The sequence below is a fragment of the Cysteiniphilum sp. JM-1 genome (assembly GCF_008711525.1).
Classification (GTDB): domain Bacteria; phylum Pseudomonadota; class Gammaproteobacteria; order Francisellales; family Francisellaceae; genus Caedibacter.
Genome location: NZ_VXKS01000023.1, coordinates 1 through 42,314, shown reverse-complemented (window position 1 = coordinate 42,314; position 42,314 = coordinate 1). Strand labels below are relative to the sequence as shown.

Genomic DNA, 42,314 nt, shown 5'->3' with positions numbered 1-42,314 from the left:
CACTAAAGCCTGATTTAGCAGCGCAGCCAATCTGGGTGAGTTTATCTTCTTGTCTGAGTTTCATGTATAGCTTTACCTGTTCTGTTGTGACTCGTTTTCTTGCCATACCTTAATCTTAATTATCTGCAGCTTTATTGATTAAGGAATAGCCTACATGATTCAACCGGCAATTCTAGTTGTCGTGATCGGTAAAGCTAATTGTCACCTAATACTCTATATCGTCGGTCTATTTACCGGTATCACCGCGCTAATCGGGCTAATCATGGCGTATGTCAAAAGAAATGAACATGATGTATCACCCGCTCTTAAAACTCATTTTGATTTTCAGATTAAAACCTTCTGGTATGGTCTGATTTATCTGATCTTATCGATTGTTTTAGCTTTTATTATCGTTGGCTATCTTCTGTATATCTGGTGGGTAATTTGGCTTGTCGTGCGCACCATTAAAGGCTTTATGGCATTAGATAGTGACAAAGCAGTCACTGGCAAAGATGGATTTTGGGGATTAGGCGAGTTTAACCTTAGCATCTCAAAATAAGTTAGGGCGTAACCATTTCTCAGCTTCTGATATACTCATACCTTTGCGCTTAGCGTAATCTTGGAGTTGGTCTTCAGCAATTTTACCCACACCAAAATATTTACTCTCAGGATGGGCAAAATAAAGCCCACTAACGCTTGCCGCAGGTGTTACTGCCATCGACTCAGTCAAATGCATCCCCATTTCAGGCGCGTTTAATAACTTAAACAGCGTTTCTTTTTCAGTGTGATCTGGACAAGCAGGATAGCCAAATGCTGGACGAATGCCACGATATTTACCTTTGATTAATGCCTCATTATCAAAAGACTCATCTGTAGCATACCCCCAAAACTCTTTGCGAATGCGCTCATGTAAATGCTCAGCAAAGCTCTCAGCCAAGCGATCTGCTAATACTTTAAACATAATCGCATTATACTGATCATGATTTTTCTCAAATGCTTTAAGTTGATCAGATGTTTCAATCCCTGTGGTGACAGCAAACGCACCAATATAGTCATCGATATTAAGGTCTTTTGGCGCGATATAATCGCTTAGTGCAACAAACGCCTTATTCGGATTACCCGTTTGCTGCCGCAATGTCTGAAATTTTGCTAAGGTTGAACCGTTTATATCATACACTTCAATATCATTACTAACACTATTGGCATGATACAAGCCATAGACTGCATTAGCTTTAAGCCACTTCTCATTAATAATCTGCTTTAACATCTCTTTAGCATCACTAAAAAGCTTCTGCGCTTCTTGCCCTTTGTGCGGATCATGTAAAATTTTAGGATAACTGCCTTTTAGCTCCCACGCATGAAAAAATGGACTCCAGTCAATCCGCTCAACAAGCTTTTGCAATGGATAATCCGTTAATACAAATCGCCCTAACTGCTTAGGCTTTTGGATCGTCTGTTGATCAAACACCAATTTCAAGTTTTGATTATTGCATTTTTCATAGGCATAAATCTCACGCGCTTGTTTGCTCTTTTGGTAATGCGCAACCAGATGCTCATATTCAGTCTTGATCTTCTGATAGTAACTCTCTTTATTATCGCCTAAAAGATTTGCCATCGTTGACACTGCGCGCGATGCATCCAATACATGCACCGTTGGCAAGTCATGTTTTGGTAATATCTTCATCGCAGTATGAATCTTTGACGTGGTCGCACCACCAATCAAAAGGGGCAAATGAACATTTTGTGCTTTCATCTCACTGGCAACCGTAATCATCTCATCAAGCGATGGTGTAATAAGCCCGCTTAACCCAATCATATCGGCATTTTCTTTTTTTGCAGTTTCAATGATTTTCTGATAGGGCGTCATTACACCTAAATCAATCACTTCATAGTTATTACACTGAAGCACCACTCCCACAATATTCTTACCGATATCATGCACATCGCCTTTGACTGTCGCTAGCACAATTTTGCCTTTAGCTTTTTGTGCTTGGGATTTCTCCTCTTGCAAAAATGGCTCAAGATAAGCAACTGCCTGCTTCATGACACGTGCTGATTTGACCACTTGTGGCAGAAACATCTTACCCGAGCCAAACAAATCACCAACAGTATCCATCCCCTGCATCAAAGGACCTTCAATCACACTTAGGGGATTACCAAGCTCGACTCTTGCCGCTTCAGTATCTTCGATAATATATTGATTAATACCCTTCACTAAGGCATAGCTTAAACGCTCAGTCATCGGCTGCTTGCGCCAAGAAAGATCTTCTTTTTTATCCGTTTTTGTGCCCGATAAGGTTTGCGCATATTCAACAAGCTCATCAGCCGCTGCTTTACGTGTGTTTAAAATCACCTCTTCAATGAGCTGTTTAAGTTTGGGATCAATATCTTCATAAATCGTAATTTGTCCAGCGTTGACAATTCCCATATCCATGCCTGCTTTAATCGCGTGATATAAAAAGATCGAGTGAATAGCCTCACGCACCAGATTATTGCCACGAAAAGAAAACGAGACATTACTAACCCCTCCTGAAATGCGCGCATGAGGGCAGAGCTTTTTAATCTCTCTTGTTGCTTCAATAAAATCAATACCATAACTGTGATGCGCCTCAATACCTGTGGCAACAGCAAAGATATTCGGATCAAAAATAATATCCTCGGTCGGAAATCCAATCTTCTCAACCAAAAGATCATATGCTCGTTGACAAATATCAACCCGCTTCTGTAAAGTATCCGCTTGCCCTTGTTCATCAAACGCCATCACAACAATCGCGGCACCATAACGAAGCGCAAGCTTAGCATGCTTGATAAATTCGTCTTCTCCTTCTTTAAGGCTAATGGAGTTAATGACACCCTTGCCTTGAATTTGTTGCAAACCCGTTTCAATCACCTCCCATTTTGAGGAGTCAATCATCATCGGTACTTTGGAAATATCAGGTTCAGTGGCAATAAGCTTTAAAAAACGCTCCATACAAGCTCGTGCATCTAGCATGCCATCATCCATATTGACATCAACGATTTGCGCGCCATTTTCAACTTGCTCTTGTGCGACATGAAGGGCTGCTTCAAAGTCTTGATCACGAATGAGTTTGGCAAACTTTAATGAGCCTGAGACATTGGTGCGCTCACCGATATTGATAAAGTTACTCTCTGGTGTCACCACTAAGCTTTCTAAACCTGATAAACAGAGTGTTTTGGCTTTTGGTTTAATCGCTCTTGGCGCCACATTTTCAATAAGCTTTGCCATCGCCTCAATATGCTCAGGTGTCGTGCCACAGCACCCACCTAGAATATTAACCAGATGGTGCTCAACAAATGGTTTAAGTTTATCTGCCATAATTTCAGGGGTTTCATCATAACCACCAAAAGCATTAGGCAATCCTGCATTTGGATGCATGCTAACAAATCCCTCGGCAGTCTTTGCCAGAGCCTCAATATGCGGATATAAATCATCAGCACCCAAAGCACAATTAAGCCCAATCGATAAGGCTTTAGCATGTTTTAAACTATAGTAGAAAGCATCAACCGTTTGCCCTGATAAGGTGCGCCCACTTTGATCGGTAATCGTTCCTGACAACATCACAGGCATCGATATATTATGCTTTTCAAAATAATCTTCAATCGCATAAATCGCCGCTTTAGCATTTAGGGTATCAAAGATCGTCTCAACCAAGATAATATCAGCACCCCCATCGATTACGCCACGCAAGTTCTCTTGATAAGCGCTCACCAATTGCATAAAAGTAATGTTTCTAAATCCGGGATCACTGACATCTGGTGAGATGGATAAGGTACGATTTGTGGGACCTAACACGCCAGCAACAAAGCGCGGCTTATCTGTTGTCGTGTATTTTTGTGTCGCCCTTTTAGCGATTTCGGCACCGGCTTTGGCAATCGCATAGACATGACCTTCAAGCGCGTAATCCGCCATAGAAATAGATGTACTATTAAAGGTATTGGTTTCGATAATATCAGCACCAGCTGCCAAGTACTTTTCATGAATCGCTTGAATAATTTCAGGTTGCGTTAAGTTCAATAAGTCATTATTGCCCTTTTGCTCTGATACCACTTCCTTAAACATTCGCCCTCTATAGTCCATTTCAGTTAAATCATAGGCTTGAATCATCGTGCCCATCGCACCATCAAGAAGTAAAATACGCGTTTTCAATAACGATTGTAACTGCTCGTAAGTAGACATAAATAAAGGTTCTTTGCTTAAGTAATAGGTAATCAATAAAAGTAACACGATTGTTTAGGGATGAGTAGGCTATTTTGCCCAGATTTTTTATAAATCATTTCCTGATTACCCACTCCAGGCATGGCAGCTAACTTTTATCTAGACACTTATAAATAAGCTCTGAGAATTCAGGACAACGCAGATAGCCATAAGACTTATGCGGATTATGATGGTATTTACCAAGCTTTTTATTAAAAATCCCATAATCACTAAACACTAGTTGATCAACTACTTGCACACCTTGATGGTTAGGACCATAAAGTGGTCCCAATTTCAGCCGATAACATGCCACATCACGTGGATCAGAGAAATTATACCAAGACTGCACAGCACTTGGCGTGCGTGGCTTATTCCTAAAATGACCATCTGTAAGTTCTAAAAAAGGATGTTTATAGGTAATCGCATAAGTTAAGGGCGACCCCATAGTGATAAAGCATTTAATGTTAATATCAGGCAAGAATGAACGGATATTACGTAACACATCATAGCAAATAATTGATCCCATCGAATGCCCGATAACAATAATTTCTTTACTCTCTTTAGCATGAACGCTTAACGCATCAATCAATTCACGCATCAAAATTTTGCGCAATGGTCTTTTTTGCCCTTTGCGATCATAAATCTCAACCTCGTCATTATAGTAATACGCCATATCGCGAAAGAGTTTATTGGCTGCCCAAAAAGATACTGGGTCATACTGCTGAATTAGGTTAACGCATTTGCGTACTGCATTTTGCCCAAGCAAACCCATTCTTTTGATTAATGAGTCCGCATAACGTGGGAAATTTTCTTTTTCCAAATAATAGTAAGGCTCATCATCGTATAACTCATCAAAATAATACGCCTCATCATTATGCAGTGGATATTTATGCAAAAGATCCGCCCAATAGACCATTTGAAAATTTATACCTTCATCATAACCACAGGTTTTTTCAAGTCCTTCTTCAATAGCCGACTTCCACCATGTTTGGATGACTTCTTTGGCATTTTTATTTAACAGCCCATGCACACCTAATATAATTTTATCCATAATTTATGATGACTACCTGTTTATTGTTCTTATGCTAACGGATATCTATACCGCCGATAAACCACATGATCAAAGTCTAATATACGTAAATAAAAACACAAATAAAACAGGCAAATGAGAAGGCATTATCTATGGATATATAATATCAGTAAGTAAACTATGCCAACGAGTCTGACTTCAACCACGCATTTAGGCGCTCGTAAATTGATTCCGCAGAGATTGCCACCTCGCATGGCGCGAAAACATCTTTGGTAATCGGACAAACTTTCTTTAAACACGGTGAACAAGTTAACTTCGATGATACATGGGTTACTTGTTTACCAATAGCACCTGTTAGCTTGGCAGATGTCGAGCCATACATGCCAATTACAGGCGCATTACAAGCTGCTGCCAAATGCGATAATCCGGTGTCAACAGACACAACGGCGTCACTTTGACTAAAAAGCTCCGCTAATTGCGTTAAGCTCATTTTATCAAGAACCACTGCATTTTGATGATTCTGTGCGATCTCATGCGCTTGACGCTTTTCATCATCATTGCCCCATGGTAAGAGCACTTTAATACCGTCATCGACTAATAACCTCGTTAGTTGCTGCCAATGCGCGAGCGACCAGTGTTTACTCGACCACGTTGTGGCATGTAAAAAAATCACTTGCTTATATGCGTTTTGTTTATGCCATTGATAAGAAATACCATAGTCAATTTCATCTGAAGCCGTATAGTTAAATACTTTGGCAAACAGTTCTTTAACTCGCAAAATCGCGTGGCTCCCTTTGGCTACAGCAATTTTATGCTGATAAAAAAAGCTTGCGGCAGGTTCTCGTGCTGAGAGTTTATCTAAGCCATATTTGACACCTTTAGCACCCTTGGTAATCCAAGCACTTTTCAACAGTCCTTGCGCATCGATAATATAATCATAACGCTTTGATTTTAATTTCTTTTTAAACGCACGAATTTCAGCAAAGTATTTAAATATATTCTTACGCCATTTACGCACTTCTACTTCAAGCACTTCATTAACCGCTTGATGCCACTTAGGGATCTCGGCAAAAGCCTTTTCAACCACCCAGTCAAACTCAATCTCAGGCATTTGCTTTTTAGCTTCTGTTAACGCTGGTAGCGTATGCAGCACATCACCTAGAGATGATGTTTTCACAATTAAACATCTTTTCATTAACTTTTATAAATCATCATCTGTTTTATTATTGACGCCAACATTCTAATGATTTTTAAACGACAATGCTATGGGCACAAGTTAAAACGTTTTGTTAAAATAGCCATTAAAAGTCGTCACTCTATCATGTACAATACTCAGCATTGATATTTTTAGATAACTACGCCATGTCGACTGAAAGCACGCACACACCAATGATGCAGCAATATTTAACGATTAAATCTCAATACCCTGAGACGCTTTTATTTTATCGCATGGGTGATTTTTATGAGTTATTTTATGACGATGCGCACAAAGCCGCTAAACTTCTGGATATCAGCCTTACAACACGCGGCAAGTCCAATGGTGAGCCCATTGCTATGGCAGGTGTACCTTATCACGCTGCTGAGAATTATCTATCACGCTTGGTCAAACAAGGCTTAAGTGTAGCTATTTGTGAGCAAGTGGGTGATGTTAATAACAAAGGTCCTGTCGCACGTGAAGTTGTGCGTGTTATTACTCCAGCAACTGTCGCTGAAGAAAGCTTTACCGATAGTCACGATAGCAATATTCTAATGGCAGTTTTTGAGAGTAAAACACGTATAGGCATTGCCTATTTGGAGTTTACTCAAGGTGAGCTTAAAGTACTTGAAATCAAACGTGAGGATAATACACTTCACGATCAGGCGCATCGCTTAAGAGCCAAAGAGTTACTGACTTGTGAATCAAGTTCCGATGAAATTCAACCTAATCTGAGAAATGAACAAATCTCTATCCAAAAGCGTCCCGAGTGGGAATTTCAATTAATGGGTGCTAAAAAATTAATTCAACAGTATTTTGGTCAAAATGCCTTAACTGATGAGCTCAATAAAAAACCTTTAGCAATATCAGCCGCTGGCGCTTTACTTAATTATCTGGAGAATACGCAAAAAGCAGCACCGAAACATCTACATAGCATCGCCATCGAATCTGATGAGAGTTTATTAAATATTGATGCCTCAAGTCGACGTAACCTTGAGCTTGAAACAAGCCTCTCAGGCAAAGGCAATCACACACTTTTTGCAATTATCAATAAGTGTCAAACAGCGCTTGGTAATCGCCTATTAAAGCAATGGTTTAAATCGCCAACAAAAGATCATCATATTTTGAATAGCCGCCAAGATGCAATACAAGATTTAATCAATCAAGCTGCAATTGATGATATTCAACATTTGCTTAAGCAAACGCAAGATATCGAGCGCATTGCCTCACGTATTGCTTTAAATAGTGCCAAGCCAAAAGACTTAATTGCCCTCAGACACACTCTAAGTATTTTACCTGATCTCAAAGCAACAATTGAAAACAATCAGCATGATCCATTGCTTATCACACATGCCAAGCATTTAACACTATTACCGCAAATTCTGATACTTTTAAATGCATCTTTAGTTGATGAACCACCGATCACCATTCGCGATGGCGGTGTAATAAAGGAAGGTTTTGATGCACATCTTGATGAATTGCGAAACATAAGTCAGCATGCAGGTGATTATTTAATTCAACTGGAACAACAAGAGCGTGAACGCACGGGAATAAACACGTTAAAGGTTAGCTTTAATAAAGTGCATGGTTACTATATTGAAATATCCAAGGCGCATAAAGTAGAGCTGCCAGTTGATTACACGCGCCGACAAACACTCAAAAATGCTGAGCGTTACATCACACCTGAACTTAAATCCTTTGAAGATAAGATTCTAAGCAGTGCGGAAAAAGCACTCGCCTATGAGAAAAGTCTATATCAGGATATTTTGGAGCAGATTCTTGTGGTGTACCAAGATCTGCAACAAACGGCAAAAGCAATTGCTGAGATTGACGCTTTAACGAATTTAGCAGAGCGTGCGATCACCTTAAAATTAAATCGCCCCCAATTATTAAGAGATAAGATGTTGGACATCCAAGATGGACGACATCTAGTCATTGAAGCTTTATCTAAATCGCCCTTTATTGCCAATAGTAATCGCTTGGATCAGAAAAAGCACTTACAAATTATTACAGGTCCTAACATGGGCGGGAAATCAACCTATATGCGTCAGATTGCACATATTGTATTTCTTGCACATTTAGGGTCTTTCGTTCCCGCGCAAAGTGCATTAATTGGTGATATTGATGCGATTTATACACGTATTGGTGCATCTGATGATATCAGCTCTGGGCGCTCAACTTTTATGGTGGAGATGACAGAATGCGCGCATATTTTGCGTCATGCAACGGATAAGAGTCTTGTGCTAATGGATGAGATTGGACGTGGCACCAGTACGTTTGATGGCTTAGCACTGGCAATGGCATGCGCTGAAAAGCTGTTAAAAATCGAAGCTTATACACTTTTTGCCACACATTATTTTGAACTGACTCACTTAGCTGCACAATACCCTACTTTAGAGAATATCCACTTTGAGGCAACAGAATATAAAGATACGATTATTTTCCTACATCAAGCCAAACCAGGTGCTGCGCTTAAAAGCTACGGCATTCAAGTGGCAAAATTAGCAGGCGTGCCCCATGATGTATTAAAGAATGCCAAAAAGATTCTATCGCGACTGGAGATGCGTGATAGCGATCCTTACGCACCTATTCAGCAGAGTTTGGATTTCAGTTTCACAGCTCACCATGACCATAATGACAAACATGATAATGACATGGCACATGATTATGAATTGGTGATTGAAAAACTTAAAGCACTCGATCCTAATAAACTCACTCCAATTGAAGCAATGACCACACTATTTGATCTTAAATCAGCGCTTGAAACTGCAGAGAAACAACTGGTTTAAATTCGTTATATTTTATCGGCTAAGACTATATATTCAGCGATAAGTGCTAACCCGTACTCTGAGCATTAGTCAAAGCCATATGTCCTCTCTCTCCCTTCGACTTTACAATCATACTTTGCTAAACTTTAAAATAATTTAAAAGTGATTAGCGCTAAAACCATGAATGAAGCACAAAAAAATCTCCCCATCGGTGATTCTACTCTTACTCAAATTAGAGCAAGAAATGCCATCTATGTTGATAAAACTCGACATTTATTACAGATGATTAACTCAGGGCGGTACTTCTTTTTATCACGTCCTAGACGCTTTGGCAAAAGCTTAACCCTTGATACGTTAAAACAGCTTTTTCTAGGTAATAGAGCGCTATTTAAAGACACCTTTGCAGAGACTAATTGGGATTGGGATACCACTTACCCTGTTATTCATCTAAGCTTTGGAGGCTCGAGTGCTTACAATAGCGAAAGAGCGACATTAGATATTATTGAACTCACCTTAGAAGAGCATGCAAAGGCACATGATCTCTCACTTCCCAAACGAGATTATGGTGCTCAACTGCATTATCTCATTAGAGCATTACATGAAAAATACAATCAACCTGTTGTCTTACTTGTCGATGAATACGACAAACCAATTTTAGATGTCATCACCGATGAGCACGCAGCAATACGTAATCGTGAAATATTAAAGGGGCTTTATAGTGTTATTAAGGATAATGATGTGCACTTAAAGTTTGTTTTGCTCACAGGAGTAACCCGATTCTCTAAAGTCAGTTTATTCTCAGGTCTTAATAATCTTGAAGATATTAGTTTAATGCAACCTTATGCAGATATCTGTGGTTATACACAAAGTGAGCTTGAATCTGCATTTCAAGACTATTTAATCGATGTTGACAAAGACAAGCTTAAAAAATGGTATAACGGCTATAACTTTGGCGGTCATGCGCAGCAAAAGGTTTATAATCCTTATGACATCTTACTCTTTATCCGTAATCAATATGAGTACCGCGATTATTGGTTTCAAACGGGGACTCCCTCATTTTTAATCCAACTGCTGCAAAAGCATCGCTATCGCGTCCCTGACTTTGAAAACTATCAAGTACAAGCGCGCTTTATTGACAGCATTGATGTAAAAAATATCCCACTTGAAGCATTGCTATTTCAAGCAGGATACTTGACCATCAAAGAAAAAATAAACATTGGCATGCAAATCGGTTATCGCCTGAAGTACCCTAATCTCGAGGTCAAAGCCGCTTTCAATAATTGTGTCTCGCTCATTGGCACAAACTCGCACGCCAATGCGGTTAACACTAGCCGCCTAAGTGACAGTTTACTGTCTGATGATTGGCAAATGTTTTATGATTGTGTGGTCGCCCTGTACGCCTCTATCCCTAATGAATGGTATCGCAATAACCCCATTCAAGATTATGAAGGTTTTTATTGCACAGTGATCTATAGTTATCTAACCGCACTTGGTTATGATGTGGTAGCTGAAGACTCCACCGCAATTGGGCGCATTGATATATCGATTGTGATCCCTGATTACAAGGTCATTATTCTTGAGCTTAAAGTCGCTAATGATAAAGATCTCTCTAAAGACGCATTACAACAAATTATTGACAAAAACTACGCCCATAAATTTTTGCATTTAGGTTTTCCGATTTATCAAGTCGGGATTTCCTTTGATCAGAATACTCGCGCAGTCAATGGTTTTGTGGTTGAACCGTTTTTAAATAATGAGAATTAGTTCTGTGCAGAGATGCTGTAAATTGCTTTGTGATGGCTATATACCAAGGCGAATCGCACTACACTATTTGATCTTAAATCAGCACTTGAAACCGCAGAAAAACAACCAGTTTAAATTCATTACATTTTGTGCAAAATTATTTAGCATTTGCGCATTGCAATCGCTTTAACTCAAAGTCATAATGCTTTTTCGTTTATTAAAAACCCTGATGAACTTTGAAAGCGACAATAACAACCAATAAAGTACATTTAAGTTTATTCATCTGGTTTTTGGGTGCATTTTTTTTCTTTTGCGAGTATTTCTTGCGCGTCTCCCCTAGTGTCATGCTGCCTGAGCTTTCCGACAAGTTCTCAGTAACTGCCGCGGGGCTTGGTGCTTTATCTGCCTTTTTCTATTATCCATACATTCTCATGCAAATCCCTGTTGGTATGATTACCGATAAATTCGGTCCTAAAAAAGTGATGATGCTAGCTGCTTTTATCACTGGTATTGCTTGTATTATTTTTGCTCTAGCCAATAGCTTAACACTTGCCATTGTTGCACGTATGCTCATGGGTTTTTGTGGTGCATTTGCGTTTGTCGGCACACTGCGTTTAGCGATTAACCTCTTCACACCGAGCATCTTTGCCATGCTCACTGGCATCACTCAAGCCATGGGCATGCTTGGCGCTGCCGTTGGTGAAGCGCCAATGAGTATTTATGTGCATCATGTTGGTGTTGAGGTCGCGATGCTTAGTTTTGCGATATTATTTTTCATCATCGGTTTTCTTATGCTTTGGATGAGCAAACACAGTGTAACGAACCAACCGTTTGCAGCGATTAACAATAGCAGCAAAATATCCCAAGGCATTAAAGAAGTGATAAAGAATAAAGCACTATGGCTAAACTGCCTGTTTATTGGTTGCCTATATGGACCAACAACCGTTTTTGCCGAGATGTGGGGCGCGTCATTTACTGCGAGTTTCAGAGGGTTGCCGCACACAGATGCCGCCTTTACCACCAGTCTTATTTTTATTGGCATGGTGTTTGGTTGCCCTTTGTTTGGTTTTTTAAATAGTATTTGCAACGCACTGCAATTGATGCGTTTATCCGCTTTGCTTTGTCTTATCTTAATGATTGTGATTATTTATATTCCTGGATTATCGCTACTTGAATTACAGATAATTTATTTTTGTTATGGGATTTGTAATGCTGGAATCATTCCTTCTTATAACCGTTCAGCCCTTTTGGTACCACGCCAATACTCAGGCATAGCACTTGGTATTACTAATATGTTCTCAGTGTTATTAGGCGCAATATGCATTCAACTTGTCGGCATTTTGATTCATCTAGTCAGTAGCAATCAAATGCAAAGCACACATATCTATCCAGCTGAAATCTATCAACGCATATTTATACTGATTATCGTCTTGTTCTGTATTTGTTTGGCACTCTCTTTCAAAATGAAACCCATCTCAAAATCAACATTACTTGCACACGTTTCGTAACATTAACGTAATTCGATATAAAAAAGCACAAGACCTGTTGGATTTACTGCAAACTCTCGTTAAAATGAACACCTGTTCTAATTTTGGGTTTTACAAGACAGTATAACGATTAATGATCAACAAAATTTGCCATGTGCCAACGATACAACAAGATACTGATTACATAAATACTTTGTCAAAATCGTGTAATTTTAGTATTTTTACGACTATTCATCACTACTTTCAGCTAGCATCTACTATGCTAAATAATGACTTCAATGCTTTTTGCTCTATAATGGTTAAACGCATAAAGCAATTTGAGATTAAAGGAAATCAATATGCACGGATTTAAAAGCCCGCAAATCTATTTAAAAACATTTATCATTGGTCTTTTGGTGATTGCTGGCATTATCTATTTTGAGCTAACGGGTTTAAAACCTTGTCCGATGTGTTTACTACAACAATTTGCTATTTTATTGATTAGTATCCTCTCTCTTGTAGCCCTTATCCATAAACCTAAAATAAAAGGGGTGCGTATTTATAGTTTTATCCTTGGCATCATCGCACTACTTGGTGCATTGGTTGCCTTGAAACAAGTTTGGATGCAGATAAATCCAAGCGAATATATCGGTAGCTGTGAGGCGGGTGTCGATAGTTTATTTCAAAATCTACCTTTTTTGGACTTCTTAAAGTCACTTTTCACAAGTGGACCTGATTGCTCACAAGTTGACTGGCAACTGTTTGGCTTAAGCATGGCAAGTTATAGTTTTATTATCTTTATCGTACTTAGTACGCTACATTTTTGGCAGTTTCTATTTTATAACCATCGCAATTTAATAAATAAAACAACAAATATGAAAACAGAAGGATAAATCATGGCTGAACTCTCCCTAAAAGCACCTAAGAAAAAGCTTATTAAAGCTTTTATCATCGTCATTGCCATTCTTGTCGTTATTTTTGGCGGCATCTTTGGCTTTGCCAGTTTTGTCAACGGTAAAAAGGCTTCAGCCATGGCAACTTGGAAAATGCAAGCACCTGAAGTCACTGCTACTGATGCTAAATCTGAAACGTGGTACCCAAGTGTTAAAACCATTGGTGAAGCTGTCGCCATCCAAAATGTCAATGTTACCGCTCAAGCTTCAGGCTTGGTATCAACCATCTCGTTTGAATCCGGACAAATGGTTAAAAAAGGTGATGTGTTATTCACACTTGATACGCAACAGTTACAAGCACAACTAAAGCAAGCTCAAGCTGATTTGGAACTTGCTAGAATCACCTACCAACGTGATGCTGATCTTTTAAAACAGCAAGCCGTCTCACAACAAACGGCAGATCAATCAAAGGCACAATATGATGCCAATCTTGCCAATGTTGAATCGATTCAAGCTGATATCAACTATCGCACGGTAAAAGCACCGTTTGATGGTAAGATTGGCTTGCGTCAAATTAGCCTAGGTCAATACTTCAGTGCTGGCAACAGTGCAGCAACGCTAACTGAAATATCACCGATTTACATAGATTTTAGTATTCCACAAAATAACTTTAGCAATGTTAAAGTTGGCGGTGACATTGAGTTTACTTCTGACTCCTATCCAGGTGTTACTTTCAAGGCAAAAATCACTGCTATTAACTCACAAATCACCAGTGATAACAGAGCACTTAATATTCAAGCAACCTTTGATAACAAGGATCAACAACATTTGATCTACCCTGGTATGTTCCTTGATGTCAGTTTAATTTTGCCACCAATTCCAAACACCATCATTATCCCGCGCAATGCCGTAAGCTATACCCTATATGGTGAAACAGTTTATGTACTTGAACCTGATTCAAAAGATGGTCAACCTGTGATGTCTGAATACAGCGCTATGAAAGATGGTCAAGTCCAGTTAGTATCAACAGGTAAACAGCAATACATAGCCAAGCAGGTTCCAGTGAAAACCACTATGACTAATGACAATAAAGTCATCGTTGAAGGCATTAAAGCTGGTGACATGGTGGCGACCTCTGGTCAAAACAAACTGCAAAACGGTGTTAGTGTTGTTATCAATAATGACGTTGACTTCAAAAACAACCCATAGGAAAACGGCATATGCATTTTATTGATATCTTTATAAAACGGCCTGTGCTATCAACGGTGATCAGCTTACTGATACTCGTTGCTGGGATAGGGACCGCATTCACCTTGCAGGTACGCCAGTACCCATATATGAACAATGCGACAATTATTGTAACAACCGCTTATCCTGGCGCTAATCCTGAGATTATTCAAGGGTTTATCACAACACCACTGGAGCAATCCGTTGGTGCAGCTGACGGTATTGATTACATGACATCGCAAAGCGTATTGGGTTTAAGTACACTAACGATTAACGTAAAATTAGGTGCTGATCCTAATAATGTACTTAGCCAAGTGGTACAAAAAGTCAATGCCGTACAAAACGTCATGCCAAGTGGAGCGCAATCACCCGCAATTGACATGCAATCAGGTAACTCATTTCCATCACTCATTTTAGGCTTTACCAGTGATGCCTTAAATGAACAAGAAATTACAGCTTATATCAAAAACCAGCTAACCCCTAAGCTACAATCTTTAGGCGGCATTTCCAATGTGATCATTTGGGGGCAAAAAGATTATGCTATGCGTGTTTGGTTAAACTATGACAAAATGGCACGTTTTAATGTCACCCCTGATGATATCGCCAATGCATTACAAGCCAATAGTTTGATTGCTGCTGGCGGACAAATCAAAGGTCCTTATTTTAATGTCACCTTAAACCCAACCACCAACCTTGATAATGCACAAACGTATAAACAATTGGTAGTTAAAAATGAAAATGGCAATCTCGTTCGATTAGGTGATGTTGCGACGGTTGAATTAGGTGCTCAAACCTATAGTGCCAATGTAAGCTTCAATGGTAAATATGGCGTTTTTGCAGGTGTCGTCGCCGCCTCTGATGCTAACGTCCTCACTGTCGTTGATAATATCATGAAGGACTTGCCAAGTATCAAATCCAGTCTACCCACTGGTTTGAACATGAATATTGTCTACAACAACACCACTTACATTAAAGCATCTATTGAGGACGTAGTAAAAACACTGATTGAAGCGGTGATTATTGTAACCGTTGTTTTATTCTTATTTATTGGTTCTTTTCGATCCGTTATTATCCCAGTGGTTGCTATTCCATTATCGATGATTGGTTCATTCTTATTAATGTTTCTTATGGGCTTCTCAATCAACTTATTAACCCTGTTATCGATGGTACTTGCTATTGGGCTCGTGGTCGATGATGCGATTGTTGTGCTTGAGAACATTTACCGACACATCGAAGAAGGAGCAACCCCTTTTGAAGCAGCTATTCAAGGTGCCAGAGAAATTGCCAACCCTGTGATCTTAATGACATTAACCCTTGTTGCCGTTTACTTACCGATTGGGATGATGGGTGGCTTAACAGGGATATTATTTACTGAATTCGCCTACTCATTGGCAGGAGCAGTGGTTATCTCTGGGATTGTTGCCTATACATTCTCACCAATGCTCTGTTCAAAAGTCCTTTCTAAATCAATTACTGAGGCAAAAACAGTTAAGTTTATTGATAAGCTATTTGAAAAACTTAAAAATGCTTATGAGCGTGCCCTACGTCTTGTGATGAGCGTGCGCATCGTCGTGATTTTATTTGGTGCAGTCGTCTTAATCAGCTGTTATTCATTATTTATGGGCACGAAATCAGAGCTTGCACCAACAGAAGATCAGGCCTTTATTGGTATCCAAGGAACTGCCCCTTCTCCTGCTAACATTCACTATTTAAATACTTTTGCACCAGCGCTTTATAAAGACATGCAAAGCTTACCAGGTGTTGAATCAACATTCGTTGTCAACGGCTATCCGCAAAGTAATAACAGCTTTGGCGGCGTGGTATTAAAACCATGGAGTGAGCGCAAAGAAACACAAATGGCAATCAAACCGGTACTGCAAAACCTTGTCAATAACGTCGCAGGTTCTCAGATTTATACCTTTGAAATGCCGTCGTTACCAGGTATTTCATTTGGTCCACCGATGCAGTTTGTCATCCAATCCGTTAATAGCTATCCTGGAATTTACGCCATTGCTAATGATGTCATCAACAAAATGATGTCAAGCGGGTTGTTTGTCTTTGCTCAAAGTGATCTACAATTTGATAATCCTCAAATGATTGTACAAATTGATCGTGAAAAAGCAGCTTCCTTGGGTATTAGCATGCAGCAAATTGCTCAAGCACTTGGTTATGCTTACTCAGGAGGTTACGTTAACTACTTTAGTATGCTTGGTTACAGCTATCAGGTTATTCCTGAGCTTGCGGATGATTTGAAGTTGACCAAAGAACAGCTTGGACAAATCCGCATTACCACAGCCAGTGGTAAGCTCGTGCCACTTTCAGCTATTGTGACATTTAAAACGCAAAGTGTACCACTGAGTTTAAACCGTTTCCAACAGCTAAACTCAGCGACCATTAACGCGGTAACCACACCAGGCATTAGTCAAGGTCAAGCGATTGAATATATGCAAAATCTTGCTAAAACAGAACTGCCACAAGGTTATACGCATGACTACGCAGGTTCTGCACGTCAGTTCTTAGAAAATAGCAGCCAAATGGCAGTTGCTTTCTTATTCGCCCTGATTGTGATCTTCTTGATGCTTGCAGCTCAGTTTGAAAGCTTCAGAGACCCATTGATTATCTTAATCAGTGTACCGATGTCAATTTGTGGCGCGTTAATTCCGCTGTATCTAGGGCAACTATTTAACTTAGGTTATGCCTCAATCAACATCTACACGCAAGTTGGTTTGATTACCTTGATTGGTCTGATTAGTAAGCATGGTATTTTGTTGGTGGAGTTTGCCAATAAACTGCAAGAAGAAGGCTATGATAAAGTTGAGGCGATTTTAAAATCAGCTGCCCTTCGCCTGCGCCCCATTCTTATGACAACGGCTGCAATGGTTGTTGGTGTTATACCATTGGTGCTCGCTACAGGAGCTGGAGCTGTTAGTCGCCAATCTATCGGTATTGTTATTGCATCTGGTATGACAATTGGTACGCTTTTCACCCTTTTTGTTGTACCTGTTGTTTACACGTATCTTGCCAAAGATCGTCGTGCACTCATTGAGCGCTGGAAAGAAGAAGATAAGATCATCGCACAAATTAATAAAAATCATCATTTAGAATAATTTCTCATTAGGCGTATTCAATACGCCCCTACTATATATTTTTGCTTTCCATTTTATAAAAACCCCTTTATCCTATAGCCTGATTTTTTAACGCGACTAACAGATGGGGGATTTATGCCCAATGGAGAGAACAACTAATAATAAGAAACCACTCATTAGCATTCGTAATTTAGTCAAACGCTTTGATGATGGTCATACTGCCGTTGATGGCATTTCTTTAGATATTTATCCAAAAGAGTTTTTCGCCCTGCTTGGTAGCTCAGGCAGTGGTAAGAGTACTTTGCTTAGACTTTTGGCGGGGTTTGAACAGCCAACTGATGGAAAAATACTCATTGATGGCGTGGATATGACCAATATCCCACCGTATAATCGCCCGATTAATATGATGTTTCAATCTTATGCACTTTTCCCACATATGACGATTGAGCAAAATATCATGTTTGGTCTCAAACAAGATAAGCTACCCAAAGATGAAATCATCAAACGTACTGCATCTGCACTTAAGATTATTAAGATGGAGCATTTAGCCAAACGTAAACCACATCAATTATCTGGCGGTCAACGTCAACGCGCCGCATTAGCACGTTGCTTGGCAAAGCGTCCTAAGCTTATTTTGCTCGATGAGCCATTATCAGCCCTTGATAAGAACTTACGTGATCAAATGAAGTTTGAACTAGTAGACATCCAAGAGCAGACCGGTAGTACCTTTATCATGGTCACGCATGATCAAGAAGAAGCAATGACGATGGCGTCACGTATTGGCATTATGTCCGAAGGTTGGCTTGAGCAAGTAAGTCCTCCACAAGAGGTTTATGAGTTCCCTAAAACGCGCTTTGTTGCTAATTTTATTGGTAAAAGTGCGATTTTTGAGGGTGCCATTAGTGAGATCAATGATGACTCAAGTGTCATTGATTCCGATGAAACCAAGTGCTCGTTTAAACTTGATCGCCGCATTGATGGTGTTGAAGCTCAACAAATCTGGGTTGGACTCCGACCTGAGAAAATATCTATCTCGAAAACGCCACCTGAAGATTACAACCCAAGTCACCCAGTCAACACGATCGTTGGTAAAGTTAAAGATATCGCCTATATGGGCGGTTTATCAACTTATCACGTTGAAAGTGCAAGCGGCAAACGTATCACAGCAACAGATTTCAACGTTGAGCGTAATGCCGATCATCCAACTTGGGAAGATACAGTTTACCTGACATGGGAACCTGAAAACATTATGGTGTTGTACTCATGAAATGGCTTCATAACTTTGATCCTCATTTTGTGCATAAGTGGCAAAATCGCTTTGTTATTTTGGTTCCAATGTTATGGTTTATGGTATTTTTGCTCATACCTTTTTTGTTTGTTTTAACAATAAGCTTCACGCTACCTGACAATGGCACACCACCTTTCACTGCCATTTTGCAATACACTGACCATACCTTACATATTATTTTACATCTAAGTAACTATATGCAAACGCTAAGCTCTAATTTGGTGTTTATTGCCCTGTTTGACTCAGTTAGTGTCGCTTTTTTTACGACGATTCTTTGTATTCTCATCGGTTATCCAATGGCGTTAGCACTATCGCGCATCAAACGCAAAAATGTTCAGCTGATTTTTCTGATCATGATTATTATCCCTTACTGGACATCATTTTTATTGCGAACTTACGCATGGGTGACACTTCTTGGCAATCATCAACTCAATGTCTTTTTGATGAAATTAGGCTTACCAAGCATGGCATTGCTATACAATAACTTCTCAATGTATTTAGGGATGGTTTATTGCTATCTGCCCTTTCTGGTATTACCCCTGTATGCCACATTGATCAAATTGGATCCTATTTTAAATGATGCTGCAGCTGATTTAGGCGCTACACCAGTCAAGACATTTTTTAAAGTGACTTTGCCACTGTCAATGCCTGGGCTTATCGCTGGAAGTCTACTGGTATTTATCCCTGCGGTTGGCGAGGTGGTAGTGCCGCAAATCATGGGTGGATTAAATAGTGTTATGATCGGTAGTGTTATCTGGGAGCAATTCTTTACTGCCAATAACTGGGGAATGTCAGCAGCGATGTCTGTTATCTTATTGATTATTTTGGTGATCCCTGTGATTTGGATGCAAAAAATCCAACAACGTCAGGCAAAAGCTTCTGGGAGTCTATAATGCGTATTTCCTCTTTTTTTTCATACAGTAAAGTAATGCTCATTCTAGGCTTGATATTTCTATACATCCCTTTAGTGATTCTTATCCTTTTTTCATTTAGTAATTCACAAATCATTAACTTATGGGGTGGGTTTACCTTAGATTGGTATAAAGAACTCTTTCAAGATGGGGATATTATTAGTGCTGCTTTAATCAGCTTACAAGTTGCCCTTATTGCCTCATTGTGTGCGACAGTACTTGGCACCATGGTGGCCTATATCATGACGCGCTTTAACTACTTTAGAAGTAAAAACTTCCTTTATGGCATGGTCATCACACCTCTGGTGCTTCCAGACATTGTCCTTGGGGTCTCACTGTTGTTGATGTTTACCTCTTTACAGAATCTCATCGGTTGGCCACATGGGCGCGGTATGATGACAATTATCATCGCACACATTACCTTTTGTACTGCCTATGTGACGATTGTCATGCAAGCGCGTATTGCCAGTGCTGATCGCTCTATTGAGGAAGCAGCAATGGACTTAGGTGCCAAGCCTGCTAAAATTTTCTTTCAGATTACCCTGCCACAGATCATTCCCTCATTGATTGCCTCATTTTTATTAGCATTTACGTTATCGATTGATGATTTGGTTATTACTGAATTTGTCGCCGGCAGCAGCGACCCTACCTTGCCAATGTATATTTACTCAACCGTTAAAAATGGACCTACACCTGAAATTAACGCATTAGCCACATTGATGATTGCCATCATTTCAACCTGCGTTGTTGTGGGTGCATACATTGCCTTTAAGATGGAAAGTAAGCGTAAAAAACAAAAGCAAAAATAAATCAACGTGATCATAAAAAATACACTTGACATCTGGCATCAGATCGCGACAATGGCAACATCTTAAAATATAAATACTAAATTTAAATAATTTCTATGCAGAAAAAATACTTGCTTTGCTTAAGCACATTGACCTCATTATTGCCTTTGTGTTTATCGGCAAATACAAGTATTAGCTTTGAACCAGTTGCTTATCAAGCCTTACCCGACTGGGATTGTGGCGATCAAATGCAAGCCTATCAAGCACTACAGATTTCGTGCAAAGCCATTGTCAAAAATAATAATTACAATAAAGCATGGCAAAGTAGCTGCCAAAATATATTAGCCGTATCAGCGCATACCGATCGCCGTGCACGTGAGATGATTGAGCAAAACTTCTTGCCATTTCAGGTACGTTATAATGATGAATCACAAGGTCTTTTTACGGGTTACTACGCACCAGCTATCGCAGGCAGTTTATATCGTAGCGCTGAATTTCCTGTTCCTATTTATAAAACCCCTGCTGATTTAATCCAGAAAAAAACAGCTTCAGGCACACAATACGGACGCATGGTTAATGGGAAATTCACACCTTATTACACGCGTGAAGAAATTGCCAAAAATAACTTTTTCACGCGCAAAGACGTGATTGCGTGGGTGAGCTCTCGCGTTGAGCGCACCTTTTTGCAGATTCAGGGTTCTGGTCGCATTGAACTGACTAATGGTGATAGCATTCTTGTTGGTTATGATAGCCAAAATGGTCAACCTTACCGCCCAATTGGTCGCTATTTACTTGAAAACAAGCTTATGCCTCGTGAGGATATTACAATGCAATCGATCAAGAAGTGGTTATATGATCACCCCAAAGATGCTGATAAAGTATTAAATTATGACCCTTCGTTTGTTTTCTTCCGCGTGCTTAGTCATGGGAACCCCATTGGAGCCCAAGGTGTACCATTAACGCCAGGGTATTCCATTGCTGTTGATAGTAAGTTCTACCAATACGGCACACCTGTTTGGCTAAGCACAACCTATCAGGGTAATCACAATAAAACGCATAAACTCGATCGTCTAATGATTGCCCAAGATACCGGAGGAGCCATTCGTGGGGCAATTCGTGGTGATGTATTTTGGGGCAATGGCAGCGAGGCTGAGTATTACGCAGGACACATGAAGAATTTGGGCAAAATGTTTGTGCTTCTGCCAAGAGCAGACGCCCTTCACCTCGCCAAAAAATAACTTCTTTTTAAAGTAGCAAAAAACGCCAATCAAGATTTGCCTTATCTTAAGCAATTGCCGATAATGTAGCACATTACACTTTAAAGATTTCAATATTACTAAACATGTCTATTCTCGATAAAAAGCGCTATTTACAAGATGTTCTTCAATTTGCAAGTCGCGTGCTGCATAAGAAAAATATCGATGCTTTTGAAATCAATTGCAGCTATGACCAAGGACATGTTATTGCCGTTCGCGATCAACAGACCGAAACCTTAGAGTATAATGTTACTCAGCAGTTGAGTGTTACCATTTATCATCAAGGCAAAACTGGCTACGCTGAAACCTCTGATCTCAGTGAAAAAAGCATTCTATCGATTATCGATAATGCCAAAACCATCGCCAACTTTACTGAGAAAGACCCTTTTGCCGGAGTCATTGATAAGCGCTTCCTATGCACACCATCTGAAATGCCTGAGCTTTATCAGCCTATTGCAAACTTTAGTATAGATAAACTCATTGATCATGCCAAGCATTGCGAGGCAATAGCATTGGAGAGCAATGACATTGATCATTCTGAAGGCGTTGACATTGATAGTTTTGAGATCTTGCATGGCTTTGCTAATAGTCATGGTTTTTTGCATGTGTATCCTGAGACACGTCACAGCATCGGGATGGGGCTTATTACCAAAGATAATCATGGCATGCAACGTGATAATGCTTACTATAGCGCGCATGATTTTACCACACTGCCAAGTATTGATCATATTGCTAAGCTTGCGCTTAAGCGTACGCTAGATCGCAGAAACCCACGACGCATGCAAAGTCAACAATTGCCAATTCTACTGTCGCCAGCTATTGCCCGCTCATTTTGGAGTGCCTTATTGTCCGCCATCAAAGGACAACGCCAATACCATAAGGATACTTTCCTTTTGGATAAAATTGATCAATCAGTCATTGCTCATGATATTAGCCTTATTGAGAACCCTAATATTCCAAACGCGCTTGGCAATCAACCTTATGATAATGAGGGTGTTAACTTGGGTAAAAACCCGATTATTACCCATGGCGTTTTGAATCGCTATTTATTAAGTAGTTATAGCGCACGGCAACTAAAGCGTGAAACCACAGGTAACGCCGGTGGCATTAGTAACTTAACAGTTCATAGCAGCAACACGCAATCATATGATAACCTTATTAAATCGATCGATAAGGGTGTGATTATCCATGAAACCATGGGGCAAGGTTTTCATATTACCACGGGAGATTATTCACAAGGTGCGATGGGCTATTATGTTGAGAAGGGTGAAATTTGCTATCCGGTTGATAACTTTACCATTGCCGGCAATCTAAGCGACATGCTGCAAAATATTATTGCGATGGGTGATGATATTGAACCTTTTTCACGCATCCGAAGTGGCTCACTACTCATAAAACAATGTAGCATCAGTGGTGAGTAAATGATTCAAGCACTTATTATTCTATCGGCATTAATTCTTGGTTATTTTATTGACCTAAAATTCTTATCTAACAAGCTGATGAATAAACTACTCTCAGCGATGATTAGTCTGATTATTGCGGTCATGGGTTATAATTTTGGCGAGCTTATCTATAAACTGCAAGGTGAGCTTGTTTCAATGCTTGGCATTACCTTAAGCTTTATTGCCGCCTTGTTTGCTATCAATGTATTAGCAGTCTATGGTTATTTGCGCTTAAAGCCAAAACGCGCAATCAAAGCGCATCACGACATGGTCAAAGCACAAAGCCCGCTAAAACCGATTCTAACCAGTTGCAAATATCTCCTTTACCTTGTTATTGGTACGTTACTTGGACTATTTATCAACAAACCCCTTTTGCATATCGAACTTATTATCGATGCCATTTTAATCCTGACTTTATTTATTATTGGGATCCAAATGCGCCGCGAAGGTCATTCCCTCACTCAAATTCTCAAGAATAAAACCGGCATTATGATTGCGATTATCTTAATGATCAGCTCCCTTGCTGTCGGTGCCATATTGGGTATTTTCTTTGATATTCCATTATCACATGCATTAATGCTCACAAGCGGCTTTGGCTGGTATAGTTTAGCCAGTATATTAAATGCTCAACTGATTGATGCCCACTTCGGTACAATGACATTTTTTATCGATTTCTCACGTGAGATTATCGCGATTATTGTGATTCCAGTATTGGCAAAACGCATTCCTACTGAACTGGTGAGTTATAGCGGTGCCACGGCAATGGATTTTAGCCTACCTGTCATTAAAGATCATATCGGTATTCAAGCCGTACCTGTCGCCATCAGCAGTGGATTTGTATTAACTCTGGCAACGCCAATTCTTATCCCACTATTTAACCTTATTCCTTTTTGAACTTTTAAGGATTGTTATGCAAGATGAATTATTAACCCAAAAAGCGCAAACGTTAGGTTTGAACAACATTAAACGCCATATTTTTTTATGCTGCGATCAAAGCGTTGATAAATGTTGCAACAAAGATGAGTCTCTCGTTGCATGGGATTATCTTAAAAAGCGGCTATCTGAGCTTAAACTCTCACAATCTGGTGAAATCTACCGCACCAAAGCCAATTGTCTACGCGTATGCACGCAAGGCCCTATTGCTGTTGTTTATCCTGAGGGTGTCTGGTATCACTCATGCACCCCCGAAGTCCTTGAGGAGATTATTCAGTCACATTTAATTAATGGTGAGATTGTTACACAGTATCAAATACAGACGAGTTAAAAAGTTATCCTTCGTTGAATTAAAATTATTCGCATACTACCAAATTTTACGCTACTATGCTTTGAGTCATCAAAAAAGGAGATCGTATCATGGAAATGCAAAACACATACAACACACAGGCATATACATTACAGACACATGTTTATAATGATGCCATGGCGATGCTAAAGATGGGTGTGCCAATTTCTGTTGTCGCTAAAACCTTAAAGATTCCAAGTGAACAGATTCGCCATTTAAAAAATGAACGCAGTAATAATAATGAATAAAAGATAAGAATCGATTAGGATATCATTCAACATAATCAATCCTCTTCACATTATGATTCCTAATGATGCTGCGGCACGCAATGAAGCACTTAACCCTAAAAAATCCTTTATCGTACAAGCACCTGCAGGCTCTGGAAAAACCGAAACCTTAACGCAGCGTTATTTGAATCTACTGGCTCATGTTGAAGCACCTGAGGAAATTATCGCACTAACCTTTACTAATAAAGCCGCCAATGAAATGCAGCAGCGGATTTATCAATCTCTGTTAGACGCACAAAACAATCCTGAGCCAGATGAGCCACATAAGAAGCTTACTTTCAAACTTGCCCAACAAGCGCTATTACAAGATAAGCACAAAGAATGGCAGCTATTAATGAGTCCTAAGCGCTTACGTATTATGACTATTGATGCCTTTTGTCAGAGCCTATCCAAACAACTGGTGTTTGAAACAGATGAAGCATTTAATGCCGAGATCAGTGACACTCCTGAGCTATTGTACGAACAAGCCATTGACGACTTTATCAATGACACTCATCAACAAAGTCCTTTTTATCAGGATGTACATGATCTGTTAGCCCATCTTGATAATGATATTACTCGTGTGAAAAATCTGCTTAGCAGTATGCTCGCCCGCCGTGAACAATGGCTTGGCATTTTATTATCATCTAACTTAGATGACACGGATACAATACATAGCAAAAAAAGTAAAATGATTATAGAGTCTGGTTTTCAGGCACTTTTTGCTGAGCTTCAACGGCGCTTAAGTACATTGTTAAACATTGATCAAAATCAATTCACCCTAAATGAAATACTGACATTTTGTGATAACGAACATGACGAAACCCTGATAGACCAAGACAGCCCGATCTTCTGGCAACGACTGATTAGAATGCTTTTTACCAATGACAATACTTTTCGCAAAACATTCAATGCAAGACAAGGACTTCCTGCTAAAGATGCTAAAGCCAAAGCTTATGCCCAATGGCTTATTAGCTATACGCAATCCTTTAGCGATAACAGTTTATTAGATATCACCGCATTAGTTGCTGAAATTCGCCTATATGAGCGTTTATTATTGGACGATCAAGAATGGCAAATATTAAGTGCAATCGCGCGTATTGCATTGCGCTTGGTATCTTATCTAAAGCTTGTATTTAAAGCGCGTGCTTTACTTGATTTCAATGAGGTGTCGTTACAAGCGTTATCTGCTCTTGGTAATAGTGAAGCACCGACTGATTTGATGCTTTATCTTGATCATCAGATCAAGCATCTTTTAATTGATGAGTTTCAAGACACCTCAATTTTACAATTTAAGTTACTGCAAATGCTCACGCTTGAATGGCAAGCCAATGATGGCAAAACACTGTTTATTGTTGGCGATCCGATGCAGTCTATTTACCGTTTTCGCCAGGCTGAGGTCAATCAATTTCTAGATGTTAAAACGCATGGCATTAATCAAGTGGCACTGGAGTTTTTACAGCTTGATTGCAATTTCCGTTCACACAAATCAATTGTTGATTGGGTGAATCATCATTTTTGCAGCATTTTTCCTAAAGAAGATGATAGAAACTATGGTGGTATTAGCTACGCACCGGCAACAACCTTATCACAAGCGCTGAATCAAGAGGCTATTGACTATCGATTATTTGCCGATCTGACACAAGAAGCACTGTTTATTGCTGATAGTATCAAAGCACATCTTAATAAACATACAGGTCATCAAGTCGCCATTTTAGTGCGTACTCGCAGCCACTTAAAACACCTTGTTCCCGTGTTAAAGGCTCAAGGAGTTGCTGTTGTTGAAAATGAAATAGAAACATTCTACCACCAACCAATGGTGATGGATCTATTGTGCCTTTGTGCGCTTTTAAACAATCCTGAGCAGTCTATTTACTGGGTGAGTTTACTGCAATCACCTTTGTTTGGCTTTTCTTTAAATGAATTGCAAACGATTGAGCAAATAGAAGTTAATGAGCAACAAGCTAAGAAGCCTCATTCATTTTATGCCAAGCTAGCAGTTTATCTTCAGATGCAACAAAGCCACCCCCACCAACAAAAAGCATTTTATTTTCTAAGCTGGATCAAGGATAATTTTTTCAATGGTGTTCGCAGCACTTTGATTGCGCGCTTAAAGATTATCTGGCAAGCACTGGATGGCTTTAGTATTCACAATGATCATGCGTTGTTTGCAAGTTTTATTAACCTTTTGCAAAGTCATTTAACCGATGACAAAACCGCCATTGCACAATTTGATCGCTTTATCGCGCGATTAAAACGTAAGTTTGTAAGTAGTCCATCACAAAGCAATGTATTGATTATGACGATCCATAAATCCAAAGGTTTAGAGTTTGATTTTGTGATCTTGCCGCAACTTGATAAACGCGGCAAAGCCGATGACACACCTCTTTTCTTGCATGATACGGTACGCCTAAGCGATGGCAAAGATCATTTACTGTTAAGCCCCATTAAACATAGCTGGGATAAGGAAACACCGCCACTTTTCAAAGTCATCCAAAGCATGCAGAAAAAACGTGCTGAATATGAGCTTCAACGACTCTTATATGTTGCTGTCACTCGCGCGAAATCAATGCTTTTATTTACTGCGGTTAATGAAAATAGCAATGATCTCAAAACTGTTAACAATAGCTTTTTAGCACTTCTAGCGCCATTAAACCTGCCTTGGATTACTTGTGAGGACGCAGACAATGATATATCAGCTGTTTCGGCTGACCAAGAGCCAAAAAAACCAAAACCATACTATAAAGTCATTAAGCAGATCCAAAACTATTCAACGACTGCTGTGCCCAACTTTGAACTTGATCAAACAGCAGTTGAAATAGATAACGCTGATAATGCAGATAAAACAGATAAAGAAAATGATTTAAATCACCCTGATCTCAATGAATTAGTGATAAATAGTGACCGTCAAATCGGTTCGGCATTGCATCAACTGTTTAATTACTTAAGTAGCGCCAAAGATAACATCAACCATTGGCAAAATTATTTTGCACTTTGTTTGCATCAACACGCCATTGCTAAAGCCCATCATGCTCGAGCATATGCTTTAGCTACAGAGGCAATAACCAATACAATAGCGCAATTTCCCTGGATTATTAATACCCACGGCATGCATGAACAAGTGATGCTTCATTTGAACTTCGGTAAGACACAAAAACACATTGCTGATCGAATTATTATTGATAATGATCAATATCATATTATTGATTATAAATTTGCCACACCAGTGAGCAATGAATCATTAGAAGAATTTGTGAGCACTCAGACAGCAGCCTATCGTGCGCAACTTATCAACTATCAAAAGCTAATTGCCCGCTATTTTAGAATAAATCCAAGTGATATTAAGTTGTCACTCTATTTTCCATTGATTCCGCATCTTCAAGCGCTGTAAGTAGTTTCTCTTTTTAAGCTTGATAATTACGTGTAATAACATAAGGGATCACTAACGCTATGATAATCCCAGTGAGTAATAGTAAATCAAAGTTTACTGCTGACATCGTGACATCTGAGGTTGGGATAAAGCCGACACTAATCGCAATAACACAGCCAACAAAACCCAAAATCGCCATTGAGACGGTGCCCTTGACACCCCAAAAAATAACATATTGTCCAGGTTTTGGATGATTTTGGCGACGTAATTTAATTGCCGCGGCAAACATGCCAATATAGGCTAAAACGGCAAGTTGTGCAGTTAACGCACTTAAAAACCAATACGCTGAATTAACACTTGGCATCAACACATAGCTTAAACAAAACAGCGAAAAGATAATCCCTTGCAAAATAAGCACTTTACTCGGTGCTTCATATTTATTGGTTTGTGCCAATCTTTTACTAATAAGACCATCCTCAGCAGCCACCGTAAACGCGCGCGATAAGCCCATAATCCAAGCAGCCACCGTGGTAAACGCACCAAGCACCAAGGTTAATGCAATAACATCTGACATCCATGGCATATTAAATTGTGTAAAGAAATAATTAAACGATGCCATAAGTCCAGTGACAATATCAACCTGCCCACCCGTGCTACTATTCACCGTAAAGATCGCGATATTGGATAATATCAGTGACAATAGAATAACAATACTGGAAATCAATAGCGCTTTAGGAAAATTCTTCTTGGGATTTTTTACATTTCCGGCATGAATAGAGCTCATCTCTAAACCAAATAAGCTAAACATCACTGTCAAGAATAATCCCCAACTGCCGATATTGGCAAAGCTTGGCAATACATCTGAAACGGTTTGCGGCTTTAAGATAGGTTGCCCTGCCATGACCCAAAATAATGCCAAACCTATAATCAACAACATCGGCATTAAAGTACCAATGATCGCACCAATGACACTTAGGGTACTAGAGGTTTTAATGCCAAATAAATTAATAATCGTTGCTAACCAAAACATGCACAAGCTCATACCGATCATATACCATGGACTCATGACAAGCTCATTAGGATTTAGACCAAACCATGGCGCGATGATATAGGCAATAATCCCTGCAAAAAAGCCACATATTGAGGGAAACCACACAAGATTATAAACCCATTGCAGCCATAAGATCACAAAGCCTGTCTTGGCACCAAAGGCTTCTTTCGTCCACAGATAAATGCCACCGTTTTTGGAGTAGCCCGTTGCCATCTCTGCTGTTAATAACGCGCAAGGGATTAAAAATACAATCGCAGCTAAAATATAGAAACTAACCACAACCCAACCAGCTTGTGCGGTAATGGATATATTACGTAAACTATCAACGGCAATAATATTAATCATTACCAAACGCAACAGCGTCAGCGATTTTGAGGATGAAATCTGCATATTTTCACTATAATTTTATCTAAAACGCCAAAATTATAACGACAATAAACGCAATTGAATAGCGCTTTATTTTACTGGCGTTACGCAAATGTGTGAATAATGCATTAAAAATTAACCCGTGCTTTAAAGGCATGTGTTAACGTCTGTTGGTCAAGATACTCAAGCTCACCACCAAATGGTACGCCAAAGCCAATACGCGAGATGGTACAAGCATGCTCTTTTAACATATCCGAAATAAAGTGTGCGGTTGTTTCACCCTCAACAGATGGACTTAACGCCATAACAATTTCATTGACTTTAAGACTTGCCACAAGTGATTTAAGTTTGGGTAATTTAAGCTCATTAGGACCAATACCATCTAATGGTGATATCCTGCCATGCAAAATAAAATACTTGCCACCATAAACACCTGCTGATTCAATCGCCATCATATCAAGCATATTTTCAACGATACACAACTGTGCATTATCACGCCTGACACTACTACAGATGTGGCATAAATCATCCTCACATAGCATATTGCATTGTTGACAATGTTTTATCGCATCAAGCGCATTTTCAATCGCCTGAGCCAACTCATGTGCAGCTTGTTGTTTTTTATCCAATAGCTGAATTGCCATGCGTTGTGCGGTTTTTTTACCAACACCAGGCAGTACTTTCAGTGACTCGATCAAGCCTTCGATTTTGGGTGAAAATAGTTTTTGCATAGTTACTTAGAATGAGTATCTGAACAATTAAAACGGGAATTTAAACCCAGGTGGTAAATTCAAACCTTGCGTCATGTCTGACATTGAGTTTTTATTATTCTCTTCAACACGACGAACCGCATCATTAACCGCAGCAGCTAAAAGGTCTTCAAGGATTTCTTTATCTTCTGACAATAAACTTGGATCAATTTCAACACGCTTGACATCATGCTTACCTGTCATGGTGACTTTAACAAGACCGGCACCAGATTCACCAGTGACTTCGAGCTTTTCTTGCTCTTCTTGCATCTTCTTCATTTGATCTTGCATTTTCTGTGCTTGCTGCATGAGCTTACTCATATTCATACTCATTGGTGTGATTATCCTTTATTTTCGTTATTTCGATTATTAACAAATTACCAGCCGCTAGCTTAAAATTTTACCCCTAAGATTTCAACTGCTATTTGTTGCTTGTTATTATTTTTGATAGTGCTTTGACTATCTTTTACAGAAGAAGTTTTTTAGAATGATCATCGTTAGAATCTTTAAAACACTGCATTGGAGACTTAGGATGAAGAATTACAAACATATTTTACTAGCAACTGACTTACATGCTGACAACAAACCTGTGATTGAACAAGCTGTAGCCTTAGCCAAACGTAATAATGCCAAACTAAGTGTTGTTAATGTCTTACCACATATTCCTTATTACATGGCATCTGGTGTCCCTTCGATTTCTGACTTAGAAGATTACCTAGAAGAAGAAAACCTCAAGCATTTGAAAGCACTTGAAGCACAAATCGATCTTGAGGCAGACTTTCATTTATTACACGGCTCGCCTAAGCGTAAAATCGTTAAACTGGCGGAAGAGCTTAATTGTGACATCGTTGTAATCGGTAGCCATGGTCGTTATGGTGTTGAGCGTTTCATTGGTTCAACAGCCAATGGAGTATTACAACGTGCGCATTGTGATGTACTTGTTATTCGTATCGGTCAGCCAAAATAATCTCCCTCTTTCTTTTTTATGCTAAAACTCCCTCCTTTGAGCCTTTATATTCATTTTCCTTGGTGTGTTAAGAAGTGCCCTTATTGTGACTTTAACTCACATCATTTAAAGGGCGATATTCCAGCCAAAGCTTACTTAGACACTTTATTATTAGACTTACAAAGTCACGCACACGATTTACAAGCTCGCCAGTTTGAAAGTATCTTTCTAGGAGGTGGCACACCCTCGTTATTCCCAAGTAATGAGCTATCACAACTTTTTGAGTATTTATTTAAGCACAAGCTTATTGCTGATCATGCTGAAATCACTATTGAGGCCAATCCTGGCACTATTGAACACGGTAAGTTCAGTGACTATAAAACTATGGGAATTAATCGCGTCTCACTTGGTGTGCAAAGTCTACAAAATGACAAATTAAAGACACTTGGTCGTATTCATAATGCGCAAAATGTCTATAACGCCGTTAATGAATTAACTCATGCGGGATTTGATAATTTCAATATCGACTTAATGCACGGCTTACCTGATCAAAGTGTTGATGATGCACTGTTTGATTTGCGCGAAGCAATTGCATTAAACCCAACGCATTTATCTTGGTATCAATTAACTTTAGAACCCAACACCGCCTTTGCCGTCAAGCCACCAAAACTTCCCGATGAGGATTTATTATTCACCATCGAGCAACAAGGCAAAGCATTGATTAAACCCTCTGGATTTACACAATATGAAACTTCAGCTTATTGTAAAGATCCTAAATATCAAGCAAGACATAACCTAAACTATTGGCAGTTTGGTGATTATATTGGAATTGGTGCCGGAGCACATGGCAAGATTACTTTACCTGAAACTGGCATTATCCGGCGCCATTGGAAACGCAAAAACCCCAAACTTTATATGCAGGAGTTACAGTTTCCCTACGGTTCTAGTGATATTGCCACTGATGAGCGCCCTTATGAATTTATGTTAAATGCACTGCGCTTACAACATGGATTTTCAATCAGCCAATTTGAACAAACTACAGGGCTTAATATTGATGCTATTGCTCCGCAACTCAATAAAGCAATCACTCGTGAATTACTGACAAGGAAATCAGAATATTTTATACCAACTGAACTTGGTCAGCGCTTCTTAAATGATCTTTTGCATATCTTTTTGCCATAGGGCTTATGATCTCAAGATACCTTTCATAATAAATACACAACAAGAATCTAAGCATTTAACAACAGACGCTCAAAAATTTTTATCAAAATTTAATGTTACTGCACTAGACATGGTTATAATTATTTATTATGATCTAAGCACTCCTCAGATTGTGCTTTGTTATCTCAACATTACCCCATGTGAAGTGATAGCAAAAGTAGCTGGTAACTCGACCCCCATTTGAGTATCAACAAGGAATATAACAGCAGGGATAATCTGAGGATTTTAAATTCATTTGATCCACTTTAATATGCACTAATTTTTTAATTATTACTTAGCAGAACTCTCACTTGTTACAGACTGTTTTGCCGGCATGGGTTTCACTGCATTAGCACGCTCAATCGGTGTTTCAAAAGAAACACGTAAGACTTTAAATCCGTGCTCTTTCAATAAGGGCTTGATTTCTTTTAGCATTTTTTGAATCGGTGTTTTTTTCGTTTCAATATCCAAAACAATCTCGCCGATTTTATGATTAATGGTGACATTATAAGCATGCAACTCACTAGAAATCATTTGATTGGCAAATAATGCTTTACCCAATCCGGCATAGCCTTTATGTGATACATTATCCCCATGCTGCGAGGTAAACAGTATATTGACTTGCTCCTTGCCTGAGCATGCTAATGCAGCATTGACTGATAACAACAAACCCATAGCGAGTAAAACTTTCTTCATCTTCCTATCCTTTATTTTGGTTAAAATAACGCAGGCTATTATGTCAAAGTCAGTTTAAGTCCGCTATACTAATTGCCATACTTTTGACTACCATATAAAAATCATGCGACAAATATTCTTAGATACTGAAACCACAGGCTTTGACTTTAAATCCGGTCATCGCATCATTGAGTTTGGCGCCGTTGAGATGATCGATCGCAAATTAACTGGTAATAACTTACACTTTTACTTCAAACCAGATATTGAAGTTGAAGCAGGTGCTTTACAAGTCCATGGTTTAAGTAATGATTTTTTGGCTGATAAGCCTCTTTTTAGTGACAAGATTGATGACATCATGGCATACCTTGGTCAGTCCGAGCTGATCATTCATAATGCTGGATTTGATGTACCTTTTTTAAATTGGGAGTTGCAGTTATTGTCCGCCAATAAATGGGGACAGCTTGAGGATCACTGCCATATTATTGATAGCCTAATCATGGCACGTGAAAAGCACCCAGGACAAAAAAACTCACTTGACGCCTTATGTTCGCGTTATGGTGTCAATAACAAACATCGCACACTGCATGGCGCATTATTGGATGCTGAGATTCTTGCCGATGTTTACCTGATGATGACCGGTGGACAGCTCGATTTATTTAGTCTTATGACACCCGCTGCTGAAGATAATAACAGCACAAGCACAATGACCAAAGGGCATACATCAACTTCAACAAATCAAGCGCTTAACTTGGTGGATCTACTAGCCCTTAAACCTCAATGTGACGCGCATGAAGATTATCTAAAGCTGCTAGATAAAAAATCAAAAGACCAAACGCTATGGCGACGTTTATAGCATCAACAATACGCCTTTACATTCATATTTTATCTTCTACACTCAATCAATAGCTTATTATTAATAACGAATAACGCGTTAAGGATGATGATATATGATTGCAGCAGAATTAGTCGTTAAATCATTGGAAGCACAAGGTGTCAGACGAATATTTGCGATTCCAGGTGCCAAGGTAGATAGTATTTTCAATGCACTAAAAGACTCAACTATTGAACTCGTTATTTGTCGTCACGAGCAAAATGCAACATTCATGGCACAAGCCCATGGTCGATTAACAGGTCAAGCAGGTGTTGTTGTGGTCACCTCGGGTCCTGGTGTTGGCAATCTAACCACTGCATTAATGACCGCTACGACTGAGGGCGATCCTGTCGTTGCTATTGGCGGGAATGTTCCGAGAAATATGCTATATAAAGCATCACACCAATCAGCACAAAACATGAAATTGATGGAGGCGGTCACAAAATCAAGCAAAGAAATATACGACCCTGCCAATACCTCCGAGGCCATTGCCAATGCATTTATGCTCGCAGAACAGCCAAGAAGTGGTGCTTGCTTTATCAGCTTTCCTCAAGATGTTTTATTAAGTGACACAACTGCCACAGTCATTGAGCGCTTAACACCCCCCTTAAGCGCTCAAGTTCCCAATAATTCCCTTCAATCGACAGCTGATTTGATTAATAGATCAAAGAATCCAATTATTTTCTTAGGCGAAGAGTCATCACGTCACACCAATATCAATGCGGTGCAACAATTCATACGTGCATTACAATTACCTGTTATCTGTAGCTACCAAGGCGCAGGCGTTGTCCCCATAGACTTATTGCATTTATTCTTTGGTCGAGTTGGGCTCTTTGCCAATCAAGCTGGTGATATTCTGTTAAAAGAAAGTGATTGTATTATTACTATTGGCTTTAATCCTGTGGAGTATGATCCTGAAGTCTGGTTTAATCATCAACGGAATCCAGTGTTAATTCATATTGATTATACAATGGCTGATATTCGCCAAAGCTACCAACCCAATGCGCAAATCCTTGGTGATATAGCGCTTAATCTTGTTAACTTACAATCACAGCTTACCGTTAGCTCTCAATTGAAACATTATATTGATTTGCATCATGAGTATTTAAACGCATTAACACCCTCAAGTTCGACCATAGACACAACGGGCAAAATCCATCCTTTACGCCTTATTCATTTATTACAGCAACATATTGATAAGGACACCATTGTTGCCTGTGATATTGGTTCAAACTATATGTGGTCAGCACGCTATTTATTAAGCTTTACACCAAGGCAACTGTTATTTAGTAATGGTCAACAAACATTAGGTGTTGCCATGCCTTGGGCTATTTCAAGCAAAATGACATTTCCTAAGAAAAAAGTTTTCTCCATCTCGGGTGATGGCGGCTTTCTCTTCTCCGCCATGGAGCTTGAAACCGCAGTACGATTTAATGTTCATTTTATCCACTTTGTTTGGGTTGATGGCTGTTATGACATGGTCAAAGAGCAAGAAGAAATGAAATATCATCGCAAATCAGGTGTTGATTTCGGCGAGGTTGATCTTGTCAAATTTGCGCAAAGCTTTGGTGCTACTGGTTACAAACTTGATGATTCAAGTCAATTTGAGCACATCATGACTCAAGCACTTCAAGCTAAGGGTCCAGTAATTATTGAAGTGTCTATTGATTACAGAGATAACCCCGCTCTTTTTGCTGCCGCTCACCCTTTTAAGAACTAATAGGAGCTAATTTATGGAAACACTCGCTTGGCTTATTATTCGCATTGCATATGCTTGGATGTTTATCTACCCGATAAAAAGTCTTATGCATGATTGGCAAGGGACAAGGTTAATGATGGATTTACTTGTACCAAAACCACTGGGATTACAAACAATCACCGCATCTATTATGCTCGTAGTTATGCTCATTGGTGGCTTGATGATTTTATTTGGAGTATACGCACAAATTGCTGGAATTATACTATGTATTTACAGCATCATCGGTTATTTCATACATACAAAACTTGCGCAAAGCGCCTTCGATATGAAAGACAAATTTGAGATCAAACCCCATCAAGACGAAATTATGAACTTAGAAAAACTTGCATTTATCGGTCATACGACCTCAGCACAAAAAAATTTCGTATTAGCCGCGATGGGATTAATGTTTTTTCTCTTAGGATCAGGACCTTTAAGCCTGACAAATAATCTGTTTTAGGTAGAAATGGAGCGTTTATGAATGATCGTTATCAAAAAGGTTTGAATCAATTTAGGCAACACCTTGGTAAAAATGCAAAAGAATATCTTAAAGCCATTGAAGATATTTCACCTTTTTTCGCTAAGGTCAATATCGAGTTTGCCTTTGGCGATATTTATGGGGAAACGGATAAAGTACTTGATAGTGTTACTCAAGAGCTGATCACAGTTAGTGCCTTAACGGTGCTAGGTTATGCTTTACCTCAGTTAAAAGTGCATGTAGAGTGCGCGCTAAACCGAGGTGCCACCATGGAGCAGATCGTTGCAACCATCACACAAATGCTCGATTATTGTGGGTTCCCTGCAGCCACAAACGCACTACTTGCTGCCAAAGAAGTGTTTGAGAAGCAAGGGCTTATGCCAAACAACACCAAAGGTTGACTGAAACACGCCTGACTTAAGCATATTTCATATTGAACTTTATACTAATGTTGGCTATGTTTATAAGAAATATTTATTAGGTAGTAATATCACCAACACTAAGGATAACTTATGCCAAGGCTTGCACACCTTTTCAAGGAAAGGCTCATGCGTTTTAACATCCCATTGTTCCTAGCTATTTTGCTATTTTTAAATGGTGTTTTTGCTATTTTAATCGGTGTATTTCCATTTATTGAAGCAGCCATTCATGATGAAGGCGTGCAATTAGTTAACCATATTATCGCCGGACAAGGCTTCAAAGAGTTTAATACGGTTATTTCTTGCTTTATTGGTTACTTAATGTTGCTCATTGGTCGCGGGATTTATCGGCGCTTGCGCTTTTTCTGGATACTTGCATTATTAATGCTCATCGCACTTTTCTTGACCAATATTTTTGTTTATTACCGCTCAGGGTTTTTGACGTGGTTTTATTTTGTCGAGATCATAGGTCTTGCCATTAGTTGGAAAGTATTTAATGTGCGCTCGCAAACGATCAAGCTCAGTTATGCGCAGTTTATTGTTATTTTGTCATTTATTTTGGCATTCCTATACGGTGTGGTTGGCGCTTATCTGCTACGCGATCAATTCAACAGCATAAAAGACTGGCCTGATGCCATCTACTTTACCGTCGTAACTTATAGTACGGTTGGTTATGGCGACATCACCCCCATCACCGATGAGGCACGACTTTTTGTTGTGTCGATGATTTTTATCGGGCTAGGTGCCTTTGCCGCTGTTTTAACCTTTATTGTTAGTGCCTTTATCGATCGCTTGCAAAATCTATTTCAAACATTCAACAAAGGGAAAAAGCATATGAAAGATCATGTGATTATTTGCGGTTTAAATGATTTAACACACATTATTATCAGTGAATTACAACAGCAAAATAAAAGCTTTCTGATTATCGATAGCGAACACAGTGAAACTGCTGATAGTACCGAGCTTAAATCGTTAACATTGCATGGCAATGCCAACGACCCTGATATTCTCGATAAAGCAAGTATTATTGATGCGCATGCAGTGATCATCGCCTATGAAAAAGATGCTGATAACATCATTACTTTATTAAGTATTAATGAGTTTCTAAATGACCATAAACCATCAAAGGCCGCCAAAATAACCATTCGCATCAATCAAAAAAATAATATCAATAAAGCAAAATCATTGGGTGCTGCCGAAGTTATCTCGCCACTGGTGATGGCAGCCAATGCGATGCTTGATGGTAGTCTTTCTACGTATTGAAAAAATAGCTTAGCAGAAATTCCCGATGAGTCTGATGACATTCCTAGTGGAAACTTAGGTGAATGAATACCAAACGCCACGACCTTTTCCATGCTGATTAATTTGATTTATAGATACTAATTTCTGAAAATGCTTTTTAAGTGTATTCCGGTTTATACCAGTAAGAGAAACCATTTCTGAAAGAGCGCCCATGTGCTTTAGCCATCCAATAACACAGTCTAATTTCTCACATATCCATAAAAATATCCATTTATACCCAATTAGCAAAAGTATAAAGCAACTCCCGAATAGTGTACCTTACGGCTTTTATACAGCTAAAACAAAGAAACACTGTAAAATGGCTTGTGATGCGTATACACTGCCACCTTATAAAAGCCTAATAAGTTACATAAATTATCCATATGAACGTTTATATTGCCACAAGCCACGATCCTTTTTATAACCTTGCCGTTGAGAACTGGCTTTTTCGTGAGATGTTAACCGATGAGCCTATTTTATATCTTTGGCAAAACGCACCCTCTGTGATTATTGGGCGCGCGCAAAACCCATGGCGCGAGTGTAACATCGATGCTTTGAACCATGACAATATCCCCATTGTCCGCCGTCAAAGTGGTGGTGGCACGGTCTATCATGATCTAGGTAATCTAAACTACACAATTATGGCAAAGTCTCAGGATTATGATAAAAAGGCAAATCTCTCGTTGATTGTAAATACACTTAAAAGCTGCGGCATTAATGCACATGCCTCTGAACGCAATGATATTCTGGTAACACATGAAGGGGTTGACTATAAAATATCAGGCAGCGCCTTTCGTGAGACAAAAGATAAATCCTTTCATCATGGGACATTGCTAATTAATGCAGACACCAGCAAACTCTACCACTATTTGCATCACAATATTGATGACTCATTAACGACTAAGGGTGTCCACTCCAAACGCTCAAGCGTTATCAATCTGGCAGCAATTAACCCCAAGATTAGTGCCGCAAAGATTCGCGACTGTTTTTTAAATCAGTTTAATCATCATATTACCTATATCCCTGAGCGCATGGAAAACAAACAAGTTACCGATGAAGAAAGCACCTTGCGCACTTGGCAATGGCGCTTTGGCAAAACGCTACCCTTTAGCCGCAGTTTTGTCTTTGAAGATAATGACATCACGCTTGAGATTAAGAATGGTCAGATCATAGCATTTGAGACTGATAGTGATAAACATCATCATCTTAAGACTTATCTCCAGAGTAGAAACCCAATCTATAGCAAACAAAGCTTCGATCTTACAAGTAAAGAATCACTGGATTTTACAGCACAAGAACAGGCACTATTGACTCACCTTTATCAAAATACTGCCGATGTAATGGGAGAATAACCATGACGCAACATCAAGCTGACAACAGTGGTATCAGCTATTTTTTTGCCGGATTGACACTTATTTTTAAGAAAGGCATCAAGCGCTATACAATAATCCCACTTATCATAAATACCATTATCTTTATCGCACTATGGTGGTTTAGCTTGCATGAAATCTCTTTACTCATCAATTGGGTAGACACTCACTTACCTAGCTGGCTCACATGGCTTAGTTGGTTGATTTATCTCATCGCCATTTTGGCATTATTGCTATTTAGCGCTTATCTTTTTACTGCAATCGCCCTTATTATTGCCGCCCCTTTTTACAGCTTTCTTGCTGAGAAAGTACAAAAACAGCTCACAGGGCAAGAAGTTGGTAGTGAGCTTACATTCGCTAAACTCATGCTTATCGCTCCAAAATCCATTGCCCGTGAATTTAAAAAACTACTCTCTTTCCTGCCGTGGGTTTTGATTATTCTGTTGTGTTACTTCATTCCGGTGGTTAATCTTTTTACCAGTGTTTTGTGGTTTGCACTGTTATGTTGGTTCAACATCGTACAATACGCTGATTATGCTTTTGATAATAATGAAATCAGCTTTCCGCAAATGAAAAAACAACTCTCGCAACAAAAGTCTCTAAGTCTAAGCTTTGGTTTTATTACCACGGTTTTTTTGATGATTCCATTTTTCAACATTCTCGTTATTCCAGCCGCTATCGCAGGCACCACTAAGATGTATGTTGATCACTGGCATAACGCACGTTTAAGTCACGCAGAATAAAATTGTTCTTTAAAAAAACCTTTATATTTTTTCAAAATTGGGTATATTCTCTAAGCAAATTTCAGCAATCAAATTTTAGGATAACTCCATGTCAGATCTGATGCTTTTTAGTGGGCGCGCGAGCAGCGCATTAACTGAAGAAATCTCTCATTTTTTAGGTGTACAAGTAGGACGCGCTACCGTTTCTACCTTTAGCGATGGCGAATCTCATATTGAGATTATCGATAACGTCAGAGGTCGTGACGTCTTTATCGTGCAATCAACTTGCCCACCAACCAATGATCACATTATGGAGTTGATGTTCTTAACCGATGCATTGCGTCGCTCATCCGCTGGACGTATCACGGCAGTAATTCCTTACTTTGGTTATGCTCGCCAAGATCGCCGTGTACGCTCATCGCGTGTACCGATTTCAGCGCGTGTTGTGGCGGATATGTTAACCGGTGCCGGCATTGATCGTTTATTAACAGTGGATATTCATGCCGAACAGATTCAAGGCTTTTTTAATATCCCTTTAGATAATGTCTATGGCACACCGATTTTATTAGATTATATTCGCTCATGCCGCTTGGAAAACCCCATTGTCGTATCCCCCGATGTCGGTGGTGTAGTGCGCGCTCGCGCGATGGCAAAAGCGCTAAACACTGATTTAGCGATTATCGATAAGCGTCGCCAAAAAGCCAATGAATCTGAGGTGATGAATATCATCGGTGACATTAGTGGACGCCATTGTTTAATTGTTGATGATATCGTTGATACTGCAGGGACACTTTGCAAAGCCGCACAAGCACTTATTGATCATGGGGCTAAGAAGGTTTCTGCCTACTGTGTGCATCCTGTATTATCCGGTAAAGCGATTGAAAATATCGAAGGATCAATACTTGAGGAGCTAGTCGTTACCAATTCTATTCCACTACATAATGCAGCCATGAAATGCAAAAAAATCAAAACGCTATCATTGGCACCTATGCTCTCAGAGGCGATTCGTCGCACCAATAATGAAGAATCTATTAGCTTAATGTTTTGTGATTTGATTTAAGTCTTAACTTTCCTTGGCTTTTTTGTTAGAATCCACAAGCTTTCTCATCAGGGTCGCATGATAAGAAAGTTTTTTAAAATAACAATTAACTTTAAATACACCTTTTAAGGAAATTAAAATGACAGAATTTACGCTACACGCGGAATTAAAAACTGAAACAGGTACAGGTGCGAGCCGCCGCCTACGTAAAGCAGGGAAAGTTCCTGCAATTATCTACGGCAACGGTTCTGAAGCAACGTCTATCACGCTTGATCACAACAAGATCTTGCATGCTACTGAAAACAAAGCGTTCTATACAGCAACTGTTACTATCGATATCAATGGCAAAACTGAAAGCGTTAAGATCAAAGCATTACAACGTCACCCATATAAGCCAAAAATTCTTCACGCTGACTTTGTTCGCGCGTAATTAAAGCAAATATTTCTATCAACCATAACGCTGACTGAGCGAAGTCGAAGTCAGTCGTCTTTTATTTAAACTCAGCCTTAAAGACCCTTCGACTCACGCTCAGGGTACTATAATACTTTCAGGGTACTATACGTTAATGCAGCTGAGTTTTTCCTTTTATTCAAAAATCAAAACGAAATCGCGGGTCCCGTGATTAAATCATCCAGGCTTTGCAAAGGACCAAGTGGTCTAATCTCATCAATATATGCTTTGCGTTTGGGCTCACCCGACCAAAGCTTATAAACAACCAACTGATCTTGAATAATAAAAACCGCTTGAAAGCGCCAACCCTCTTTTAGAATCTCTCGACGAAAGCCTGTTAAATCTAAAAGCGCATTACCAATACGATCTTCATATTCATAATCAACATCCACAACATATGCCTGACAGCGCTTAAATAGGCTCAAACATTCGCCAACAGGTTCTGGAATGTTCTTACCTGTACTTAACGGGTCAAACCGAATGCGGATATCTAGATAGTTTTCAATCTTAACGTTATTGGCAACATAAGGATCAAAGCCCATATGATTAAGCTCAGGTAAAGTCGTTTTATTTGGCGAGACCTCATCATAAACACTCTGGATACTATTAAATGTCTGCCAATGATCATTACGCTATCAAATGTCAACTAACTTTTCCGGTTACGACAACTAACTTTGCCGATTTATAGCAAAAAAATTATTTTTTCATACGATAACTTTCTCCTTCTAGGCTAATCACGGTTGCATGATGTA

At 39.3% G+C, this 42,314-nt stretch carries 36 protein-coding genes; 27 read left to right on the top strand and 9 right to left on the bottom strand.

All coding sequences use genetic code 11. The annotated features are described in order from the left end of the window. Positions 1-154 precede the first annotated feature (154 nt). Positions 155-538 (top strand): DUF4870 family protein, encoded by a 384-nt coding sequence (locus F3D68_RS09605; protein ID WP_224728284.1) that lies wholly within the window; start codon positions 155-157, stop codon positions 536-538. Here F3D68_RS09605 and metH read toward each other — a convergent pair. The 3 genes from metH to waaC all read right to left on the bottom strand — a co-directional run bounded on the left by metH (position 530) and on the right by waaC (position 6,402). Then, positions 530-4,177: a methionine synthase gene (gene metH / locus F3D68_RS09600; RefSeq protein ID WP_151194221.1), complete on the bottom strand. Its 3,648-nt coding sequence runs from the start codon at positions 4,175-4,177 to the stop codon at positions 530-532. The genes F3D68_RS09605 and metH overlap by 9 nt on opposite strands. A 127-nt stretch (positions 4,178-4,304) precedes the next feature. Beyond that, positions 4,305-5,246, bottom strand: coding sequence for a lipase/acyltransferase domain-containing protein (locus F3D68_RS09595; protein WP_151194220.1), 942 nt, complete (start codon positions 5,244-5,246; stop codon positions 4,305-4,307). A gap of 157 nt (positions 5,247-5,403) precedes the next feature. After that, positions 5,404-6,402, bottom strand: coding sequence for a lipopolysaccharide heptosyltransferase I (gene waaC, locus F3D68_RS09590; protein WP_191092786.1), 999 nt, complete (start codon positions 6,400-6,402; stop codon positions 5,404-5,406). 185 nt (positions 6,403-6,587) lie between these two features. Here waaC and mutS point away from each other — a divergent pair, with 185 nt between their 5' ends. From mutS to F3D68_RS09520, 15 genes are all read left to right on the top strand, one after another. Further along, the gene (mutS, locus tag F3D68_RS09585; RefSeq protein ID WP_151194218.1) at positions 6,588-9,209 is read left to right on the top strand and encodes a DNA mismatch repair protein MutS; all 2,622 of its coding nucleotides are present in this window, start codon (positions 6,588-6,590) and stop codon (positions 9,207-9,209) included. A 159-nt stretch (positions 9,210-9,368) separates the two neighbouring features. Beyond that, positions 9,369-10,952 (top strand): ATP-binding protein, encoded by a 1,584-nt coding sequence (locus F3D68_RS09580; protein ID WP_151194217.1) that lies wholly within the window; start codon positions 9,369-9,371, stop codon positions 10,950-10,952. 215 nt (positions 10,953-11,167) lie between these two features. Further along, positions 11,168-12,439: an MFS transporter gene (locus F3D68_RS09575; RefSeq protein WP_151194216.1), complete on the top strand. Its 1,272-nt coding sequence runs from the start codon at positions 11,168-11,170 to the stop codon at positions 12,437-12,439. A 317-nt stretch (positions 12,440-12,756) separates the two neighbouring features. Beyond that, a complete protein-coding gene (locus tag F3D68_RS09570) occupies positions 12,757-13,290 on the top strand; it encodes a disulfide bond formation protein B (RefSeq protein ID WP_151194215.1) in 534 nt (177 codons plus the stop codon). Between the two features lie 3 nt (positions 13,291-13,293). Beyond that, positions 13,294-14,499, top strand: coding sequence for an efflux RND transporter periplasmic adaptor subunit (locus tag F3D68_RS09565; protein WP_151194214.1), 1,206 nt, complete (start codon positions 13,294-13,296; stop codon positions 14,497-14,499). Between the two features lie 11 nt (positions 14,500-14,510). Further along, on the top strand, positions 14,511-17,624 hold the full coding sequence (locus F3D68_RS09560; RefSeq protein ID WP_151194213.1) for an efflux RND transporter permease subunit: 3,114 nt from the start codon (positions 14,511-14,513) through the stop codon (positions 17,622-17,624). A gap of 121 nt (positions 17,625-17,745) precedes the next feature. Beyond that, entirely contained in the window at positions 17,746-18,870 is a 1,125-nt protein-coding gene (locus F3D68_RS09555) for an ABC transporter ATP-binding protein (RefSeq protein WP_151194212.1), read from the top strand. Continuing rightward, a complete protein-coding gene (locus tag F3D68_RS09550) occupies positions 18,867-19,784 on the top strand; it encodes an ABC transporter permease (protein WP_151194211.1) in 918 nt (305 codons plus the stop codon). The genes F3D68_RS09555 and F3D68_RS09550 overlap by 4 nt, the downstream gene beginning before the upstream one ends. After that, positions 19,784-20,611, top strand: coding sequence for an ABC transporter permease (locus F3D68_RS09545; RefSeq protein ID WP_117002345.1), 828 nt, complete (start codon positions 19,784-19,786; stop codon positions 20,609-20,611). Before F3D68_RS09550 ends, F3D68_RS09545 begins: the two co-directional genes overlap by 1 nt. A gap of 95 nt (positions 20,612-20,706) precedes the next feature. Then, entirely contained in the window at positions 20,707-21,828 is a 1,122-nt protein-coding gene (locus F3D68_RS09540; RefSeq protein WP_151194210.1) for a murein transglycosylase A, read from the top strand. A gap of 104 nt (positions 21,829-21,932) precedes the next feature. After that, positions 21,933-23,267, top strand: a complete 1,335-nt coding sequence (locus F3D68_RS09535; protein WP_151194209.1) for a TldD/PmbA family protein — start codon at positions 21,933-21,935, stop codon at positions 23,265-23,267. Then, entirely contained in the window at positions 23,268-24,182 is a 915-nt protein-coding gene (locus F3D68_RS09530) for a lysine exporter LysO family protein (RefSeq protein WP_151194208.1), read from the top strand. 16 nt (positions 24,183-24,198) lie between these two features. After that, entirely contained in the window at positions 24,199-24,552 is a 354-nt protein-coding gene (locus F3D68_RS09525; RefSeq protein WP_151194207.1) for a (2Fe-2S) ferredoxin domain-containing protein, read from the top strand. A gap of 89 nt (positions 24,553-24,641) precedes the next feature. Continuing rightward, entirely contained in the window at positions 24,642-24,818 is a 177-nt protein-coding gene (locus F3D68_RS11290) for a hypothetical protein (protein WP_157968198.1), read from the top strand. Between the two features lie 52 nt (positions 24,819-24,870). Continuing rightward, entirely contained in the window at positions 24,871-28,227 is a 3,357-nt protein-coding gene (locus F3D68_RS09520; protein WP_151194206.1) for a UvrD-helicase domain-containing protein, read from the top strand. A gap of 13 nt (positions 28,228-28,240) precedes the next feature. Here the strand turns inward: F3D68_RS09520 and F3D68_RS09515 are convergent, their stop codons facing one another. The 3 genes from F3D68_RS09515 to F3D68_RS09505 all read right to left on the bottom strand — a co-directional run bounded on the left by F3D68_RS09515 (position 28,241) and on the right by F3D68_RS09505 (position 30,705). Next, positions 28,241-29,647 (bottom strand): APC family permease, encoded by a 1,407-nt coding sequence (locus F3D68_RS09515; protein WP_224728283.1) that lies wholly within the window; start codon positions 29,645-29,647, stop codon positions 28,241-28,243. A gap of 104 nt (positions 29,648-29,751) precedes the next feature. Further along, complete coding sequence (gene recR / locus F3D68_RS09510) at positions 29,752-30,354, bottom strand: recombination mediator RecR (protein ID WP_151194205.1); 603 nt, start codon at positions 30,352-30,354, stop codon at positions 29,752-29,754. Between the two features lie 27 nt (positions 30,355-30,381). After that, positions 30,382-30,705 (bottom strand): YbaB/EbfC family nucleoid-associated protein, encoded by a 324-nt coding sequence (locus tag F3D68_RS09505; RefSeq protein WP_151194204.1) that lies wholly within the window; start codon positions 30,703-30,705, stop codon positions 30,382-30,384. A 199-nt stretch (positions 30,706-30,904) separates the two neighbouring features. Here F3D68_RS09505 and F3D68_RS09500 point away from each other — a divergent pair, with 199 nt between their 5' ends. After that, entirely contained in the window at positions 30,905-31,339 is a 435-nt protein-coding gene (locus F3D68_RS09500) for a universal stress protein (protein WP_157968199.1), read from the top strand. An 18-nt stretch (positions 31,340-31,357) separates the two neighbouring features. After that, entirely contained in the window at positions 31,358-32,500 is a 1,143-nt protein-coding gene (hemW, locus tag F3D68_RS09495; RefSeq protein ID WP_151194202.1) for a radical SAM family heme chaperone HemW, read from the top strand. Positions 32,501-32,809: 309 nt separating this feature from the next. On the opposite strand, the gene F3D68_RS09490 is transcribed toward hemW, so the two are convergent. Beyond that, complete coding sequence (locus F3D68_RS09490; RefSeq protein WP_151194201.1) at positions 32,810-33,214, bottom strand: hypothetical protein; 405 nt, start codon at positions 33,212-33,214, stop codon at positions 32,810-32,812. A 100-nt stretch (positions 33,215-33,314) separates the two neighbouring features. Here F3D68_RS09490 and dnaQ point away from each other — a divergent pair, with 100 nt between their 5' ends. From dnaQ to F3D68_RS09465, 5 genes are all read left to right on the top strand, one after another. Continuing rightward, positions 33,315-34,046, top strand: coding sequence for a DNA polymerase III subunit epsilon (dnaQ, locus tag F3D68_RS09485; RefSeq protein WP_151194200.1), 732 nt, complete (start codon positions 33,315-33,317; stop codon positions 34,044-34,046). Between the two features lie 94 nt (positions 34,047-34,140). After that, positions 34,141-35,784, top strand: a complete 1,644-nt coding sequence (gene alsS / locus F3D68_RS09480) for an acetolactate synthase AlsS (protein WP_151194199.1) — start codon at positions 34,141-34,143, stop codon at positions 35,782-35,784. A 13-nt stretch (positions 35,785-35,797) separates the two neighbouring features. Continuing rightward, entirely contained in the window at positions 35,798-36,262 is a 465-nt protein-coding gene (locus F3D68_RS09475) for a DoxX family protein (RefSeq protein ID WP_151194198.1), read from the top strand. A gap of 17 nt (positions 36,263-36,279) precedes the next feature. After that, positions 36,280-36,681, top strand: coding sequence for a carboxymuconolactone decarboxylase family protein (locus tag F3D68_RS09470; protein ID WP_151194197.1), 402 nt, complete (start codon positions 36,280-36,282; stop codon positions 36,679-36,681). 147 nt (positions 36,682-36,828) lie between these two features. Next, positions 36,829-37,962, top strand: a complete 1,134-nt coding sequence (locus F3D68_RS09465) for an NAD-binding protein (protein WP_191092785.1) — start codon at positions 36,829-36,831, stop codon at positions 37,960-37,962. A gap of 54 nt (positions 37,963-38,016) precedes the next feature. Here F3D68_RS09465 and F3D68_RS11525 read toward each other — a convergent pair whose 3' ends face one another. Continuing rightward, positions 38,017-38,229 (bottom strand): hypothetical protein, encoded by a 213-nt coding sequence (locus F3D68_RS11525; RefSeq protein ID WP_411955184.1) that lies wholly within the window; start codon positions 38,227-38,229, stop codon positions 38,017-38,019. Between the two features lie 134 nt (positions 38,230-38,363). Here F3D68_RS11525 and F3D68_RS09460 point away from each other — a divergent pair, with 134 nt between their 5' ends. The 4 genes from F3D68_RS09460 to rplY all read left to right on the top strand — a co-directional run bounded on the left by F3D68_RS09460 (position 38,364) and on the right by rplY (position 41,541). After that, entirely contained in the window at positions 38,364-39,332 is a 969-nt protein-coding gene (locus F3D68_RS09460) for a lipoate--protein ligase (protein ID WP_151194195.1), read from the top strand. A 2-nt stretch (positions 39,333-39,334) separates the two neighbouring features. After that, entirely contained in the window at positions 39,335-40,093 is a 759-nt protein-coding gene (gene cysZ / locus F3D68_RS09455) for a sulfate transporter CysZ (RefSeq protein WP_151194194.1), read from the top strand. Between the two features lie 88 nt (positions 40,094-40,181). After that, complete coding sequence (locus tag F3D68_RS09450) at positions 40,182-41,132, top strand: ribose-phosphate pyrophosphokinase (protein ID WP_151194193.1); 951 nt, start codon at positions 40,182-40,184, stop codon at positions 41,130-41,132. Positions 41,133-41,250: 118 nt separating this feature from the next. Beyond that, a complete protein-coding gene (rplY, locus tag F3D68_RS09445; protein ID WP_151194192.1) occupies positions 41,251-41,541 on the top strand; it encodes a 50S ribosomal protein L25 in 291 nt (96 codons plus the stop codon). A gap of 167 nt (positions 41,542-41,708) precedes the next feature. On the opposite strand, the gene F3D68_RS09440 is transcribed toward rplY, so the two are convergent. Beyond that, positions 41,709-42,104 (bottom strand): hypothetical protein, encoded by a 396-nt coding sequence (locus F3D68_RS09440; RefSeq protein ID WP_151194191.1) that lies wholly within the window; start codon positions 42,102-42,104, stop codon positions 41,709-41,711. Positions 42,105-42,314 lie beyond the last annotated feature (210 nt).

Coding starts and splice junctions, on each gene's coding strand:
- F3D68_RS09605 (WP_224728284.1), top strand. CDS start 155: ATGATTCAACCGGCAATTCTAGTTGTCGTGATCGGTAAAGCTAATTGT.
- metH (WP_151194221.1), bottom strand. CDS start 4,177: ATGTCTACTTACGAGCAGTTACAATCGTTATTGAAAACGCGTATTTTA.
- F3D68_RS09595 (WP_151194220.1), bottom strand. CDS start 5,246: ATGGATAAAATTATATTAGGTGTGCATGGGCTGTTAAATAAAAATGCC.
- mutS (WP_151194218.1), top strand. CDS start 6,588: ATGTCGACTGAAAGCACGCACACACCAATGATGCAGCAATATTTAACG.
- F3D68_RS09580 (WP_151194217.1), top strand. CDS start 9,369: ATGAATGAAGCACAAAAAAATCTCCCCATCGGTGATTCTACTCTTACT.
- F3D68_RS09570 (WP_151194215.1), top strand. CDS start 12,757: ATGCACGGATTTAAAAGCCCGCAAATCTATTTAAAAACATTTATCATT.
- F3D68_RS09565 (WP_151194214.1), top strand. CDS start 13,294: ATGGCTGAACTCTCCCTAAAAGCACCTAAGAAAAAGCTTATTAAAGCT.
- F3D68_RS09560 (WP_151194213.1), top strand. CDS start 14,511: ATGCATTTTATTGATATCTTTATAAAACGGCCTGTGCTATCAACGGTG.
- F3D68_RS09555 (WP_151194212.1), top strand. CDS start 17,746: ATGGAGAGAACAACTAATAATAAGAAACCACTCATTAGCATTCGTAAT.
- F3D68_RS09550 (WP_151194211.1), top strand. CDS start 18,867: ATGAAATGGCTTCATAACTTTGATCCTCATTTTGTGCATAAGTGGCAA.
- F3D68_RS09545 (WP_117002345.1), top strand. CDS start 19,784: ATGCGTATTTCCTCTTTTTTTTCATACAGTAAAGTAATGCTCATTCTA.
- F3D68_RS09540 (WP_151194210.1), top strand. CDS start 20,707: ATGCAGAAAAAATACTTGCTTTGCTTAAGCACATTGACCTCATTATTG.
- F3D68_RS09535 (WP_151194209.1), top strand. CDS start 21,933: ATGTCTATTCTCGATAAAAAGCGCTATTTACAAGATGTTCTTCAATTT.
- F3D68_RS09530 (WP_151194208.1), top strand. CDS start 23,268: ATGATTCAAGCACTTATTATTCTATCGGCATTAATTCTTGGTTATTTT.
- F3D68_RS09525 (WP_151194207.1), top strand. CDS start 24,199: ATGCAAGATGAATTATTAACCCAAAAAGCGCAAACGTTAGGTTTGAAC.
- F3D68_RS11290 (WP_157968198.1), top strand. CDS start 24,642: ATGGAAATGCAAAACACATACAACACACAGGCATATACATTACAGACA.
- F3D68_RS09520 (WP_151194206.1), top strand. CDS start 24,871: ATGATTCCTAATGATGCTGCGGCACGCAATGAAGCACTTAACCCTAAA.
- F3D68_RS09515 (WP_224728283.1), bottom strand. CDS start 29,647: ATGCAGATTTCATCCTCAAAATCGCTGACGCTGTTGCGTTTGGTAATG.
- recR (WP_151194205.1), bottom strand. CDS start 30,354: ATGCAAAAACTATTTTCACCCAAAATCGAAGGCTTGATCGAGTCACTG.
- F3D68_RS09505 (WP_151194204.1), bottom strand. CDS start 30,705: ATGAGTATGAATATGAGTAAGCTCATGCAGCAAGCACAGAAAATGCAA.
- F3D68_RS09500 (WP_157968199.1), top strand. CDS start 30,905: ATGAAGAATTACAAACATATTTTACTAGCAACTGACTTACATGCTGAC.
- hemW (WP_151194202.1), top strand. CDS start 31,358: ATGCTAAAACTCCCTCCTTTGAGCCTTTATATTCATTTTCCTTGGTGT.
- F3D68_RS09490 (WP_151194201.1), bottom strand. CDS start 33,214: ATGAAGAAAGTTTTACTCGCTATGGGTTTGTTGTTATCAGTCAATGCT.
- alsS (WP_151194199.1), top strand. CDS start 34,141: ATGATTGCAGCAGAATTAGTCGTTAAATCATTGGAAGCACAAGGTGTC.
- F3D68_RS09475 (WP_151194198.1), top strand. CDS start 35,798: ATGGAAACACTCGCTTGGCTTATTATTCGCATTGCATATGCTTGGATG.
- F3D68_RS09470 (WP_151194197.1), top strand. CDS start 36,280: ATGAATGATCGTTATCAAAAAGGTTTGAATCAATTTAGGCAACACCTT.
- F3D68_RS09465 (WP_191092785.1), top strand. CDS start 36,829: ATGCGTTTTAACATCCCATTGTTCCTAGCTATTTTGCTATTTTTAAAT.
- F3D68_RS09460 (WP_151194195.1), top strand. CDS start 38,364: ATGAACGTTTATATTGCCACAAGCCACGATCCTTTTTATAACCTTGCC.
- cysZ (WP_151194194.1), top strand. CDS start 39,335: ATGACGCAACATCAAGCTGACAACAGTGGTATCAGCTATTTTTTTGCC.
- F3D68_RS09450 (WP_151194193.1), top strand. CDS start 40,182: ATGTCAGATCTGATGCTTTTTAGTGGGCGCGCGAGCAGCGCATTAACT.
- rplY (WP_151194192.1), top strand. CDS start 41,251: ATGACAGAATTTACGCTACACGCGGAATTAAAAACTGAAACAGGTACA.
- F3D68_RS09440 (WP_151194191.1), bottom strand. CDS start 42,104: ATGGGCTTTGATCCTTATGTTGCCAATAACGTTAAGATTGAAAACTAT.